General features: G+C 65.2%; 19 protein-coding genes (1 of these 19 only partly in view). 14 read left to right on the top strand and 5 right to left on the bottom strand.

What is annotated here, in order from left to right; translation table 11 throughout:
• Window positions 1-420: 420 nt before the first annotated feature.
• Together G503_RS0106040 and hpf are read right to left on the bottom strand one after the other, a co-directional pair.
• On the bottom strand, window positions 421-639 hold the full coding sequence (locus G503_RS0106040) for an acyl carrier protein (protein ID WP_028026870.1): 219 nt from the start codon (window positions 637-639) through the stop codon (window positions 421-423).
• Between the two features lie 3 nt (window positions 640-642).
• The gene (hpf, locus tag G503_RS0106035) at window positions 643-1227 is read right to left on the bottom strand and encodes a ribosome hibernation-promoting factor, HPF/YfiA family (protein WP_028026869.1); all 585 of its coding nucleotides are present in this window, start codon (window positions 1225-1227) and stop codon (window positions 643-645) included.
• Window positions 1228-1457: 230 nt separating this feature from the next.
• Here hpf and nhaA point away from each other — a divergent pair, with 230 nt between their 5' ends.
• The 6 genes from nhaA (at window position 1458) to G503_RS0106005 (ending at window position 45375) form a co-directional block, all read left to right on the top strand.
• Window positions 1458-3071, top strand: coding sequence for a Na+/H+ antiporter NhaA (gene nhaA / locus G503_RS14020; RefSeq protein ID WP_084636321.1), 1614 nt, complete (start codon window positions 1458-1460; stop codon window positions 3069-3071).
• A 419-nt stretch (window positions 3072-3490) separates the two neighbouring features.
• The gene (locus G503_RS14015; RefSeq protein WP_035022043.1) at window positions 3491-38416 is read left to right on the top strand and encodes an InlB B-repeat-containing protein; all 34926 of its coding nucleotides are present in this window, start codon (window positions 3491-3493) and stop codon (window positions 38414-38416) included.
• 298 nt (window positions 38417-38714) lie between these two features.
• Window positions 38715-40190, top strand: a complete 1476-nt coding sequence (locus G503_RS0106020; RefSeq protein WP_028026868.1) for a helix-turn-helix transcriptional regulator — start codon at window positions 38715-38717, stop codon at window positions 40188-40190.
• Between the two features lie 170 nt (window positions 40191-40360).
• Window positions 40361-42043 (top strand): FAD-dependent oxidoreductase, encoded by a 1683-nt coding sequence (locus G503_RS0106015; RefSeq protein WP_028026867.1) that lies wholly within the window; start codon window positions 40361-40363, stop codon window positions 42041-42043.
• Between the two features lie 164 nt (window positions 42044-42207).
• Complete coding sequence (locus G503_RS0106010; protein ID WP_051190983.1) at window positions 42208-42543, top strand: metal-sensing transcriptional repressor; 336 nt, start codon at window positions 42208-42210, stop codon at window positions 42541-42543.
• A 9-nt stretch (window positions 42544-42552) separates the two neighbouring features.
• The gene (locus G503_RS0106005; protein ID WP_051190982.1) at window positions 42553-45375 is read left to right on the top strand and encodes a heavy metal translocating P-type ATPase; all 2823 of its coding nucleotides are present in this window, start codon (window positions 42553-42555) and stop codon (window positions 45373-45375) included.
• Window positions 45376-45508: 133 nt separating this feature from the next.
• On the opposite strand, the gene G503_RS0106000 is transcribed toward G503_RS0106005, so the two are convergent.
• Window positions 45509-46024: a DUF6125 family protein gene (locus tag G503_RS0106000; protein WP_028026864.1), complete on the bottom strand. Its 516-nt coding sequence runs from the start codon at window positions 46022-46024 to the stop codon at window positions 45509-45511.
• A 277-nt stretch (window positions 46025-46301) separates the two neighbouring features.
• On the bottom strand, window positions 46302-47936 hold the full coding sequence (locus G503_RS0105995) for an FAD-dependent oxidoreductase (protein ID WP_028026863.1): 1635 nt from the start codon (window positions 47934-47936) through the stop codon (window positions 46302-46304).
• A 379-nt stretch (window positions 47937-48315) separates the two neighbouring features.
• Between G503_RS0105995 and G503_RS14010 the strand changes: the two genes are divergently transcribed.
• The 7 genes from G503_RS14010 to G503_RS0105960 all read left to right on the top strand — a co-directional run bounded on the left by G503_RS14010 (window position 48316) and on the right by G503_RS0105960 (window position 57193).
• Window positions 48316-49725: a response regulator transcription factor gene (locus tag G503_RS14010; protein ID WP_051190981.1), complete on the top strand. Its 1410-nt coding sequence runs from the start codon at window positions 48316-48318 to the stop codon at window positions 49723-49725.
• 106 nt (window positions 49726-49831) lie between these two features.
• Entirely contained in the window at window positions 49832-51205 is a 1374-nt protein-coding gene (gene glmU, locus G503_RS0105985) for a bifunctional UDP-N-acetylglucosamine diphosphorylase/glucosamine-1-phosphate N-acetyltransferase GlmU (protein ID WP_028026862.1), read from the top strand.
• Window positions 51206-51294: 89 nt separating this feature from the next.
• A complete protein-coding gene (locus G503_RS0105980) occupies window positions 51295-52260 on the top strand; it encodes a ribose-phosphate diphosphokinase (RefSeq protein WP_028026861.1) in 966 nt (321 codons plus the stop codon).
• Window positions 52261-52818: an aminoacyl-tRNA hydrolase gene (gene pth / locus G503_RS0105975; RefSeq protein ID WP_028026860.1), complete on the top strand. Its 558-nt coding sequence runs from the start codon at window positions 52261-52263 to the stop codon at window positions 52816-52818. It begins immediately after the preceding gene.
• 93 nt (window positions 52819-52911) lie between these two features.
• Window positions 52912-54297 (top strand): MFS transporter, encoded by a 1386-nt coding sequence (locus G503_RS0105970; protein WP_028026859.1) that lies wholly within the window; start codon window positions 52912-52914, stop codon window positions 54295-54297.
• 449 nt (window positions 54298-54746) lie between these two features.
• On the top strand, window positions 54747-56576 hold the full coding sequence (locus G503_RS0105965; protein ID WP_028026858.1) for an ABC-F family ATP-binding cassette domain-containing protein: 1830 nt from the start codon (window positions 54747-54749) through the stop codon (window positions 56574-56576).
• Window positions 56576-57193, top strand: coding sequence for an IMPACT family protein (locus G503_RS0105960; RefSeq protein WP_028026857.1), 618 nt, complete (start codon window positions 56576-56578; stop codon window positions 57191-57193). Before G503_RS0105965 ends, G503_RS0105960 begins: the two co-directional genes overlap by 1 nt.
• A 71-nt stretch (window positions 57194-57264) precedes the next feature.
• Here the strand turns inward: G503_RS0105960 and G503_RS16865 are convergent, their stop codons facing one another.
• Entirely contained in the window at window positions 57265-57393 is a 129-nt protein-coding gene (locus G503_RS16865) for a hypothetical protein (RefSeq protein ID WP_257482913.1), read from the bottom strand.
• A gap of 114 nt (window positions 57394-57507) precedes the next feature.
• On the opposite strand from G503_RS16865, the gene G503_RS0105950 reads away from it, so the two are divergent.
• Window positions 57508-57671, top strand: the 5' portion of a protein-coding gene (locus G503_RS0105950; protein ID WP_028026856.1) for a 6-pyruvoyl trahydropterin synthase family protein. It continues 262 nt past the right edge of the window; 164 of the gene's 426 nt are visible here — the first part of the coding sequence; it begins with the start codon at window positions 57508-57510; the stop codon falls past the right edge of the window.

Here is a 57671-nt window from a genome sequence, read left to right as displayed (position 1 = left end):
GACAGGGGCAGTCGGCACGAGGCGCGATAAGCCCCGTTTTGTCGCGAAAACCAGCGATTTCGGGCTCGAAAAGGGCCTCCTCGGGGCAATGCGCTTTCGGGGCAGTCTACCTATCGGAGTTTGTTGCACAAAAAGAGGGGATAGGGAAACCAAGGGAGACCGAAGGGCCGCAAGCGCGTCGCCTGCGCCCCTCTGCTGCGGAAGGCGCGGCCGCCGGCCCTTCCGGGCGGTTGGGGGGCGTCAACGAGGGCGTCTGGCTCGGCGCGGGAGTGGATGCCGAGCTTCGCGTAGATGTGGCGCGCGTGGGTCTTCGCGGTGGCCGCTGCCGAGTGGGGCAGCCCCCCCCGTTGCCCGCCGCAAGAAAAAACGCCCCCACGGCTTTCGCTGCGGGGGCGCTTGGCGACTTGGGAGTCGGGCGACTTACAGGGAGTCGATGTAGGTGACGAGGTCGCCCACGGTGACGAGGCCCTCGGGCTCGCCGAAGTCGACCTCGCAGGCCTCCTCCAGATCGCAGATCAGCTCGACCATGTCCAGAGAGTCGATGCCGAGGGACTCGAAGGTCGCCTCGGGGGTGACGGTGGCGGGGTCGATGTCGAGATTGCTCTCGAGAACGCCGGCGATGGTGTCGATAGTTGCCATGAACTAATCCTCCTTTTGCGTGAGCAGGCCGTAGCCGCCGTCATCGCGGCGGTACAGAATATGCACCAGGTTGGTGTCACGATCAGTGTACGCGAAAAAGTCGTGGCCCAAAAGATCGATCTGGATGAGCGCCTCATCTTCGGTCATGGGCGTGAACTCCGTCTCCTTGCGGCGCACGATCTCGTCGTCGGCCAGCTCGTCCATGAGGCGGTCGAGGTCCAGCTCGCTCTCGGGATGGGCATCCTCGTGGGCGAAATCGACGATGCGCTCCGTGGCGCGGACCTTCTTGTCCAGCACGCGGGTCTTGTACTTGCGCAGCTGACGGGCGACCTTGGCGGCGGCCACGTCGATGGCAGCGTACATATCCTCTTCGCTTTCCTCCACACGCACGATGTGGCCCTTGATGCGAACGGTGACCTCGCAGATGGCCGGCAGCGGATTGGCCGGGTTCTTCTCGGTATACAGGACAACTTCCGTGGATACGGCGTCGGCGTCCACGGCCTTGATGGCGTTGCCCACCTTCTCCTCGGCGTACTGACGAAGGGCGTCGGTGACGGGCATTTTGCGTCCGGACACGGTGATCGTCATGATTTTCACCTCTTTTACTCGGGACTTATACCTCCATGTTGACGGGCGGCCTGCAGCGCGCGGTTCGCCCTGCGAACCAGTTTGATGTAGCGTGAATGTCCACTCATCAACATGAGAAACAAGCATAACGCAATTCTGCTAATATTCAGGGAGTAATTTATCGCTGCAAGATAACGGTTTCTTATCTGGGCAATCAAGAGGCGCGAGCGTAGAGAAGCGAGGAAGCAGGCATGCAGCCGACGGCAAAAAATCCCGATCCCCATCATATCTTCATCGACGAAGTCCAGGGCCACCAGCGCCGCTGGCTGAAAGTGGTGCAGATCACCAGCTCGTCCACGAAGGCGGCTGGCATCATGCTGGCGGCGGCCATCGTGGCGCTTATCATCGCGAACTCGCCGGCCTTCGAGCCCTTTGAGGAATTCTGGCACACCCACGTGGTGGTGGGCGTGGGGGCCTTCGTCGGCGAGATGTCGCTGGGCCATATCATCAACGACATCTTCATGGCCGTGTTCTTCCTGCTGGTGGGCTTGGAGATCAAATACGAGATGACCGTCGGCGAGCTGACGAACATCCGCCAGGCGGCCCTGCCCATCATCGCGGCTTTCGGCGGCGTGCTCGCCCCCATCGTCATCTACTCCATCTTCAACGCGGCCAATCCCGAGACCTCTCATGGCTGGGGCGTGCCCACGGCCACCGATATCGCCTTCGCTTTGGGCATCATGGCGCTTTTGGGCAGCCGCGTGCCCAACGGTGTGCGCGTGTTCCTGTCCACGCTGGCCGTGGCCGACGATATCATCGCCATTCTGGTCATCGCCATCTTCTACGGCCAGAGTCCCTCGCTGATGTGGCTCGGCGTGGCCGCGGTCGTGTTGGTGGTGCTGCTGATGCTGAATCGGGCCCATGTGTACTCGCTGGCGCCCTATCTGCTCATCGGCTGCCTCTTGTGGTTCGCCGTGTTCATGTCCGGCGTGCACTCCACCATCGCCGGCGTGCTTTTGGCCTTCACCATTCCCACCGGCTCGCGCGTGAACCTGCACGAGTTCATGACCTGGTCGGGCGACCGGGTGCGCGAGGCCCGGGCGGCCTATGTGGAGACCGAGCCGGTGGTGCTGCAGAAGGACTACATGTTCACCGTCTCGCGCCTCTCGAAGGTGGCCAAGCAGGTGGTGCCACCGGCGACGCGCTTGGAGCACATGCTGTACCCCTGGGTGTACTTCGCCGTGCTGCCGCTGTTCGCCCTGACCAACGCCGATGTCAACTTCCTCAGCGGCGATGTGCTGGCCATGATCTCGAGCCCGGTGTTCTACGGGGTGTTCTTCGGCCTGCTTCTGGGCAAGCCCATCGGCATCCTGATCTTCAGCTTCCTCACGGTGAAGCTGAAAATTGCCAGCCTGCCCGAGAACGTGAACTGGATGCATATGACCGGTGCCGGCATCTTGGGCGGCGTGGGATTTACCATGGCTATCTTCGTGGCGAACCTGGCCTTCCCCGAGGCGCTGCTCATCGCCGATGCGAAGGTGGGTATTCTGTCTGCGTCGCTTCTGGCCGGCGTGGTGGGCTTTCTGTTCCTGTTCATCCAGGCGAAGGCCGCCGAGCGCCAGGGGATTTCCTACGTGTCGGCGTCCTTGGATGAGGTCGTGCGCCAGACCGCCGGCGAGGAAGCCGCCGATATGGCTGACAACGTAGTGCTCGGCCTGGGGGACGATGAGCTCGTGGATGATGTGCGCGAGGTGCTTGAGGCCGAGGGAGGGGTCGCCGAGTTCGTCGTGCACGAGACGGCCCGCGCGATGACCGATGCGGCCGACGCGTCCGAGGCCGAGGATGTGGCGGGCACGCGTCCGTAGGGAGGGCGACCGCCGCCGCGCGGGGCCTATCAATTATCTTTCTGATCAGCGAAAAGGACGCGAAATCGTGTCCTTTTTCTTTTGTTATACGGGTTGCGTCGGGGCGCTCTTGGATCGGATTTTAATCATGTATCGATATATTACCTGGTAAAAGTATGATGGGTTTGCAACAAAACAGTTAACGAATTGAAACTGTTTTGTTGAAGTTGGCCCCTTATCGTTCTAGAATAAACAGGATTGGGTACCTATGCCGTATTTTCGTGTGCCCGCTTGTGAAAAGGCGGGAACTCAGGCGCGCGAAGGCTGCGGCACGGGGACTCGGCGAAGCATAAACGAAGGATTGAATCTGGGGATCAACCATGGACAAACGGACGACTGATCATACGCTGGCCATCGAGGAAAATCGCTCATGGGGGGGGGTGTCCGCGCCTGTAGAGCTTGGCACCTCTCCGGCCGAGGCGACGGCCGTGCCGCCTTCGTTTCGCACGAAGCGCTGGGTGCGGGTAGTGTCCGCCGTTATGGCGGTGCTGCTGGCCGTCACCATGTTCGACACCACCAGCCTCAGTCCGCTGATCACCGATGCCCAGGCGGCTCCCGCGTCCCCCAGCGCGGCGCTGCCCTTGGGCGAGCGTGCTCTGTACGGCGAGAGCGACAACTCGCCTGAGCCTGCCGGCGACGATGCCGATGCCGCAGATTCGAGCGATGCCCCCAAGGCCGACGAAGCTGCCGAAGTCGATGAGACGGATGGGGCCGATGAGGCGGCCCCATCGGCATGGGATGCCGCTCGCAAGCAGCTGGCCGCCAGCGACCTTGCGGACCTGGCGCCTGAGGGGCTGACCGCGGCCGATGAGGTGCTGCCCAGTGCGGCCGGGGATTTCTCCGATCCCGACGACATCGCCTCCCGCATCAGCCCGGCTCTGGTGGCATGGGGCGCGCCTTTGAACAGCACAGTGGGCTATCAGTTGCAAGATCGAAAGCTGCGCGTGCGCTATGATCTGGGTAACTTGGGTCTGACTTTGGCCGGCGGCCACATCGGCGGCTCCGATGCGAACGATCCCGTGGTGCTGACCTTGGAGCTGCCCTATCTGTATCAGGCGGGCGAGGCCGTGGGCGCTACGCTGTCGGAAGAGGAGTGGCGCGCCCAGACGGCCCTGGCCCGATTGGAGGCCAGCGACCCGGATACCGCCGATGATGCCACCGCCTTGATCGAGCGCGCGCTGGCGAGCCTCCCCGATGACGAGGCCCAGCTGAAGGCTCCCCGCGTGGCGCTGTTCGCCGATGACGTGCCGGCTCAGTGGTCGGTGTGGCAAGAGCATGCCGGTGCCTACCGCAAGATTAGCCAGGAGGATCTGCAGGCGGGCGTGAGCGGACACGTGGTGCTGCGTTACGAAGGCGTCGACGGCAACCTGCAGCTGGCAGCCGATGCCCTGGCTCCGTCATTTACGCTGGGATTCGCAGGCTCGGTGCCCCAAGATGCCTCGGCGGCCGTGCGCTTCGGTTACGAGTTCCACAGCTACACCTCGCCGGCGGTGAACCCCGCCACGGGCGAGCCGGATGTGTCCACAGCTCGCGTACTGCGCAGCGCCATCGGTTCTATTACCGTGGCGAACAGCGCCGGAACCACAGGAGCCACGCTGGATGCCCGCACTGTGGGCACGCTTCAGATGCCTCAAATGGACGGCCGCGGCCGTGGTTGGAACAAGACCCTGGCGGCCTTTACGGTGCCCGCCGATTCCGAGCCGGCCTCGTCCTTCATGCTGACGGCTGCCTGGCCTGCCGACTGGCAGGGCAAAGGCGGCGTGCCGCTGTCCGAGCTGGCGGCCTACCGGCTGCCCGCCGATGGCGAAGAGGCTCCCGAGGGCTGGGTGGCCAATCAAGATGGCGAGGGCGCGGTGATCACCGACGTGGATGCCCTGGCCGATTGCGAGTTCGTCGGTGTGCCCGGCATGGGCGGCGCGGTGGTGCTGGACGTTACCGGTCTTACCAGCGAGCAGCTGGCATCTATCGATCCGGCCGATGTGGCCACGCTGGAGGCGCTGGATCTGGCGCCGCTTAGCTATACGGTGATACCCGACGGGACCATCAGCGTGCGTTGCGAGGGCGATGAGGGCGTTATCGAACCAGGCAGCACGCGCAAGCTGTATGTGGCGGTGCCCTACGACGAGGACGCGCTGGTGGTGGAGTCCGGCCCCACCGACGAGGATCCCCAAGCCCCCGTCACCTACGCCGAGGTGTGCGCCGATTTGCGCCTGCAGGTCCTGGCCGAGGAGGAAGGCGCCAGCGTGTACCACGCCAACGTGGTGAACCTGAAGAGCCGCTTCGTTCCCGTGAGCGAGAGCGCCGACGTCGTCCCGCCCGCCGGGCCCGATGATTCCGAGGGCGACGGCAAGGGCGAATCCGATGGAGACGGCGACGGGGATGACGACGGGGACGATTCCGATGGTGCCGATGAGGGGACCGAGGCCGACAATGCCGCTGGGCAGGATGCTACCGCCGACAATGCGACCGGCCTTGCTCCCGCAATGCGCCTGTTCGCCGATATGCCGCTGTACGCCACGGCGCGCTCCAACGTGTCGCCGGACACGGTGATCAACCCGCATCCGCTGCTGCTGTCGGAAAACGAGCTGGTGCCCGGCGCCGACACGTCCAAAGGCGAGCTGGCCTACCTGGTGAAGTCTACCGATCTTACCCGCATGAACCTGAACATGACCTTCGGCTTCCAGCAGGGCTGGGTGGGCAGCATGCTGCAGAAGACCTCGTTCAAGGTGACCATTCCCTACTTATATAAAGAGCAGGCCACCGGCGCCATCATGCCGGCCTACACCTATGAGGAGATCCGCCGCCAGTACATGAACAATCCCGTGAACGGACCGGTGGGCAACTACAACTCGATGCGCCTGGTGCTGGTGCCCGACTCCAACATCTTCAAGGAATGGGACATCGTCGACGACCGCAACCGTCGCATTACGGCGCAGAACTGGAATAACAGCGCCTACTATCCCGATGGTTTCACCGGCACCTTCACGCTGAGCTATCGCGGGTCTAACGGCCGCGGCGAGATGGGCCTGAACTTCAAGCGCCCCGAGTTCCAGGTGAAGTTCATCGGCGACATTCCCGAGAACACCGGCGCCTCGGTGCAGGTGGGCGGCTCGAACTATGTCTACAACGACATGTCCACCGAATATACATGCCGCAAGGACGTCGAGCCCGGCAATATGGACGACGGCGCCACCCAGGCCCGCACCATCACCTTCATCAAGACGAATCTTGAATGGAACACCACAGTGACCAACAAGTGGTCGCCGGCCATGTGGGACAAGTACAACTACATGGTGTACCGCATCGAGACGAAGAACCTGTCCGCCGACGCCGATACCATCATCGACGACTTGGGCTACACCTTCCGCATGACCGGCGAGAGCTACGGCGGGGGCGGTATGCGGCCCGAGGAGATTATGGCCTGGACCGAGGATGGCCGCCCGGTGCCCGCGGCACATCAGGAAAACCCCAGTGCTATCGACGACAAGACCGGCAAGCCCTACCGTCTGCAGGGCAAGCCCAACGAGGGCGGCGTGCTCATCTATGACGTGACGGCCCTGGACGACACCATCTGGGATCAGCTGGATTTGGATAAGTTCTCGAACATCAACGAGTTCACCTCGCTGACCGACAAAGCCGGCAACCCGCTCATGCGGCCCGTCAGCTACCAGACCGGTGGCATGGACGCGCAGATCACCTTCGTGGTCACTCGCGATGAGGGCGGCACCCTGGTACCTAAGACCGATGGCAATCCCGACGCACCCAACAACCGCGTGTTTTTGCTGGCGCTGCCCTATACCAACAACTTCACGCCCTTCACTATGAACGGCGTGAAGGTGTACCCTAATGTGTCTCTGGACACCAACTCGGTGGCCTACTTTGGCAAGAAGGCCCATTACGACGAGGACTACTCGTGGTCGAAGACACTTTCCAACAGCGACTCGTTCTCCGAGGCGAAAAACGGACTGCAGCACACCAAGACCGCCTTCGATCGTTTGTCGAACACCTATCGCGACGGCCGCTCGGATGCGCGCGACCGCTTGGGCTACCTGTCGAAGTACCGCATCCAGGATATTAAGGCCACGGGCAATATGCCGGTGTCGGGCAACGACCTCACCTTGCCCTACGGTGCCGTCATCAACGACGACATGCCCAGCAACTACGAGCTGGTGAACATCGAGTTTCGCATGAAGCGCGTGAAGCAGGTGCTGAAGCTGCCCGATGGCACCGAGCGGGAGATCCTCAACGATCTGGACGATTACCTCTTCCTGCAGGGTACCGATGAGGCGGGCAAGCCCTATACGGCCAACGGCGTGCAGTTCGAGGTGCGCTCGGCCGCCTCCTCCACGGCGCCGACCAGTTGGGTGAATTTGAGCACGGCTCCGGTGCTGGTGGGCCCCGACCCGAACGATGCCGACTACGATATCTATCGGGTGGGCGGCGTCACTTCGGCCGACGGCATTGCCAGTTTGCTTGAGGCCCAGGGCGTGAAGGCCAAGCCCCGAAACAGCACGGTAACCGGCTCTACCGGTTTCGTGTGGACGGGCAACATGCGCTTCCCGCTGGCCAAGGAACTGGCCAAGAACAGCACCCTGCCTTTGGACATCACCATCTCCGGTATTATGCGCGCTCCGGCCTCCGATGGCTCGGGCGGCCGCTTCACCAATACTATCAAGACCGACTTCGGCCGCAAGCAGTGGGTGGTGCCCATCGGCGACCAGGGCGGCTACTACTCCACTGCAAAGTACACCTCCGACGCCTCTTCGGCGAACCTGCTGCCCGAAAGCGCCGTGGCCCCGCGGGTGGATGCCTACCCCTACGATCGCCGCGATGACGGCACCATCACCTGGGGGGCCCGGGACGGCGTTGTGGACGCCCCCATGGGCCAGATTCGCTCGGGTTTCGCGTTCCATCTGTCGAACGCCTCCGCCTCGCGGGTAGAGCCGGGCGTGTTCTCCACCACCGTCATTCCCTATGTGGACAAGAAGAAGGATACGGAGAACAACCGCTACATGCTGCGCGGCTACGAGACGAAGTACATCGTGCTCTCGAAGGACCTGCTGGACCACTCCAACATCAAGAGCGTTACGGTGGACTATATCGATCCGAACCCCTCGGGCAGCCCCGCCTCGCCGGGCACCTATTATCCCGAGAACGCCAAGCAGACGTTCACGCTGGCCGACTTGCAGAGCTACGCGGTGGCCGCCCCTGCGGTTCACGGCGTGGATGTGCCGGCGGGCAGCATCCTCATTCCCCAGGACGCTCTGCGCAGCCGCCTGGGCGCGGCCTACGTGCGCTCGCTGTCCATCGACTTCGACACGTTCGATGGTGCCGTAAGTGTGCCGACGCCGAACGGCGGCTGCTTCGTAGCACTGCTGGGCCATACGACCTACACGGGCACGTACAAGGTGGAGGGCACGTTCTCCACGGCCTACGACGGCGTGAGCGCCCAGCTGTCCAGCAAGTCCCATGCGTCGCTGAACGTGAACCCGGCCAAGCCTATCGTATACGCCGCCGGCTTCACGGGCACGCCCACTACCGCGTGCACCTATGGCAGCTGGAACCAGGGGCGCGCCTCGGCCCTGGGGGCTGCCACGTCGGGCTTTGCCTTCCATTTGGGCAACAGCAGCCCCACGCCGCTGCAGCCGGGCCACTTCGTCACCAGCGCCATGCCCCTGGAGCGCTACGGTGCCACCGACGCCGATCCGGGGGTGCGTCGCGGCTTCGATACCTCGGCGGTGACCATCTCTAAGGCTCTCTTCGATGCCACCAAGCGCACCGATGCCGACCCGGCCACGGTGACCGAGATCATCGTCACGGCGCTGGATGCCGACGATCAGCCCAAAACCTACAGCTTCAAGGGTGCGGCCCTTGCGGGGCTTCTGGATGCTGACGGCAACGCGGTGCTGACGCCGGATAAGTGGGGCAAGAACTACTTCAGCACCGTTGAGGTGAAGTTCGACTACTTCAAGAACAACGTTGCCGCCGGCAACCCGGCGGGTTCTGGCGCGCTGGTGCGCATCTTTGGCACCACCACGTGGCTGGCCAGCAAGCTTTCGGTAACGGGCACGCTGGAGTCGCAGTATGGGGACCCGAGCATGGAGGTGCACTCCGTGGGCACTGACATGACGGGTGCCGCGGTGCCCGGCTCGCCCTGCCAGGCCATCCTGTTGCCCCAGAACGGCAACCCCGTGGTGAGCGCCTACGCCTTCGATCGCGGCAAGGCCGGCGTGTTCTCGGCCAAGGGCGGCACCCAGACCGCGCCTTTGCTGGTGAAGCGCTCGGGCTACTTCTTCGGTCTCAGCAACGACTCGGCGTCCCTGCTGCAGCCGGGCACCTTCGCTACGGGCAACATTCCCGTGGATCAGGTGTCGACCACCGACGGTGCGGGCAACACCGTGGTGGAGAACCGCGGCTTTCAAACCGAGAAGGTGGTGCTGGGCGCCCACCTGTTCGATGTGGCTCAAGTGACCGAGGTGCGCCTGTACGCTTTGGGCGCCACTGATCCGGTGGTGCTGGCGGCGGCCGATTTGGAGCGCTATCGCGTGAAGGCCGGATCGGCTGAAGCAGCCCAGTACGGAGCCGATGCCGTGGGCGCGGTGATCTTGCCTGTCGGCCTGTGGGGCGACGCCTATCTTCAGCGGGTGGAGGTGGACTTCGACCGCTTCGAGGCCAATGTGAGGGCCTTGGCCACGCCGGGGGCCGGCGATGCCTACGTGCTGTTGTACGGCGCCCCTTCCCAGTTAAACAACGTGACGGTGGAAGGCAAGCTGTTCACGCGCCATGAAGGCGACCAGGGCGCGACTAATTCCCGCGACAAGGAGGGGAGGGGGAGCGCCACTCTTTCGGCCAGCACCATCGAGCCCGCCATTGCCGTGACGGCCGGCTGGTCGAAGGACGGCACGGTGTACAACTCGGGCGTGAAGGAGACGGGCGCGCCGGTGGGCGGATCCTATCCCTACCAGTCGGCTACCCCCACGCCGTACCGCTGGGGCGAGAACCCCGACCGCGAGCGGGCATGGTTCTGCTACACCCTGACCAACACTGCCGAGAGCTCGGCTTCGAACGTGTATTACGACTTGTCGGTGAACGAGCAGGCCGCATCCAACGTGGCCCAGAGCCCCTACCGCGATGTGGATGGCTTCATGGGCACGGAGTTGGTTATCGAGGGCTTCACCCAGTCGGCGCCCGATGACCCGATCGCGCCCAATGCCTGGCATCACACCTCGGGCGACTTCGACGGCATCGACATTATCGAAGCCGACGGGGTGACCAAGCACGTATTCACCATGGATGACTTGGCGGGCTATATCGATGCCGGCGGCGTGCTGCGCCTGCCGCTGCACGGTACCGACCCCGCCGGCAACGCTGTGGCCTCCGCCAAGACGGTGCGTTTGCGCTACGCCCTGTTCAACGGCTATGTGACGGGCGATCGGATGCTGACCGCCTATGTTTACGGCATGATGGAGACCCATGGGAACGGCTTGAACAATTACTCGGGCTGGTGGTCTTACGATAAGTGGGGCAACAAGACGACGTGGCATCCCGACGACACCATGTACCAGTACCGCTTTACTTCGGGCATGGGCAAGTTCGGGCCCCTGGACAATCGCTACAACAAGCCCGATGGCACCAACACCATTACGCGGAACTACACGGTGCGCAACTACATCGGCTGGTTCGACTGGTCCACGAGGGGTAATGCCTATAAGCCGGCGGCCGAGCGTCCGGTAACGCCCGCTGATAACAGGGGCGCGCTCGATGCCAACGGGGTTCCCACAGGCACCACGGTCACGGTGGCCCACTATGCCGATGGTGTGGGGTATGAATTCGTGGCGAAAAATGCCACCGATTCCCGTTCCGATACGAATCGCATCACCTACGACCTCACTCAGGTGAGCAACAAGCTGGATGCCACTGCTCCGGTTCCGGGCAACTACGGCTTCAAGACGCGCACCTTCACCCTGGGCGCCGATCTGCTGGAGCTGGGCTTGCAGCGTCATGGCACGGCCGCTGGCACCAGTGCCCTGAAGGAGATTCAGTTCTACTTTCAGAGCCCGGTCACGGGTGCGCTGGAAACACCGGTCCTCATCACCTTGGCCGACCTGCAGGCCAACCTGCGCGACTACCAGGCTGCCGATGGCGACCCGTTCATCTTTGACATGACCACGGGCGTGTTTGCCGCCGAGAAGGACAAGTACCTGCGCAAGGTGGTGGTGGAATACGACACCATCGACCCGGCCTACGAGGGCAAGACGTTGGAGGCCCAGTTCCGCGGCAAGTCGGACTGGTGGAACAACTACAACAACACCGTGCTGCTGAGCGCCATCATGACGGCTGCCCAGACCGGCGCCATTCCCGCCTCGCCCGGCAATACGGGCCGTTACGGCCAGGATGTCAGCTCGCGCACGGCTTCGCTGAGCACCCCACGTCCGTATCTGGACATCCGCGTGCACGAGAAGTACGTCGATATGCCAACGGGCGCCTATGGAAAAGATGGCAATTCCGACGACTCGGCCGAAACCATGGCGGTGCCCTACGACCGCGACTTCACGGTGTGGGCTCAGCTGTGGAACACCGATGCGGTGTCCTACATCGATGGAGCCGACGTGTCGTTGAATATAGGGCTCGGCTATGAGACGGGCATCGTACAGGGACCCGACAGCGTGACGCCTACGGGTTCGGCGTGGACGGGCTTCCACACTACGAAAATCACCATTGCCGCCGCTTACCTGAGTCAGTGGGAGAACGTGGGCCGGTTGCAGCTGTACGGCGCCTGCGATGCCGATACGGCCACGAGCTTGAAGGCCACGCTGTGGCCCGTGTACCTGAACGACGAGCTGGTGGGCTTCAAGAAGTCCGACAAGGCCATCGACCGTTTGACGGCGCCCTTGCCGCCTCAGGTGGAAGAGAAGGACGAGGACGGCAATCCGGTGCTGGATGCCGACGGCAACCCGGTGATGATCCAGCCGCCGGCTACCCACCCCACCGCCTCGGGCCCCGACTTCTTCCCCGTAGCCGATGACGGCAACTTCGTGCTGACCGAGGAAAACCTCATCTACCTGGGCATCGACAATCTGAAAAACCTGACGCTGTACGATTGGCGCGACATGAAGTACAACGGGGTGGCCTCCGGCGCCCAAACCGTGGGCTTCGAGGGCTACAGCGATCGCGCCCTGGGCACCCACTACACCGTGCTGGACGGTACCACCACGGTGTATCTGAACAACATCCGCGAGCACGCTCTGAAGGACGACGGCTACTATTATCGCACCACGCGCCACGACAACGCCGAGGTGCTGATGTCGAAGATGTACTTCGATGCCAACACCCGGGTGGGCTATAACAACAACGGCGACAAGATCAACCGTTTCGAGCAGTGGGCCTACACCACCGATGCCAACCACAACTACTACAACTCCTATTGGGGCTGGGGCGGCACCGAGCGCGACAACCACCTGGAAATCGGCTACAAGGCCCTGGGCTCCTACACGCTCGATTTGCGCCAGAAGCGCAACAGCGGCAATGCCGACGGCCGCGGTGCCATCGACGTGGAATCCGACTGCCACTACGAGCAGCAGTGGGCCCAGTACTACAACGATCCGGCTGACGATTTGTACACGAATCGCTACCACACCATCGACGGCCGCACCTACAACTCCGCTGCCGAGGTGGAGTTCATCCAGAACCTGGACCACAACGCCTTCGACGCCTACTACGTGCGCGTGCGCGCCCAGGCACTGCCCTACATGCGCTCCATTACGGTGAAGTACGGCGATGGCTCTAGCTTCACGGTGGACAAGGCCGCCCTGGATGCGGCGGGCCTGAACTCGGTGGCCATGGGCACCGACAACAGGAAGTACCTGCGCCTGAACCTGCTGGCGAAGGACGGTTCCGGTAAGCACGTGGCCGACTTCTCGGCCGACGAGAAGAACTTCTACAAACACCCCTTCACCGCCTACGAGAACGGGGGAGACCCGGCGTTGGCCGACCGCGTGACGCAGATCGTGTACCGCGTGGCCATCAACCAGCCCCAGTACACCGACGACACGAAGCGCTACGCCAACCAGCCCGACTTCGGCACCTGGTTCCTGTACAACACGCTGAACAATGATGCCTTCGAAGTGACGGGCCGCTTCTACCAGGTGAAATCGGAGGTGTACTCCACCACTGAGGTACGCATGACCTTGGGTGGCGACACGGGCAATGGCGCCGAGCGCACGGGGCATAAGGCCGTGGTGCGCTACGACGACGGCCTGCGCAACGCCGGCAACGCTTTCCGCTCGGTGTTCTCGTACCAGGATTACGTGCAGACGGGCTACAACGGCCACGCCCACCAGCCCAACAAAATGCGTCATTTGCGCACGTCGGCCCGGGCCAACGTCATCGAGACGGGCGCCTACACCCGCAAGGGCCATCTGAACAGCTGGGAGAACGGTCGCGATGGCATCGCTGGCTTCAACGGCTCCACCGAGATCAAGTTCGCGAGCGACCAGCACTACTCGGTCTCGCTGCAGCGCCGCTATGGCAGCTGGGATTGGAACAACTGGAACGGCAAGGTGAGCTTCTCGGACGAGATCGTGCTGCGCGACGACATGCCGGTATGCCAGCCCGACCCCGATCTGGAATACTACGGCTTTTTGTCCACGGGCCTGTGCCTGGTGAACAAGGGCGGCGATGATGTGCTCAGTCGCGTGTCCTATATCAAGTTCCGCCTGCGCAAATATGCCGCTGACGGCAGCACCACCGAGCGCTATGCCGTTATCAAGCGCGATGCCATGAGCCTGGTATCGGGCAAGAGCGCCTACGTGTACTTCGAGCGCCCGAACGAGGACAAGGCCATCCAGATCCAGAATGCTCTCACTGCGGGCGACCCGGTGGCCACGCTTTCGCTGGATGAGAACGAGTTCGTGGTCAGCTACGACATCGTGATGCGCAACTTCGGCGGCGAGGGCGACTATGCCCAGGAGGTGGGGCGCCACCACGGAGCTGAGTACAACAAGAATTTCGGCGACATCGACGTGCAGGTGTACGGCCGCCCCTACACCTTCCTGAACCAGAAGGCCACCACGCTGGACGACTCTACGAACTACTCCCGCGTGTTCTCCCGCCGTTACAAGAGCGAGGTGGCCGAGGGTACGGGACAGGGCTTCGGCAATCCCGACAGCCTCACGCCCGATCCGAACGGCTCGTGGTTCGGCACGCTGAACCCCAACGACAGCTACAACAGTCAGTACGTGGATACCGACTCGGCTTACCTGATGGGCTACCTCATCCCCTTCGGCTACCACTTCAGCCTCCAGCGCGAGCACGACAATTCCAGTGTGGGCAACATGCCCTATTTCGCGGCGGGGGACAACCTCACGCCGGCATTCGGCTCGTTCGAGGCCCGTTTCCAGAACTACGCCGACGGCACGCCCACCAACCAGGAGAACCGTCTGCGCGCCTCGCACATCAATCATGCCACGCTGACGGCCACCACCAACGCGAACTTCCGCATGCAGAAGGTGTACATCCCCTCCGAGCTTCTGCCCGACACTCCCGAATGGACCAAGAAGGCCCAGGTGGACGCCGAGGGCAATCCTGTTTTGGGCGCGGGGAACAAACCGGTTCTGACATCCGAGGACAACACCGACTGGCTGCGGGTAAAGTCGTTCACCTTCTCCTATGGATCGGTGCAGATCAAACTGCAGTACGACGCCGACAAGAAGGCGTGGCTCATTCAGAACGGCCTGCACCCGGGCACCTACCTCACGTGGCAGCAGCTGAAGGACCGCGGCATCGTGTCGAAGGATCGTCTGACCGACGGCACCTATGCCGGCTGCTACTCCATCGACATCGAGGCCTACCTGCGCGAGCAGTTCCGCCTGTACGCCGCCACCAATGGCGCCGAGGGCATTCGTCCCTCCACCTACACCGCCGTGTCGGCCACCAATCTGATGCCCGGCTTTGCCGCCGACATCGCCACGGTGAACCGCACTTATGTGAACACCCGCATCTCCACGCTGTCCATCGAGTACGATTCGCCCAACGCGAACCGTCGCCGTCAGGACACCATGCTGGATTCCAACCAGTTCCTGTCGGGCGATCCCACCGGCACGCGCGGCAACGCCTACAACTACGCCTTCGCCTACGACGGCGTGTACGCCGACCGCACCCTCGACGATTTCGTGTCGGCGACGGCCACGACGGCCACCGATCTGGTCGCCGGCAATTGGAACGAGTACGCCACGCCTACGGGCAACAAGACGGGCATGGCCTATTCGCCCTACACCTGGAATGAGAATTTGGCCATTACCGACGTGCAGTCGAAGGATCCGAACCGCGCACCGCTGAACAGCAGCGCCTACGTGAGCGGCCTGCGCCACGACCCCACGGCGGGCAACACCCTGCGCCACCGCCTGGCCCAGATGGAAACCTCCATGGTGCGCGGCAAGGCCGTCACTGTGAACGGCAACGCCGCCACGGTGTTCGGCTACGATAATTCCGATACCGACATCGGCGCGCCGGTGTCCTACAGCACCGATTCCACGGCCAAGGACTGGGGCATTCCCGACGGCGCCCTGTATCCGGGTGACTACGTGGAGTACACCCTGCGCGTGGGCAACAAATCCGCTGTGGCCGGATCCGACAACGACGTGGCCCTAGAGCACGTAGATGCCATGTTCCGTGTGCAGAAGGGGCAGCGCATCGTCGGCTGGGAGGTATCGAAGAAGAAGGGCGGCGACGGCAACTGGGTGGCCGACAACACCACCGATCACCCGGTGGCGGCCATGATCGGCAACCTGGATCGCAGCCAGCTGCGCGAGGCGCCCCAGCAGACCGACCTGTCCTTTGTGCCCGACGGCAACGGCGGCACCGTGGAGGCCTACGACGAGAATCGCGTGCTGCTGTTCCGCGTGGGCGATAACAAGTGGACCGATGAGGGCGAGCTGACGCCCGCGGAGGGCCGCACCTTCGATCCCGGCGAGTACGTGACCATCCGCGTGATCACCCAGATGACCGGTGAGCTGGAAACCGAGGACTACCTGACGAGCGAGAACACCGCCGCCAACGGCACGGCCGATACGATGCCCCATCGCGGCTCGACGGTGCTGGCCGATTGGTTCGCTGTGTCGGCGCCCATGCACGGCTACCTGCAGTACACGGTGCCCGGCGGCGGCGATGCCGACCACAACGTATGGGCCTACTCAAACGACATGGGCGGTCGCTGGGTGAACGGCTACACCACGGCCCACGAGCGTACGGTGTACACGATCCGCCCGGCCGACCCCGTCGACCAGTTCATGATCAACCGCAACCAGTTCGGCAGCCGTGTGTACAGCTATACGCGCTTCTACAATCACTTGGACGACTACACGCGGGTCAATAGCGATCGCTACGAGGACCCGCAGCGCAACAACAGTCGTTATGACGACCCGCAGCTGTCCTTCAACTTCACGGGGCTCGACCCCTCCACGTTGCTGATGGGCCGTCCCCGCTCCGATGGCGACACGGCCCAGCTGACGGTGCACAACCTGAATAATCCTACCTACCACACCGCCGATATGACGGTGACGGTGCGCCTGACTGACGAGAGAGGTCGCCAGGGCTTCGAACTGACCGACACGCCGAAGCTGGCTACGGGCACCCATGACAATTACGACATCCAGCGCGATGCCGACGGCAAGCGCGTGAACCTGCGCTATCCGGCCGACATGCCGCCTTCCACCGACAACCTGACGAACCACGATGCCACCTTGTCGGATGTGGTGGCCTCGGTGGGCAATGGCGCCGGCTCCATCGGGGGCGGCGGCGACCTGGAAGACGGCAAGGACGATGTGGAGAAGCCCCGCTACACCATTACCTACGTCATCGACGAGGGCGGCTACTTCACCGTGGGCGACGACCGCGTTTCCGAAATGACCAACGCCGAGATGGACGCCACTGCCACCGACAAGGTAACCGGGGCCACGGCTTGGGTGCTGCCCGGCTGGGCCTTCGACGGCTGGTACGTGCGCGAGACGGCCGATGACGGCACCGTGACCGAGCGGAAGCTGGAGAACATCCCCAACGCCTTGAGCGATCAGGACACGGTGGCCAATCTGAACACCGTGGCCGCCGACGACGGCGGTAGCGATGCCAGCGGGTCGGACACCCTGTACGCCGACACCACCTTCGTGGCCAAGTTCAAGCCGAGCACCACCCAGGTGTACGGCATCACCTATCAGGCCGAGGCCAACGGCAAGGTGTCCAACGAGTCGGACGGCGGCATCCAGGTGCTGGGCACTGCCGGCATCACCGGCTCTGAAGCGCTGCCCAACGAGGGCTTCATCTTCGACGGCTGGTACGTGCGCACCATGGACGACGAGGGCAAGGACGTGGACACCCTGGTGGACGACGAGCACCCCGTGCTGACGCCCGAGGCGGCTGCTCCCTATGTGGTGAAGAATGCCGACGGCCTGTACACGAACACCACCTTTGTGGCGAAGTTCAAGGACAAGAGCCAGCGCGCCTTCCGCATCACCTATACGGCGGCCGACAACGGCCAGGTGCGCACGTTCCGCGCCGCGCCGGGCGCCGGTGACGATTCTACTGGCGGTATCGAGATTATCGAGGGGCCGGCGCAGACGCTGACCACGCCGAAGATGCTGTGCTCCACCGCCGACGGCCTCATCGGCGGCGAGGCCGTGGCCGATGAGGGCTACAGCTTTGTGGGCTGGTTTTTGCGCGAGGAAGGGCCCTTGGGCACGCCGGTGGACACCGCGGTGGGCGGCACGGCCCAGTTGGATGCCACGACCCTGGCCCAGGTTCTGCCCGTCGACGAGGACGGCCTGTACGTGGATGCCACTTTCGTGGCGAAGTTCAAGGCCGATACCGACGTCACCTATAGCGTGACCTATACGGCTGGCGCGGGCGGTGCGGTGGATGTGGCCAAGAACGCCGACCTGATGGCCCTGAGCGTTAAGGGCGTGACCGGTGCTACGGCCACGGCCCAGCCCGGTTACGTGTTCGACGGCTGGTACGTGCGCGAGACGGCCGAGGACGGCACGGTGACCGAGCGCAAGCTGGCCGGCGCCGGTGCCACCCTGACCGCCGATGTGGCCGCGGCGAACCTGGCGGTGACGACGCTGTCCGATGGGGACGATGCCGGCGAGGCCGGCGATGCCGGCGATGCCGGGGGAGAGGGCGACGGCGCTTCCCGCGCCGGGATCCAGGCCTATGCCGACACCACCTTCGTGGCGAAGTTCGTGCCCGCAGCCGACAACACCTACACTATTACCTACGAGGCCGACGACCACGGCTCGGTGGACATTCCCTCGAACACCTTGCAGGCCCTGTCGTCGGCTGGCGCCACCGGATCGCTGGCCACCCCCGATACCGGCTATGCCTTCGCCGGGTGGTTCAAGCGCGAGACTATCGTCACCCAAGTGCCCGCTACCGATGACGAGGGCAACGAGCTGCACGACGACGAGGGCAACGTGGTGATGAGGGACGAGATCACCTTCAAGGACACCCCGGTTGAGGGTGCCAAGGCCCAGCTGAGCCCCGACAAGCTGACGCCGCTTTTGAACACCGACGAACAGGGCCTGTACGCCAACACCACCTTCGTGGCGAAGTTCAAGGCCGATCCGCAGGTGACCTACACCGTTACCTACGAGGCCGACGGCGGTCGGGTGGACAACGAGAAGAACCAGGATATCCAGGCGCTGGGCACCGAGGGACTCACCGGCGCCACCGCCACCACCACGCTGTCGGCTACCGACACCGAGGTGCCGCGGTTCGTGGGCTGGTTCAAGCGCACCTACACCACCAAACAGGTGCCCGTGTGGGACACCGAGCAGAAAGTGATGACCCACGAGGTGCAAAAACCCGTGCTGGACGCCGACGGGCATCAGGCCTACGACGAGGACGGCAACCCCATCACCGAGACGGTGACCGAGGAGATGCGCGACGAGAATGGTGATCTGATGTACGAGGAGGTGCCGAAGACCGATGCGGCCGGCAACCCCGTGCAGAAGCGCGACGAGGACGGCAACCTGCTGTTCACTGAGGAGCGGGAGGCCCACGACACCGCTATCACCTTCACGGAGGAAGAGCGCGAGACCGAGGGCTTCGATGCCGAGGTGCTGACACCCGAGCTGGCGGCTCCGCGCCTGAACAAGGACGCCAGCGGCCTGTACGCCGACACGATCTTCGTAGCCAAGTACGAGATGGGCGAGCCCGGCGGCAGCACGGAAGAGCCCGAGGTGCCCGACGGGGGCGGCGACACCGAGATGCCCGATGTGCCGGAAACGCCCGAGAAGCCCACTATCACCAACGGCACCGTGCACGAGTCGGTGGACACCGAGACCGACGCCGATCGCGGCACGCGCCCCAAGATCTTTATCGAGTACTACGACGAGCTGGCCGCCGACTGGATCACTATCGACGAGCTGGATGCCCTGACCAAGGCGGCCGAGACCGACGAGAGCGATCCGCGTCATGTGAAGGTGTCCGAGGAAGGCTACTTTGCGAACTCGAACAAGTTCCGCTTCATCACGGCCGTGCGCTGGACCTACTACGATGTGCCGGTCACTCGTGACAATACACCCAATGCGGTGGGGGCAAGCACGCCCTACGCCCTGGACGACGTGGCCCTGGTGGGCGTGGCGCGCTACCAGAGCAATCGCGTCAACGGCGAGCTGACCGAATGGTGGGAAGCTGCCCATCATTACGTGGACGTGGGCTACACCCATCGCCATACGGAGAAGACCCAGCTCGACTTCTACAAGGAGGGTGCCTCGGGTGCCGACGGCGTGCTGCTCACGCCGGCCCGCAGCCACTATGCCGACGTGGAGAACAACTCGGTGCTGAAGACCAAGGCCGACTCCTATACCGAGGAGAGCTTCACGGTGTTCCGTCGCACGCCCGTCATTCGCTTCCAGAATCAGGTGTTCCAGACCGAGGCCCAGGTGACCGGCACGGCCGCTACCGCCTGGAACGCCGCCCAGAAGACCGGCTACATTCCCGGCGAGCAGTTCTGGTACAAAGACGTGCTGTGGAACACGCGTCGTGGCACGAATACCGGCATGGACGTAGAGGGCGAGCTGTACAATCCGGTGTTCTATGAGCGCATTCCGCTTGATTACCTGAAGACGGCCGACGGCAAGGAGATCACAGCTGACTATCTGGCCCAGCGCCTGCAGAAGAACATCCGCTGGAAGAACGTGTTCGGCGAGGACGTGCTGGATGCGCGCACCAACGGCATGAAGGTGAAGGTGACCCGGGTGTCCGAGGCCGACGCTCCCGAGCTGGACTCCGATATCGGCGGTGCTATGGACTACAACATGACGCCGAAGGGCTACACCGCCAACCGCGGGGCCTCGGGCAAGCCCTTCAACGATATGAACCCCGTCTCGGCGGCCAGAGAGACGCGCTTTGCCCTGTTCCGCATCGAGTGGGTGGTGGATCCCAACTACGACGGCGAGCGCCCCGGCTCCATCGTGCCCGATTGGCGCGCCGAGGTGTCGCCGGTCGATTTGGCCAACCACGGCACCGTGTGCGTGGAGGTGGGCGATACCATCGAGCTGTGGTTCGACGTGACCGCGGCCGTGGACGGCCTGCCCCAGGTGTACGGCGACACGTCGAAGGCGTGGTCGGGCACGAAGGGCTCCGAGCCGGTGTACTTCCCGCGTGTGGGCGAGTACTGGCACACCTATGCCGATGAGTACACGGGCTGGAACAACCACACCGGCCGCATCTACGTGAACCCGCTGTCGGGCGGCGGCTATACCGCCTCGCGCCCCGGTATCGGCGCGGCCTATGTGAACAACGGCTCGGTGCTGATGGATATGGACTCTCTGATGCACGAGTCGGGCTTCACGGCCGCGCGCGTGAAGAATTCCGACCGGTGGGAGATGTTCGACGGCTCGCTCACCTTCATTCCCGGCGAGACGACGAACCAGAATGCCGGCGAGAACGGCTGGTACACCCGGCCCAACAGCCTGTACGGCGCCGATGGCCATCGCGGCACCTACCTGGACAGCGATGTGCGCACCTCGAACTACGTGCAGTGGACGCGTTACACGCCCCTGCGTCCCAGCGGCGCGGCGGAGCTTATCGCCAACGATCTGCCCCGGTACGTGAAGCTGATCAACAGCTACAGCTCGGGCTGGAACTCGGATTGCGATGACAGCGCTTATGATCGCGACTACAACGAGCTGGTCACCTGGCCGCGCACCCGCGGTGTGCTGCGCACCTATACCGACGAGGACGGGGCGGCAACCGCCCTGCCCACCAAATGGGGCTCGGCTACGCCCATCGTGTGGTCGCAGACCCGCGTGCACCTGCAGAAGGCGTGGCTGGCCACTGCCTCCGAGATGATCCCCATCGCCGACAGCAGCGTGGCCGCCGGCAGCAACCCCGATGGAACGCCGGCCTACGAGTCTCAGCGCCAGTACCTGTCGGGTCGCGATGCCCACGAGTGGTGGTACGAGTACTGGGCCAACCGCGGCACCGTGCGCGACCACCGTGGCGTGCTGTGGGGCCAATACGATGTCTCCCTGCAGTACAACCAGGACTATACCGCCCGCCTGCAGGCGCTGAACTACGGCGACCGCAATCTGGACGGCATCGAGTTCACCTACATCTTCCCGCGCGGCGCCGAGCCGAAGCTGGATGCCGACGGCAATCCCATCGTGAGCGCCCAGGTGCTCAGCGGCGTGAACGGCCCCACCGGCTACAGCAACTCGCCTTACACGAGCGAGAACTACGCCACCGTTTCCGCCGATGAGGTGAAGGTGGAAGTGGTGCAGACGCCTTGGGGCGACTATGCCGGCTACGATGCCCCGGCCGCCTCGCAGAACCCGGCCGACTACCGCAACGGCCTGGCCCTGAAGAGCGCGAGCTCGCCCGACGTGTCGGGCGACCCGGCCGTCTCGTCCTACGAGGCCGTGGCCTCCGCCGATGCGGGCCCGCGGGGCACGTCTTACGTGGAAAGCTCGCAGCCCTGGGTATTGAAGATCACCGTGACCCAGCCTTTGGGCAAGTGGTTCGGCCGCGATATCGACAACCAGGCCGCCAACACCGCCGACCGCGACAGCTACGGCGGCAATGCGGGCTACAAGATCAACGTGAACATCGCCTCTCACATCTTCAGCACGAACAACGCGGGCTACTGGTACGATCGCGTGCTCACCCGCCCGGTGGATACCCGCGAGATCGCGGGGACGGACACGGCATCCGGTGAGCTGCCCTCGAAGTCGAGCGCCTATTACCAGCTGTTCGACATCGATCACTTCGAGGGGCGTGCCGCCTGGGAGGCCGATACGAACAAGGGCGACGGCGACCTGAACAATTGCCAGCCCTTCGGCATGGACTACGTGTGGAGCGCCCGTTCCTGGTACGCCAACAGCTCGGCCAACATGGATGCCGCCTACGACCGCGCCTACGGCTCGCCCAACATGCCCGCCGTGAACGGCCGCACGGTGCAGAACAACACCGTGTCGCTTGAGGAGGTGGCCGCCGGCACGCGCGTGATGGACACGACGGGCGTGCAGTGGGGCAAGGCCTACAAGACGTCGGGTGCGGAGGGCACCCCGGCCTACTATGCCCAGACGGGCACGCGCGCTCGCGTGCGCAAGCCCGTGGTGCGCACGTGGTCGACCATCGGCACCAATGGCGTGACGGGTCCGTCCACCGACTACTACATGGAAAGCGAGGCCGATTCCCGTCAGCTGAACGTGCATGTGGAGAACCGCTACTGGTGGAACCGCCTGGCCTACAACCAGCAGGCCGATCACCCCGAGGGCGACTACTACAATTACGGCGGTCGTTGGGAACGCCTGTCCCACACCTATTCCGTGGATGGCGGCCAGATGGGCGATATCGCCCTGCCCGTGGTGACGGTGGTGCTGCCCGAGAACGTGGCGCCCCAGCGTGCCGACGGCACGCCCTACAACTGCATACCCGATGTGCCCCAGGTGTTTGAGACCACCGACTGGCGCCTGAACGAGGCCTACGACGCGAACCGCGACACCCAGGGCCTTCTGGCCAATGCCAAAGATCGCAACGATGCCTGGAAGGACTTCAAGGCGACGGTTACCTACGAGAAGGTGGCCGACGAGGAGAATCCGGCCAACGAGCAGTACCGCTTCGTGCTGCGCTTCGAGGCCCGCGGCGATGTGGACTTAACCGGCGAGACCGCCGACGGCTACAACGCGTCTGCGCCCGATAAGATCAGCGTGGAGACCACGGCCAACGGCAACCGCAATCGCGAGCAGCGTTTGCGCCCCTACTATACCGACACCTTCAAGTTCAACATCATCACCGTGGGACCGTCCCGCCAGGATGCCGACGAGGTGAACCGCGACGAGGTTATTCGCAGCTACGAGAACATTCGCACCTACGTGACCTCGAAGGTAGACGGCTACCAGTTCCTGGCCGACTCCGATATTTCCGGCAATCCCTACCAGATGGGCAATCTGGCCCAGTACCGTCTGCGCGGCTGCCAGTGGGATGACACGCGTCTGGACGCGCGCCTGGCCACCTACCGCATCAACGATCGCTACGGCTACTGGATTCACTTCACCAACGCCGACTACTACGACGCCAACAACAACGGCTATCAGACGGCCACGCCCGGTGTGATGCCGCGCCATGCCATCAACGACGGCAACTACACGCGCAACGGCGAGCCGGCCATCAACTGGCTGCCGGGCTTCACGAAGCGCTACAACGAGGGCCAAAACGGCCTGGATTCCATTACGCCGGGCACCAGCAACGCCGGCATCATCGTGGAGGACTACCGCTTCCGCAAGAACTTCGCGCTGTCGGCCGATGCCTCTCGCGGCCTGAACGGCAACGATACGGTACGCCACACCGAGGCCTTCGCCCGTACCAAGCGCGACGAGAACGGCGACAAGGCTGTCGGCGTGCCCGACATTCGCGAGGATACGGGTATTATGAACGGTCTGAAGCTGCGCGTGGCCTACCCCACGGTGAAGACCGAGTACTGGGTGTCGGCGGGCACCGGTGCCGACGGCAAGACGCCGTCGGCCACGGGCACGGGCGCCTATTGGGACCAGTCCATCGCCAACAGCTCCACCGGCGCGCGCAACAACCGCTACTACTGGCTGGAAAACGACAACGGCATCAACTTCGGCGGCAACGCCTACAACAACGCGAAGTCCTTCGAGTACGGCGACACCCTGTGGTACACGGCGCGCTTCTCGAACATGAACAACGGCACCCAGAGCTCGGGCGCCATCAAGCATGCCAAGCTGGTGTTCTCGTTGGAGCTGCCCAAGGAGGTAACGTTCTATGCGGGCAAGACCCTGATGAACTCGCGGGCCGAGGTGACCGATAAGAACTACGAGATGTACCTGGGCGACCAAGATGGCGCCGACAGCCAGTTCGTGGTGGAGTGGACTCATCGTCTGCGCACCCAGGGCAACCGCACGGTAACCGAGACCTTCACGCCGAAGCAGCTGATCGACGCCGGCTGGACGGTGCGCATCACCCACCAGCCCGATTACACCTCCGACGACTACACGGTATCGGCGGGCGGAGCTAACTACGCCAAGCCCGATCTGGACGACCCGACGGACGTGGCGCCCGACAACCCGCCAGTGAAAGCGCTTTCCCACGAGGGCGAGACCGTGGTGTTCGAGCTGGCGCCTCCCGATGATGCCACCGACGAGGAGTTCCTGAAGTACGACACCCTCTACGATGCCTTCTTCGACGGCGTGCACCCCGATGGCTATTTGGGCGTCAACGACGTGGTCACCCTGAAAGTGCGCACGCGCATCGATAATCTGGGCGACGGCACTGACGCCTTGGACGATATGGGCGCCACCTATCGCGACCGTCTGAACGAGCTGCGCTGCTGGGACGGCGGCAATTCCACGGTATACACCACGCTGCACGACACCACCTTGTCGTGGCTGGACAACACCGTGGGCTTCAACGGCGCCGGCTGGACCCATACCTTTACCAAGGACATCCTGGCCGACGATGGCGTGACGGTGCTGCATCAGGCCGGCGACACCGTGGTGAAGCCCACGCGCAGCCGCGGCACGGGCGGCACGGCCCAATCGGACGCGGCCGAGGGCGTGTTCAACTTCCAGCCCCAGTATATGGAGCGCTTTGTGCGCTGGAGCCGCTACAACGGCTTCGTGCGCATGGTGTCTGACAAGGCCGCCAGCACCGATACCACCACCGGCGAGGAGATTCCGGCCGCTGACTACGATAAGGACGGCGATCTGACCGACAGCTATTCCTACGATCGGTCGGGTTACTTCCGCGTGCTGAAGCCCTCCGCCTCGGTGCGCGGCGATACGTTCATCCAGCGCAACCTGATCACCGACCAGGACTTCGACATCAATCTGGCCGACGACTCGCATCAGGGCGGCGACAACCGCTTCGTCATCACCCAGGCCATCAACACCGGTGCTGCGGTGAACAGCTTCATCGTGGATTGGCAGGTGCCCTACTACGGCACGTCCGACGCTCTGTCCTACGACGCGCCCTTAAACGATGCCAAGCGGCCGGTGGTGCGCACGCTGCCCTATGTGGCCGCTGTGCGCACGGGCATCTGGGAGGTGCCCGGCGCCGAGTGGGAGACCAAGCAGGTGGCTATCGACAAGTTCGGCAATATCATTCCCGATGTGCCGCCCTCGGGCACTCAGACGCCGGGCGGTGCTACCGCCGCTGCCACGGCAGCAGCCGAGGAGGCGGCGGCCGTGGAGGCCGGCAGCGGCGTGGCGACCGATGCGGCGGCAGCGGCGGCCGGTGCCGAGCCGGTGGTGTTCGGCGGCCATGAGCCGGCGGCGCGCGTGTTGACTCCGCAGGCCGTGGCGGCCCTGTTCAACGACGATACGGTGCCGCCTCTGACGGCGGCCGCCCTGGGCGCCTCCGGTGCCGCGGCCGTGGCCGAGGAGACGGGGGAGGGCGGCGGCTCTGCGGATGGCTCCGATGGCGCCGGCGACGGCTCTGCGGGCACCGACCCGGTGGACCCGCCGGAGCTGAGCGGACGCAAATTCCAGGTAAACTACGACTTGACTACCGTAGGGGGCACGTCGTCCAGCCCGGGCGAGCTGACCGTGCGCGTGAATCAGGAACTGCCGGTAGAGACGGGCGACGGTATTACTGGCTGTGTGGCCAAGCCGGCTCGCGACTATCTGTTCCTGGGATGGTACAAGAAGGTGTCCGTCGAGGGCGGCGGCACCGAAGAGGAGCTCGTCGATTACGATATCGACGAGGATGGCAACGGCGTGCTCAGTGTCGAGAACGTTCTGGCCAGCCTGAACAAAGACGGCGACGGCAACTATACCTCTACGGTGTACGTGGCCCATTTCGCCGAGATCACCTATACCGTTACCTATCTGGCCGAGTACATCGACAAGACCACCGACAGCACCTACAATGGCCCGGCTCATGGCACGGTGGTGCTGAGCGGCTCGGACGGCGATCCGGCGCTGTCGGTGTACGAGACGAGCAACCAGCGCGCCATCGACCGCTTGGGCGGCGCTAAGGCCATCCCCGATGAGGGCTATGTGTTCGCCGGCTGGTATCGGCGCACCTTCGATGGGGACGGCAATATCCTGAAAGACGAGCTGGTGACCGATATCGCCCAGGCAAACGGGAACAGCGACCTGGCCGAGGCCGGCGACTGGCGTGCGTGGGTCAACCGCGAGGTTTCCGATGACGGTGCAGGCATCATCTATAAGGACACCACGCTGGTGGCCAAGTTCAAGGAGCGCCCGTCCTACAAGGACGTGAACGTGAAGCCCCTGAACGAGGAGGCCGAGATCGAGTCGAAGCTGCGCGTATTCGTGCTCGCCCGCATCATCAACCCCTCCACCGAGGCGGCCGACCGTCATCGGTCGGTGTTCGGCGAGCAGAACGGCGCTTCCTACAACGACCGCGAGAACTACGCGTTCCCTGGTACCGATGCCGACCGCGACTACTTCTTCGGCGAGGACGATGCCGACGATTACAACACGGCCGACAACACCGAGGGCACGTGGGTTATCCTGGGCGATCCGGCGGGCTATGCCGTCAGCGCCAAGGAGAACACCCTCATCGACACCACCGAGTACACCGATCGCGGCGTGGACATCCGCCAGATTCGCTGGGTGGTGAAGGCGGTGCCCGAGGGCTTGACCGGTTGGGACGCCCTGATGGACGAGACGGCGGCCCGCGAGACGCCGGTGCCCCGCAAGTTCCGCCTAGATGTGGATGCCATTCCCACTAAGACCAACACCGCCGGCCAGGTGATTGCCGGCACCGAGGGCAAGCAGGAGGCCGACGACTTCGATCCCGAGCGCTTGAACGTGGGCTGGTCGTGGCAGACCGATGCCAACGGCGATCCTGTCAAGGACACCTCGGGCAAGAAGAACCTCATCCAAACGAAATCGCAGATGCCCTCGTCGCTGTACGACAACGCGGCGGGCGTGCTGTGCCACACCTACGTGCTGGAGGACTTCGTCATCTCCACCGCATCGCTGCCGCTGGTGGGCGAGACGCCCATCGGCCGGGCCCTGGCGGGCGCACGCGACGGCGATGCCAGCGCCGGCGGCTCGGGCGAGGCCACGGTTTCCAAGGAAGCACATCTGAACCACTTCGTCTCCGCTTGGGTGCGCTACGACGACACGAAGTACGTCGGCGCCGAGCGCGACCGTGTGGGCTTCTACCGGGCGGCGGAATATCCCACGCTGAAGATCGACATGGAGCAGGCCTACTTCAACGGCAACGCCACCGAGAGCTACACCTGGGTGACGGGCCGTCCGGCCATCGATCCGGAGGCGTCGCGCATGATGCGCTACAAGATCACGCTGACCAACCTCAGCTCCGACCAGCTGAAGTCGCTCGGCATCGTGAACGGCCGTGCCGACTTCTGCTCCAATCCCGATCTGTCGCTGGTGCTGCCCTTCGTGGAGGGCTTCGGCGCCGCCGGCATGTTGGACAACAACAAGTTCAAGTACGTGCCCTACGATCAGACGACGAGCGCGAGCTGTCCTTTGAACCTCGGCTACACCTCGAAGGCGAAGTCCCGCGATGTTCCCATCATGGTCGAGAGGCTCGACGACGAGGGCAACGTGGTGCTTGATGCAAATGGCAACCCGATAATGGATCCTTTGCACGAGGACCCCAACGATCCGAGCTCGCCCATCATCTACGAGACCATCTACGACGAACTGGCGACCAATATCGACACCGCCACGCCGCTGTGGACCTACCACATCGAGAACCAGGACGCGTCGTTCGCCACTACGAGCATCGTGTCCAAGCCCAACGTGTCCCTGGCGCAGCCGTGGGTGGGCGGCAGCCTCACCGTGGCCGACAAGCTGGGCAGCGTGGGCTCGGGCTACAACCGCAAGTTCATGGACTGGCGCTTCACGTCGGCTTTGGGCGGCAGTACCCGCGGCACCCTGCAGATGGGCCAGGCCGTGGTCATCGAGCTGATGATGCCCATCCGCCAGGATGCCAACACCGCCATCAGCTCCGACCTCATGAGCGCTACGGGCTATGCCAACAAGCCGGGCAACTACGACCCCTACATTCCCACGCAGCAGTCCAACAACAAGACCTCCTTCGTGCTGGACACCCGCGACGCGAACCTGGACGGCAACACCAACCAGATGATGCTGTCGCTGCAGCTGGAGGCGGCGGGCTTCATCTCGAATTCCACCCAGTCGCAGTCGAAGTACTCCTCCTCGCAGCTGGGCACTCTGTACACCCAGGCCATCAACGGCCCGGTGGGTGTGCCCGAGGGCACGAACTACACCTACCGCTCCCAGGCCGAGAACCTGGGTGCATCGGAGGCCATCGCGAAGAACTACGTGCGCACGGTGCTTTTGGACGTGCTCCCCTACAACAACGACCCGAAGCTGCTGTCGGGCACCTATGTGCCCTCCGAGGTAGATGGCGAGCCCGGCACCATGGCAAAGCAGGATCGTGGCAGCACGTGGAACGGCTGGATCGAGGATCTGGACTCCATCAAGGCCTGGATCATCTCGCCCACGACCGACTCCAACCCCGATGGGCGCGAGCTGCGCCCCGACGAGGCCGAGATCTGGGTGGGTCCCTACCGCACCGACCAGATTCCCGACGACGCGGGCGGTACGCGCACTAAGCTGACGGTGCTGACCGAGGACTCGCTGCCCGAGCTGTGGGCCATGCTGAGCCCCACTGAGAAGGCCGCGTGGCTCAACGAGCACCGCCTGAACCCGACGGCCCTGCGCGCCGAGGGCTTCGTGCCCTTAGAGGAGCTGAAGCGCTATGTGGAGGCCCACCCCGACGAGGCGCTGAGCCTGAAGCACGCGCTGCGCTCCATTTGGGTGGAGGTGAAGAAGGATGACGTCATTTTGCCCGTTCGCGGTCAGATTCGCCTGACCTACGACATGCACGCGCCCCTGAACCTGCCCAAGTACCTGGGCTCCACGAAGGGCGACGCCGTGTTCGACATGAACCTGGATCCCGACGATAAGGACCTGAACCCCGATTTGGCCGAGCGCCTCGCAGCGGTGACCCAGTGGAACAGCTTCATTCAGCGCATCAACACCAACGGCGCATCGCCCACCGGCGATGCTTCGGCCCGCGTGGTGGAAAACGCCATGGCCGGCGCCTTTATCGACGCGCCCGACGAGCGCGGGTATTTGGGCGACTACGTGTGGATCGACGCGAACTGGGACCAGCTGCGCAACGAGACCGACGGTACGGCAGTGAAGGACAACCAGGGCCGCGACACCACGATGCGCAAGGGCCCGAACGGCCGCTACATGGTGGCCACCGATACGCGCTACAACGCGGACACCGGCGAGCACGAGAGCATCTACTACGACGAGGACGGCAACGAGTGCCTGGCCTCCGACCTGTTCCAGGACGTCGACTTCGACGGCGAGGCCGAGGATCCCGGCATCAATGGCGTGGTGGTGGAGCTGTTGAACGAGAACGGGCTGCCCGTGAATCGCGACGGCCAGGTGTCGAAGTGGATCGAGGGCGCCGCCGGCGACGGCAGCGGCCGTTGGGTGCAGTGCGACCAGAAGACCGGCGAGCCTCTGCTGAACGCGGGCGGCGGCTACATCAACGCCGATGCGGGCGCCCCCCTCTCCTTCACCACGGAAAGCGACTACTACGGCAACTCCGGCTATTGGATCCTGTCGAACATCCTGCCCGGCTCCTACAAGCTGCGCTACACCTTCCCGAAGGAATACGCCGGCTACACCATCTCCACGCTGTACACTGGCCCCGATAAGGACGGCGACGGCGTGCCCGACAACAAGCTGGATATCGAGCATCGCGAGGACGACCCCGATACTCCCGACGTGGACGAGACGGCGCTGGTGGCCACCACCTCGAAGCTCGTCGAGGTGAAGCCGGTTGAGTACGGCCCTGAGTTCGCCGATGCCGACAACAAGGACATCTTCAAGAATCCCGATGCGGTGCACGCGAAGTACGACGCCGACGCCACGAGCTACATCGTGGGCATCTCGGCCCCCGTTACCGTGGAGGGCCAGGTGTTCCAGGACGACAAATTCTGGGGCACCACCGCCACGGGTGCTTTGTGGGGCGTGCAGTTCGACGGCGAGGACGGCACCAACCAGGATCTGATGGACGGCTACATCGACCGCCAGCTCGATCAGACCGATCCCATGCTGCCGTTGGTGACCACCTTGGAGGAGGTGCGCCTCGGCCGTATGCGGGTGGAGCTGTACGAGTACTTCCCCGAGACCGAGACCGTGGCCAGCGAGCCGGCCACCGATGCCGAGGGGCGTCCGGCCATCTTCATCACTGGTGACGGAGCGAACTGCGACTGGTGCGCCGAGCTGGCTGCCGGCAATCCGTCGGGCGCGGCCAAGGAGCACTACCATCACAGCTGCTCGGAAGACGACCGCCTCGCCGGCGACGCGCTGGCCGAGCACTTGCAGCGCGAGACCATCGGCAACTTCAAGTTCCTGATGAAGCCGGGCCACTACTTCATCATTCGCTGCGAGGATCATCTGGGCACGCGCCTTCTGAAGCCGACGCCCTATCTGCATACGAAAGATCCGCTGGAGATGCCCGCCGACGGCGAGGACGCGCTGTGGGACAACGACCTGTACCTGAAGAAGTACACGGTTCCCAACCCGAACTACAACCCGTCGGATCCCGAGTCGTCGCCCACGAGGAAGATCACCAAGGGCGAGACCTATCCCTTCCATGCCAAGGTGCCCACCGATGAGAACGGTCGGGCCATCTACGAGGAAGGCGAGAAGTGGAAGGGCTACAAGGTGTACCGCAAGTTCGGCTTGGGCTTCGGCCTGGGCACGGTGGGATACCTGGGCAACTACGTGTGGAACGACCTGAACTACGATGGCGTGCAGGGGCTTTTGGAGCCCGGCGTGCCCGGCGTGACTGTCACCTTGGAGCAGTACTGGTGGAACCCCGACGCTCTGGGCACGGGTGCGGGCGCATGGCAGCTGGTGGACAAGGAGGTCGTGAAGAACGACGAGACCGGCGAGCGCGAGTGGCGGGACAAGCAGCATAAGACCCGCATGACCAACCAGGCGGGCCAGTACGTATTCGCCGGCCTTTCTACCTATGTGGTAGACCCGCTGGACACCGACCTGGACAAGATGGACGACGAGAAGAAGAAGTACCTGGCGGGCTACCGTTTGCGCATCGACCGGTCGAACATGCTGACGCTGAACACGAACTGGGGCTTCACCTACCGCGACAGCGCCACGGGCGAGTTCGGCCCCGATGACGAGACCGATTCCGACATCCACACCACGGTGATGAACGGCCCGGCGTCGGGCAATCCGACCGATCCTACGGTGGGCGGTATGGTGGAGGTGCCGGTGTACTACCTGAACGCCGCCGGCGACAAGCTGCCCATCGACCAGGAGCTGGGCCAGGGCAGCGATTCCATGATCGTGCTGGCCGGCCCCGAGCTGGATGACAGCCTGGCGAGCAACGTGGTAGAAGTGAACGTGCCCGGACTGAAGAAGCCCCTGCGCTACGACTTGACCAATCCGCAGCGCTTCGAGAACTGGGATGCCGGCTTGGTGGAGATTCCCCAGGCATCTATCACCGGCGTGCTGTGGGAAGATGCCGACTACGACGGTGTGCGCAACATCGTCGATGGGCCCGAGGACGGCGACGGCGACGGCTCGGGCGACGGCGCGGGCGACGGCTCGGGCGATGGCTCGGGCGATGGCGCGGGCGACGGCTCGGGCGATCCGGTGCCCCCGGCCGGCGGGGAAGGGGAGGGTGGCTCCGATGGAACCGACCCGACCGAGCCGGTTGATCCGACGGAGCCGACCGATCCCGACCATTCCGGCGAGATCGTTGACCCCGACGATTCTGGCGAGCTCGACGAGCCTATCGCGAAGAAGGACCGTCCCATGGCCGACGAGCGCGTGGTGCTCACCCAATGGTACTGGGACCCCGCGGCCGATGACGGTGCGGGCGCATGGCTGCAGTCCACCACCTTCGGCGCCGATCTGCGCACGTCCCATGTGGTGGGCACCCTGCCGGTGCAGGTGCCCAACCCGGCTTACGATCCGGCTGGCTCGGGCGACGCCTTGAAGCCCACGATCACCGAGCAGCGTGAGGTGCGCGTGCCCAACGTGACGGGTGGTGTCGCCGGCCATCTGGTGAACTGGGGTGCCGATGTGGGTGACGGCGCCTTCGACAAGAACGCGCTGCTGGCCATGGTGGCCGACGTGTACGATCCCCAGCAGTGGACCGAGCTGGCTCCCGGCGAGGTGGGTGTATTCACGGACGAGGACGGCACCTACAACTTTGACAACTTGCCCGCGGCCTATACCGATGCCGAGGGCGCGCAGTACCTGGCGTCCTACCGCGTGCGCCTGTATGCCACCCATATCGACGACAAGGGCACTGCCGATGTGTCCGACGACAACCATTGGCTGCTTACGCGTTCCCACATGGGCGACGACCGCACCATCGACTCCGACGTGCTCGATCGCGGCACGCTGACTGTTATCGACCGCGTGGCCGAGACCGGCGGCGATCGGGGCGACGGCAGTCGCGTGGATGCGGGCCGCATCATCCTGGCCGGCGTGACCGACAAGCCCGACCGCGATGATCAGGGCTCCCATGTGCCGGTGCCCGGTCAGTACGTGCAGAGCGGCCAGAACACTATCTATGACTGGCTGACCCTGCGCAAAGACGGCGAGGACGTGACCGTGGAGACCGTTACCGGCGAGGATGGCGCCGAGCTGGGCGATCGCGTGGTGTTCCGCGGTGGCGACATCGGCCAGCTGCCGGCCCCCGAGGGCGACATCGCCGGCATTATCTGGAACGATGCCAATTCCAACGGCCTGCAGGACGCCGGCGAGCCCGGTGTGCCCTCCACTCACGCGCTGAAGGTGCGCCTGGACCGCTACGTGCCCGACGCGGCTTCGGCCGATGGCTGGAGCCTGGACACCGCCTGGACGCCGCTGTACGAGTACCCGGGCGCCGGAGGTCACTGGCGCTTCGAGGATTTGCCCTCGCAGCGCCGCGAAGCCGATGGCTCCGACACGGTGTTCGCCTATCGAGCCCAGGTAGAGGCGGCACCCGACGTGCGCAATACCCTGTTCATCGCCAAGTACCAGCAGGGCAGCGACTACACCATCGACTCCGATCTGCGCTACGACGACTCGTATCTGATGAACGTGGACGTAGATGAGTACGACGTGCTGCTGGAGCGCCGCGACGCCGATTCGTTCGCAGGCAACGTGGTCACCTATGCGCCGTCGAACAATCCGAATCAGGGGGATGGCACCACGACGGGCGGCACTACCCCCGCATCGCTCACATCCGAGCGGGCGAGCGGGCCGTTCACCTACGACTACGACCTGGCCATGCTGTCTGATCGCGCGTCCAACGACGGCGGCGTGGAGATTCCGCCCTCGGCCGACATCGCCGGCAAGGTGTGGAAGGACACCGACTACGACGGCTTCATCGACGAGGACGAGGAGATCTTCGCGAACAAGACGGTGATCCTGAAGCGCTGGACCTACGATGTGGCCACGGGCCAGTGGAGCTTGGCCGACACCATCAGCACCCAGACCGATGCCGATGGCAACTACCGCTTCTCCACGATGCCCATCGCCACGCGGGTGAATTCCGATAGCCCCGTGTGGTCGCTCAACGGCTACACCATCGAGATCAACGGCGTGGAGGAGGACGTGGACGCCACGGGCATGGGCGGCCGTCCGCTCACGCTGTGGCAGCAGGCGCCCGATCCGGACGATCCCACTCAAACGGAGGATCTGAACTCCAAGGCGGCCCGGCCCGCGTCCATCGACCCGTCGGTGTATCGGGAGCTGTACACCGACGGCAATTACCCCGTCACGTTCAACGTGGCGGCCAATAGCGGCGCGCCCGTATTCCAGAACCGCATCGTGCTTACCCAGCGGGCCGGGGAGAATACGGCCACCCTGCCCGAGTACCTGGTGGGCGGCTTCGACCTGACGGCGCCCCAGGGCCAGGAGCACATGAACGCGGGCTTCGGCCAGTTCCGCACCAGCATCCTGCGCGGCGTGGTCTGGAACGATTCCGACTACAACGGCGTGCGCGACGTGCACATCGACCGCTTGGATGGCAGCCTGCCGCTCGTGCCCGCCACGCCGGCGGCGCGCGCGGTGGATACCGAGGCGGGTCTGCCCGGCCTGGAGGTGCGCCTGGTGCGCTACTGCTACAAGGACGGACAGTGGGTGAGCGACGGCAACTTCGCCACATCCTATCTGGCCGACGCCGACCCGGCGGCTGGCCTGTACGCCAAGGCGGGCGATACGGCATCGGTATACGTGAAGACCGACGCCGAGGGCGTGTACGAGTTCACCGATCTGCCGAGCTTCGTGCCCAAGGGCCGCGGGGCCGACAAGGACGAGTTCTACCTGGCGTCGTACCGGGTGGAAGTGGTGCGCGACGCCACCACGGGCCAGTACGTGGTTACCCGCTTCCACACGGCGGCGGCCACGACGCGCACCGACTCCGACATGACCACCGACATCGATCATGCCGAGGGCAACTACCAGGTACGCGAGATCTACGACGTGGTGGATGCCGCGGGCACCGTGACCAGCCAGCGCGGCGACGGGCGCATCATGCTTTCCACGCCGGCGACGGCCACGCGCAACAGCCAGTACGCCGTGCGCTACGAGGGTCTCATCTACGATCTGTTCGATTCCTTCGAAGCGCAGCGTGGCGGCGACGCGGGCTTCAAGATGCCGGCCACCATGGTGGTGTCGGGCACGGCGTGGGTGGACGCCAACGCCGACGGCGTGTGGGACGACGAGGAGGGCGGCCTGCCCAATGTGGCGGTGCAGCTGCGTCGCTACTGGTACGACGTCGATCGCGACCAGTGGCGCTTCGACCGCACCTTCGGCACCGACGGCGTGGCCGAAACCACGTCGAACGCCGAGGGCTACTGGGAGTTCACGCGCCTGCCGGCCACGGGCGTGCTGCTGCCCGGTGACGGCATTCCCGCCGACGAGGGCTCGCGCGGCGTGGTGTACGGCTACCGCGCCAATGTGGTCGGGTTCCCCGACGGCTACTATCCGTCCGACCTGAATGTTGTTGATGACCCTGAGCACGATTCCGACCTGGACGACGGCACCACGCGCCTGATACCCGACGAGGGGCATCACGGCCTGATCGTGCTGACGAGCCCGGCTGAGGACGACGAGGACGATGCCACCATCATCGCGTGGACCGGCGCTTCCTCCGAGCGCTGGTCGCTGGCCAACACCCACGACTCGCATCACAACGACGCGGGCTTCGCGCCCAAGTCGGCTGCGGTGATCGCCGGCAAGATCTGGGACGACGACGACCTGAACGGCGTTCAGGACGAGGGCGAGATTCCCATTCCGCTGGGAACGGTGTACCTGGAGCGCACGAAGGTGCCGCGGGCTCAGCTGACGGTGGACCCGGCCGAGTTCGACAAGCAGGGCTGGACCATCACCGACGGCGCTCCCGGCAGCGACCTGCGCGGCAGCGACGGCGAGCCGCTGACGGCCGCTTCCTGGAAGGCGCCCACCACGCCCACGGTGACGCCCACGCCGGGCGGCTCCACCGGTTGGAGCCAGGTAGCCAGCTGCCGGGTGGATATGGAGGGCTGCTACTCCTTCGGCTCGCTGGCCATGGTGGACAGCGACGGGCTGCCCTGGCGTTACCGGGTGCGCTACGAGCGTCCCGAGGGCACCTTCTACGCGCCGGTGAACCTGGGCGCCAACGACGACATGGACAACGACTGGGCGCCCGATAACCCGGACGTGTCCATCGATGCGGGCGGCTCGCCGTCGCTGGACGTGGTGGTGCCGCGTGTGGGCGGTACGGTGAACGCCTACGGCCAGCTGTGGAAGATGCACCAGCCCATCAACTGGACCGACCGCGAGGACGAGGACGGCAATCCCATCGGCGCGTCGGTGGACTTCGGCTTCACCTGGCCGCCGACGGTGACCATCGCCGGTGCCGTGTGGGAGGACGAGGACGCCAACGGCCTGCGCGCCTTCCGCATCGCCGAGGATGACGAGGGCGACGAGGTGCAGGCGGGTGATCGCGTGTGGACCGAGCCGGGCATCGGCGAGGTGTACGTGGAGCTGCGCCGCTACTGGTACATGCCCGCGGAATTCGTCGGCGACGATCCGTTCATCATTCAGCCCAAGCCCGAGGCACCCGAGCGCCCGACGGATCCCGAGACGCCTGCGCCCGACGAGGGGGAGGGGACCGATCCGGTGGATCCCGACCCGAGTGAGCCGACGGACCCAACTGATCCGGATAATCCGGACGAGCCGGTTGAGGCTGCGGCGGTGCGGGCCTCGGTGTTGGCCTCGGCTACGGGCGAGCGTGCCGCAGTGCCGGCGGCCGACGGCGGCTACTGGGTGTACGACACGAACTTCAACGCCACGGGTTCCTATGGCGAGGTGCCGGGCCGCTATTCCGACGAGAACGGCGACTGGGCCTTCACGGGGCTGCCCACTACCGGCGAGGTGAGCGTTGACGGCGTGGTGCACCGGGTGGTGTTCGGCTACCGCGTGAACGTGCCGGTGCTGCCCGAGGGCTACGAGACGACGCTGCTGAACGAGGGCGATGATGCCACGGTGGATTCCGACCTGGACGAGATGAACACCCGTCTCATCCCCGACGCGCCGGAGGGCGGCCTTATCGTGCCATCGAAGCGTTCCGACGGCACCGAGTCCGAGCTGTCGCTGGTACAGAACGCGCCGGGCGGCACGCCGCGCTCGCTGGCGGTGGCCAACGACTGCCTGTCCAACGACGCTGGCCTGGTGCCGCGCCAGTCGGTAACTATCAGCGGCGTGGCGTGGGACGATCCCGATAAGGACGGTATCCGCGACGAGGACGACGAGATACTGCCCAACCTGACGGTGCGTCTGGAGCGCCGCGTGGTGGCTCCGGCCGAGACGGCCGCTCGCGACGATTTCGGCACCTACACCACCGACGGTGCGCCGGGCAGCGATCTGACCGCTGAGGGCGAGCCCAAGGAACGGGCCGGCCGCGGCGTAGTGCGCATTCCGGCAGCCGACAACGGGGCCTGGGCGTTGGAGAGGCCCCTGGCCGGTGATGTCGCGGTCGGCGGCGCGGGCGATGGTGCTGGCGCGGGCGGCGGTGTCGACGATGACACCAGCTCTGGCGACGGCTCGGGTGACGGCTCGGGCGGCGATGGCGGCTCGGGCGACGGCGATGGCACGGGCGGCGATGACGGCTCGGGCGATGGCACGGGCGGCGATGACGGCTCGGGCGATGGTGATGATGCCGACGACGAGCCGAAGTACCACAGCTATGGTCGCGAGAGCAGCCCCGTTGTGTCGGCGGGCAGCTCGTGGCAGACCGTGGCCACCATGCGCACCGATGGTGCGGGCGCCTACCGCTTCGAGGGCAATCCTCTGGTGGACGGCAACGGCAACGCCTACGAGTACCGGGTGGTTACCGATCGTCCCGCCGAGGCCGAGTTCGTGCCGTCCCATGCCGGCGCGAGCGACAACTTCGACAGCGACATCGATCCGCTGGAGGGCGATGACGGTGCGGGCGCCACCGATGCGCTCACGGTGGTGAAGGTGCGCGAGAGTTTGGTGAACGCCTACGGCCAGACTTGGAGGGCCTCCAGCCCGCAGCACTGGACCTTCGAGACGGAGCGCTCGGTGGACATCGGCTGGTGGTGGGAGAGCGATTCGTGGTTCACGAAGATCTTCTACAAGCGTCTGCCCCAGACCGGCGACACCTTAGTTCTGGGCGCGTTGCTGATGCTGGCGCTGGCATCGCTGGCCCTGGCTCTGGCGATGCGCCGTCGCAGGAAGAAGGACAACGAGCGACCCGATGCCGTTTAGGCGCCGGCGCGCAAGGCGGTGCCTCTCGGTTTTGCGCGCCGATCGCGGCGATGATTGAAACGCGCCGATTCTCAACGGGCCCCTCGCACCAGCGAGGGGCCCGTTTGGCTCCGACGGCCCGGCTTTGCCCCTCAAAGGCGATTCGGCCGGGTGTTGGAGGTCGTCTGCGGTGGAAGGCGGGGCAGCCGCAAGAGGCGATTCTCGAGCATCGGCGCGGGGGAGGGCGTGTCCGCCGAGAGGGGACGTGTGTGTTGGGGTATCATATCGACAGCAATTCCATCGTCTTCAAGGAGCTCTCGTGTCTTTTGCCCTTCTCAGACAGCAGCTGGCTGCCGCGCCTTTGGGTGGCCGCGGGATGCTTACGGCATCGCTCGTCTGCTTTTGGGCGTTTCACTTCATCGTATTGTGGACGAGCTCGTTTTCCGTGCCCCATCCGGCGGGCAACCTCGATCTCGGCCATGACCTCACCTGGCTCGTCGGCGTGAGCTGCAACGCTCTGGCGCTGCTTGGCTGCGCCCTGGGATTGGGGCGGTCCCGCGCGGTTCGGTTCAGCGCCTTGGCCTTGGTTGCGGGTCTGCTGACCGCCGCGGGCGTCGGCCTGATTGCCGCGCGAGTCGCCTGGGAGGGCCCGGGGTTCGATATCGCCTTTCTGGGAGGCAATGCCCTTTTTGGCATCGGTACTGGCTTGATGATGGCGAGCTACGCTGATGTGCTGCGCCGCGTGTCGCCGCAGACGACGTTCATGGCCACGGCTGCCGCCTTCACGTTGGGCGCCCTTCTGTGCTTAGTGGTGACCGTGGCCCTGGTGCCCCCGGCCCGTTGGACGGCCGCTGCGGCCCTAGCGCCCGCGGCGGCTTTGCTGTACCGTCGGGCCGCACGCGATGCGGAGACGCCTGTGGAAGGGGATGATCGTCCGGCTCCTGCGACGGAGGATCTGCCTTCGAGTGGCCTTCCCCTGAAGAGCTTTCTCGGCTTGATCGCGGTCGTGGGACTGACGGCGGGCGTGATGCGCGGCATGAACCACCTGGATATGGCGGCGAGCGCCGCCGACCAGCTCTTCATCGGCTCGGTGCTCGTCGGCGGCGTCCTTTTGCTGGCGCTATCGTTTCTGGCCGATCGCCTTAAGCCCACCTTGCTGCTGCAAGGGGCCGTGGTCGTTATCTCGGCTGCTTTCATGGCCTTGGCGCTGCTGACAAGCGAGTCTGCGCCGGTGGCGTTCGTGATTCACACCGTGGGATTCGTTTTCTTCGTAGCTCTCGTGTGGCTGTTCTGCACCTTCCTCGGTCAGGGGTGCGCGGATGGCACGCGACGGTTCATCGTCGGCCTGTTTGCGAATCAGGCGGGACAGGCCTTGGGAAGTTTGGGCTACTTGGGCTTGGTGGCCGCTGTGGGCTCTTCGGCTTCGGCGCTGTTGCCGGCATCGCTGGGAACGGTGTACGTGCTGCTGCTGGCGGCTCTGGCGTTCTTCGCCAATGCCGGTCGCGCGAAGCGCTCGGTGGCGGCTGCAAATGCCTTGGCGGTGGAGCCTGCGGTGCTTCTGTCGTCGTTGGCCGAGGGGCATCGCCTGACGGCGCGCGAGGTGGAGATCGGGGTGCTGGTGGCCGAGGGGAGGAGCCGCGCTGCGATCGCCGAGGCGCTGGTGGTGTCGCAGGAAACGGTGAAGTCCCATACGAAGCATCTGTATCAGAAGCTGTCGGTGCACTCGCGCGACGAGCTGATGCGGCTTCTGGAAGAGGAGGCGCGCCTTTGGGCCGATCGGCGATCAATTCTGTAAATCGCCTGTTCACAAGGTTGTTCCAGGAAGCCCTCCCCCGATGGGGGAGGGCTTCTTTTTCGCATTTCCCCCGCTATGGGGCTGGGCCGTCGCACCCAAGCGGCGTAGGTTGGCCCCACGGCAGCGGGCATGGGGCTCGCCGCTGGGAGACGAATCTCTAGGAGGGAATCATGGAACTGAATCGTCGAGACTTTCTGAAGGGTGCTGTGGTGAGCGCCGCAGCCGCGGGTGTAGCGGGATTGGCGGGGTGCGCGCCCGCGTCGTCCGGTGCGGATGCGTCGCAAGGTGCCGCGCTGGGCGAAACAGGCGCGGCGGCCGAGGCGGCGGGCAAGCACAGCTGGGAGGTCGTTCCCGATCCCATCACCGATGTGGCCGATACGAAGGACTTCGACATCGTCATCGTGGGTGCCGGGCCGTCGGGCTGTGCGGCGGCCGAGGCGGCAGCGGCGGCCGGTGCCTCGGTGGCGCTCATCGAGCAGGCGGCCGGCTACACCGCTCATGGTGCCGACAACGGGGCCATCAACACCCAGGTGCACAAAGACGCGGGCATCCAGATTGATCCGGAGGTGGCCACGCGTATCCTGTTCAACTTTTCACAGGGCACGGTGAACCGCGAGCTGGTGCATACCTGGGCCACGCGCTCGGGCGCGGTGTTCGATCACTTCTCCGAACTGTGCGCCGCCCGCGACATTCCATCCATTTTGGCCATTTCGGACACTTCGAAAACCGACTGGGACAACTTGGACGACCAGTTCAAGGAATTCCGCACCGGTATCACGTTCGGCCGGGCCGACGAGGGCGTGGTGATCGATGCCGAGAGCTTCACCTTCATCGAGTCCCATATCGTGGAGGCGCTGCTCGATGAGGCTATGGCCCACGGTGCCGAGACCTTCTTCAATACCCACGCCGAGCAGCTGGTGGGTGATGCCGCCAGTGGCATCACTGGGGTGATCGTCACGGCCGAGGACGGAAGCCATGTGCAGTTCAATGCCGCGAAGGGCGTGATTCTTGCTACCGGCGACATCTCCGGCAATGAGGAGATGCTCGCTTGCTGGGCGCCCATCGCCCTGCGCGCCGACGTGTGCCAGTACTTCCCGCCCGAGGGCAATCGGGGCGAGGGCATCCTCATGGGGATGTGGGCCGGCGCGGCGCACTCCCGCTCGGCTGCGGCGCCCATGGTGCATCCCATTTCCCCCACGCTGCCGCTGACGGCCATCGCCATGTCATGGCTGGCGGTGAACAAGTTGGGCGAGCGCTACAGTTGCGAAGTTCCCTACGAGCCCTTCGTCACCAATGCTCGCATGAACCAGCCGGGCAATGCGGGATTCAGCATCTTCGACGGAGCCTATGAGCAGAAGGTGCGCGCCCAGGAGCCGCAGACGGCCGACACGCTGCTGGCAGGGGTGGAAGACCGCCTGGCGGCCGGCGTCGAGGCGGGCGATATGTTCTCGGCCGATACGCTGGCCGAGCTGGCGGACAAGATCGGCGTGCCGGCCGATGTGCTGGAGTCCACGGTGGCGCGCTACAACGAGATGTGCGCATCGGGCGTGGACGTGGACTTCGGCGTGCCCGAGCGCTTCCTGGCCAGTGTGGAGACCCCGCCGTTCTATGCCCAGCCCATCGCGGCGGTCACGCTGACCGTGCCCTTCGGTTTGCATGTGGACAAGAACTCCCAGGTGTGCACCGATGCCGATGAGCCCATTGCGGGTCTGTTCGCCGTGGGCAACGTGCAGGGCGACTTCTTCAGCGTGTCGTACCCGGTCACCTGCCCCGGCATCAGCCATGGCCGCGCGCTCACCTTCGGCAACCTGGTGGGCGAGGCTTTGGCGAAAGACACGTTGATCAACGGGTAGGGCATCGGCTCGGCTCGGCGACGGGTCTCATCGCGTCTTCCCCCTGGCGCCCGCAGCCGTACGGTTGCGGGTGCTCTTCGCTTTCCGTCACGCATCCGACGGTTGACATATATACCCCCTGGGGGTATAAAGAGTTCCAACAATCGAAGGAAAGGAGCGACGACGTGGAAGATGGACAGGCGCTGACGGCTGCGCTCGGCGCGGGCGAGTGCGCGTGCCGCCACAAGGCCACGCCGCGTACCGCCGAACTGCAGGCCGATGTGCAGAAGCGGCTGAATCGGGCTATCGGGCAGTTGAACGGCGTGAAGGCCATGATCGATGACAATCGCTACTGCGGCGATGTGCTCACCCAGCTGGCCGCGGTCGAGTCGGCCGTGCATCGCGTGTCGGAGATGCTCTTGGCCGAGCATATGCGCACGTGCGTGGTGGAGGAAATCCGCGCGGGCAACGATGGAGTGGTGGACGAGGCCATGGAGCTCGTGCGCCGTTTTTCGAAGTAGGGAGGGCGGATGGAAACCCAGCGATTGGCCGTGGCCGTCATGCACTGCCAGAAGTGCGTGGCCAACGTGACGCAGCACTACGAGGATGTGCCCGGCGTTCAGGCGGTGGCGGTGGATCTAAGCGATCAGACTGCCGAGGTGACCTACGATCCGGCGTGCGTGAGCCTGGATGACCTGCTGCACGCCTTGGACGACACGAATTTCAAGGTGGCTGTCATGCCGGCGGATGGTGTGCATCCCTTCGCAGCGGAAATTGCCGCCGATGCGGCCGAGAAGGCGGCGAAGAAGGCGACGGAATCTGGTGGGGAGAAAGCCGGAGAGCTCCAAGGGGCGGGGGCGTTGGAGAAAGACGCTGCAACTGGCCCGGCGGCGGGGAAGAGCACCGCGTCTGCGGGCGACAGCGACGAGGGGCCGTCCCAGGCCTTCATCCGCCTGGCCATCGAGGGGATGCACTGCGCGAACTGCGCTGCTTCCATCGAGAGCCATTACCGCAAGACCCCCGGGGTGAAAGATGTGGCCGTCAACCTGGCGAACAATACCGGGCGCGTGGTGTTCGATCCGGCTCAGGCCAGTGTGGACGACATGCTGGCCGTGTTCGACGGCCTCGCCTTCACTGCCGAGCTCATCCCCGAGGATGCGCCGCTGGTGGACGAGCGCCGCCGCGCCCGCGAGGCGGCCCGTGCCAAGCGCGACCGCAAGGTGTTCGGCGTGTCGGCCGTGCTTACGGTGATCATCGTGGCCATCGGCATGCTTCCCGGCTGGCACATGGGGGTGGGCGCCGCACTCGCGGGGTTGTTCGCGCCCGACCCCACGCACGTTCAGGCCATGTTCGCGGCAAACCTTCTGCTGCTGGCGCTGACTATTCCCGTGCAGTTCTGCTGCGGCGCGCGCTTCTACCAGGGCGCCTGGGGCTCGCTTAAAGGCGGCTCGGCGAACATGGACGTGCTCGTGGCCCTGGGCACCTCCATCGCGTTCCTGTTCTCGCTGTGGATTACGTTTCTGCCCGTGGCGCGCGGCGACTGGACGAGTCACGAGGCACTCGCCATCAATGACGGCATGCCCTATTTCGAGACCTGCGTTATGCTCATCACCTTCGTGCTTTTAGGCAAGATGCTGGAAAGCCGCGCGAAGGGCGCCACGAACCAGGCCATCGAGTCGCTGATGAATCTGACGCCGCCTGTGGCCCGCGTGCTGCGCGGCGGCGAGGAGCGTGAGGTGCCGCTGGCCCAGGTGGTGGCGGGCGATACGGTGCTCGTGCGTCCCGGCGAGAAGATGCCCGTGGACGGCGTGGTGACCGAGGGCTCCACTGAGGTGGACGAATCCATGCTCACCGGCGAGACGCTGCCGGTGGTGAAGACGGCGGGCGATGCGGTGACCGGCGGTACCCAGAACACCACGGGATCGGTGACGGTGCGGGCCCTGCGGGTGGGCGCCGATTCCACCCTTGCCCGCATCGTGCGCGCTGTGGAGGATGCCCAGGGCACCAAGGCGCCCATTCAGCGCATCGCCGATCGCATAGCCGCGGTGTTCGTGCCGGCTATTCTGGCCATCGCTCTCATCACGTTCCTCGCGTGGTTCCTCTTCGTGCCGCCCGTTGACGGCCCTGCGGGACTGCTCCCGCAGTCGCTCATGCCCGCCATCGCGGTCATCTGCGTGGCGTGTCCTTGCGCCCTGGGGCTGGCAACACCCACGGCGCTCACGGTGGGCATGGGGAAAGGCGCCCAGCTCGGCGTGCTCATCAAAGACGGCACGGTGCTGGAGACCATGGGCGGTCTTTCGGCGGTAGTGTTCGACAAGACGGGTACCCTCACCGTGGGCGAGCCGGCGGTGGTGGCTTGCGATGTTCCCGCCGATGCCCTGCGCTTGGCCGCGGCGGTGGAGGCGAAAAGCGAGCATCCGCTGGCCCGCGCCGTGGTGGACTTTGCGAACGTGGCCGAGCTGCCGGCTGTGGAATCCTTCGAGGCCGTGGTTGGCGAGGGCGTGCGCGGCACGGTGGAGGGTCACGAGGTGTTCGTCGGTGTGGGCATGGCGGGAGGCGGTGACGGGGCCGGCTCGGTGGTCTCCATCGACGGCGTGACGGCCGGCCGCATTCAGTTCCGCGACGAGCCGAAGTCTGACGCAGCCCGTACCTTGCGCGAGCTGCGTGAGGGCTACGGCGTGACGTCCTATATGGTTACCGGCGATGCCGCGCCCACAGCCCGTGCCATCGCCGAGGAGGTGGGCATTGCGCCCGACCACGTGTTCGCCGGCGTGAAGCCCCTGCAGAAGGCCGATTGCGTGCGTGCCGTGAAGGGCGCCTCGGATGTGGCCATGGTGGTCAGCGCCGCCAAGCAGGCTCGCACAGCCGAGCAGGAGAACGGCCAGATGGTGCGTGCCGAAATGGAAGACCCGGTCCTGTTCGCGTCCCCCGATCCGGCTGCCGGAGTCCCCGCCGAGCCCCTGCCGCTTGTCTCGCCGGCCGGCGCCGCCCAGGACGCCGCTGCTGCTGCGAAAACCGTGGTGGCCTTCGTGGGAGACGGCATCAACGACGCCCCGGCGCTCGCTGCTGCCGACATCGGTGTGGCCATGGCCTCGGGCACTGATGTGGCGCTGGATGCCGGTTCGGTGGTGCTCATGCGCAACCGCCTGAGCGACCTGGTGTGCGCCTTGCGCCTCTCGCGCGCCACCATGCGCAAGATCAAGCAGAACCTGTTCTGGGCGCTCATCTACAACTGCATCATGATTCCGTTGGCGGCCGTGGGCATTCTCGCCCCGGCCCTGGCTGGCGCTGCCATGGCCCTGTCCAGCGTGTCGGTGGTCGGCAACTCCCTGCTGCTGAAGCGCTTCAAGTAAGAGGGCGGGCTCAAGCCCGCCCCTACGGCGCCGCGGCCCGCGCCGCCGCCCGCTTGCCGCTCTTCCGCTGCCTTCGCAGGGGCGGCCTGAAGGCCGCCCGCCCCGCAGCCTGCGCAGGTGTCCGTGGCGCTCTCTACTCCACCCAAAAGCGCCAGGCGCAGTTGCAGGTCTCGTCGGTGATGTCGGGAAAGCAGCTGGCGCAGGCGCACTGAATGCGATCGTCGAGGGCTGCGGCAAAGCCGCCGTACTCCAATTCCCCCACCGATTTGCAGGGATGGAACTCCATGCCCTTGCGAGCCCGGGCCGTCTGCACGCGGCAGTCGGTGATACGGAAGAGCAGGCTGCGGCCCCCGTCCTCCCACAGGATCTCCCACTCGTTGGCCAGCGATGTGCAGCGCAGGGGCAGCGCCGCCGCCAGGCCTTCAAGCCCGCAGGCATCCGGCAGCCCCAGTAGCTTCTTCAGCCGTCGCGCCTCGCTGGGCACGAAACGGCGCCAGGCGTTGCGGTCGTGCTCCATGGCCGCGTCCATGCCCTGCTCGCGCTCGAGCGATTGGAACCAGGTGCCGTCCAGGGCCACCAGGTCCTTCGCCGTGATCTCCAACAGCTCGATCAACTCCCCGCGCGAAAGCGTCTCCAGTCCCTGGGCCATGGTCTCTCCTTCTCGTCGGTAGCGGTGCGGGGCCATTATAGGGGCCGTCGTGGCCGGGCGCGGCGCGCTTCCCGCCCATCGGTCTGGTCAATTTCTCCCGATTGTCCTGATGTCGCGGATGGCCCCGGCATCGCCCGACGCCGGGCGAGGGGAGAGGCCGGCAAAAAGAGGGCGAGCCCCCGAAGGGGCCCGCTGGGAGGGGGGAGGGTATAAGAGCGAGGATCGCGCCGCCCGCCGAGGGGGCGTGCCGGCGCGACTCCGAAGGCTGGCTCCGCGCTTAGGCGCCCAGAGTCTCCACCGACTCGTCCATGAGGCCCAGAGCCGAGCGCGCGGCCAGCACGCCGAAGGTCCAGGCGCGGCCGTGAGAGCCGCCGGTGATGAACAGCGGGTAGTCGTCGCCGTAGTACGATCCCGAGGCGTTGCCCGCGGCATACAGGCCGCCCAGAGGCTCGCCGGCTTCGTTCAGCACTTCCAACTTCTCGTTGATGGTCAGGCCGCCGGCGGTGCACAGCAGCGCGGGCATGCGCTTGAGGGCGTAGAAGGGGGCCTCCTTGATGCCGTTGTAGGTCATGAAGGTGCTGTCCACGCCGAAGTCCTCGTCTTTGCCGGCATCCACCAGCTCGTTGTAGCGCTTGACGGTGGCCAGGAAGTTCTCCTTGTTGATGCCGCACTTATCGGCCAGCTCCTCCAGGGTGTTCGCCTCGATGATGGCGCCGCGCTTCAGGGCGTCGGCCCAGTCGTTGGCCGGGTCGGCCGTAGAGCGGCTGTGGCTGTTGGGATGCTTGTAGTCGCCCTTGGGAGCATGTTTGTCCCAGTTCTTGTCGATGATCTGGAAGGCGGTCATCTCGGGCTGGAAGCGCACCTGGGTCACGTGGCTCTGGTAGCCCAGGTTCTCGTTGCCGAAGCGCTCGCCGTTCAGGTTCACGCGCAGCCACGGAATGCCGGAATAGGGGGCGTTGCCCTCGGGCATCCAGGTGGGGTCGAAGTGCATCATCATGGTGTGGGGCGCCGGATCCATGGAAGCGCCGGCCCACAGGGCCATCTTGTGGCCGTCGCCGGTGTTGCAGGGAGCGCCGTGCATGGACTGCACGCCCAGCATGATGGGGCAGTAGGCCGCGAGCATCTCCTCGTCATCGGAGGTGTCGCCGGTGCACAGGATGACGCCCTTGGCGGCGTTCACCTTCACGTAACCGTCGGGCCCCTCGCCGATGACGCCGGTCACGTGTCCCGACTCGTCCTGCACCAGCTGCACGGCCGGAGTGTTGTAGCGGATCTCGGCGCCGGCGGCCACGGCCTTCTCGGCGATGGCGTCCAGCAGTTTGTGGAACTGGTCATAGCGGGTGGCCATGTCGTTGTTGATGTACCAGCCGTAGGTATGACCCGAGCCCAGCATGACCGGGGTGAAGTCCGGGGTTTGGCGGATGACGTAGTCCACCACCTCGCCGGAGCGGGTGAGGAAGGTCTTCACCACTTTGTGGTTGTCGCGGCCATTGGACAGGTCGGCGAACTTGAAGTAGATGTCGGCCAAGTCGTAGGTCTGGCCCGCATCCAGGAACATCTTGGAGTTGAAGGCGGCCACGCACCAGCCGTTGGTGATGACCTTGTCCAGCTTCTGCAGCACCACGACCTTGGCACCGCTTTGGGCGGCGGCCATAGCCGAGGTGGTGCCGGCCGAGCCGAGGCCCACGATGCAGATATCAGTGTCCAGGGTCTCCACGATCTGGTCGTCGGTGATGGGCTCGGGCTTCACTTCCCAGCTCCAACGAGTGCCTGCACCTTCGGCGCCCGCGCCGGTGTCGCTCATCTGCTGCGGCTCGCTCGGCGCGCAGCCGGCCATGCCGAGGGCGGCGGCTCCGGCCACGCTGGCGGCGGCTCCGGCCAAGAAGTTGCGGCGCGAGATATTCAGTTCCATGTTCGTTCCTTTCGTTGTCGCGCGGGGCGGCCGTATTCCCCGGCCGATTCCTGCGCTGCCTCTCCCAAGACGGTGCTGCTTCTCGTGGGAGGTGCGGCACCGTCGCTGGTGAAAACACTATCGATCCAAGGCACCTCCCGTCATCCTCTGGGAGCCCGAATCGAAGGGGGAGATTTTTGAAAGCGCCTCCCCCTTCTCAGCGAAAGAGGGGGGATATTGGCAGATCAGAGGCCATCCCCCCTTTGCTCACGCTATAATCGGCCGGCAGCGATCCGACGGCAGGCCGCTTTCACCGGAGGTGATGGGCGCCGCCTTAGCCCCGGGCGTCGTTGCGCAAGGGCGGGCCCGGGAGGGGCTTGCGCGGATCGGGAGGGACGCTATGGCAACGGAGGAGCGGCCGCATCTGAAGGGCCGGATCATCGAGATGCCCCTGGCCTTCACGGGCATGGGGCTTTTCCGCGCGTGGACCGAGACGGTGTACTCCAACGGCTCGATCGCCTTTCCGGCTCAGGACGAGACGGGCTTCGGGTTTGCGGCCTTCAATATGATGGCGGCGGTGGTGCTGGTGGTGCTGGCCGTTAGCTCGCGCCGCATCGCGCCGCTGTACGGCAAGCCCGCCCTCCCGTGGATCACCGGCGGCTGTTTGGTGCTATCGGCGTCCATGAACTTCTCGACTATCTATTGGCCTTCGCTAGCTGGGCTCTTCGGAGCGCCGGCGGCGCTGCTGGGCGCGGTGGGCATCGCGCTCATCATCCTTTTGTGGTCGGAACTGTTCGGTTGTCTGAACCCCTTCCGCGTGGCCCTGTACTTCTCGGGCGGCCTGGTGGCGGGCGCCTTGGTGCTGTGGCTGTTCAAGGGCCTGGCCATTCCGTGGCTGTGGGTGTGCACCTGCCTGATTCCCGTGGTCAGCCTGGAATGTCTGCGCCGCGCCTACGCGGCCCTGCCCGACAACGAGCGGCCGCGGCCGTCGTGGGGCACGTTCTCGTTCCCGTGGAAGCCCATCGCCGTGGTGGCCCTGTACTCGGTGGCCTACGGTCTGTGCGAGAGCGTGTTCGGCGGCGAGCTGGGCATCCATTCGGGCCTGGGCTGCGTGGTGGCGGCCGGGGCGGTGTATCTGGTGGTGTGCCTGCGCCGCGATCGGCTGCACCTGTCGTTTACCTACTACGCCGCCTGCCCGCTTCTGCTGGCGTCGCTGGTGCCCCTGGGGGCGGTGCTGCCCTTCGGTGGCGAGATCGCCAGCTTCTGCGCCCTGGGTGCCTATACCTTGGTGCTCATCGCCATCATGGTGGTGCTGAGCAACATGACCTACCAATACGGCTTCAACGCCGTGTGGCTGTTCGGCATCGAGCGGGCCGTGCGCTTGGTGTCGGTGCAGCTGGGCCTGGAGGCCAACGAGACGCTCGCAGAATTCTCGTTCGGCTACGGGGCCTTGTGCATCGCGGTGGCCGCGGCGGTGGTCGTCGCCACCTTCCTTTTCCTGTCGGAGAAGCAGCTGACCACGCCGTGGGGCGCGGTGCTGAAGACGCTGGTAGGCCAAAGCTACGGCGACCGCTCGCGCATCGGGGCGAAGTGCGACGAGTTGAGCGAGCAGTTCGGTCTCACCTCGCGGGAATCAGAGATTCTCACGCTGATGGTGCAGGGGAAGAAGCAGGGGCAGATCGCCCGAGACCTGTACATCGCGCCGAGCACGGTGAAGACCCACATCAAGCACTTGTATCAGAAGCTGGACGTGCACTCGCGCAAGGAGCTGTGCGATTTGGTGGGCGTTGAGGCGACCTGTGATAAATAGCGCCTCAGGCGACCCCAGGCCATGCGCGCGGCGCGCCTTGCGCTATACTGCTGCCACGGAAATACGCGCGCGGCAGGCGCGCTGGACTTGCGAAAGAAGGCGTTTGATGGAAACTGCTGCCATTATCCTGGCTGCGGGGGCGGGTACCCGCATGAAGTCGAAGAGGCCGAAGGTGGCCCACGAGGTGCTGGGCCGGCCCCTCGTGCAGTGGGCGGTGCGCGCCGCCGAGGCCGCCGGGGCCGACCGCATCGTCACGGTGGTGGGCCATGGCCGCGAGGCGGTCATCCCGCTGGTGGAGGACGATACCCAGGTGGTCGTGCAAACCTCCCAGCGCGGCACGGCCGACGCGGTGCTGGCCGCCGCCGACGCCCTGGCCGACTTCGACGGCGCCGTGGTGGTGCTCTCCGGCGACAGCCCGCTCATCCGCCCCGAGACCATTCGCGAGATGTGCGCCCTGCGCGAGGCGCACGACGCCGCCGTGGTGGTGCTCACTATGGATTTGGCCAACCCCTTCGGCTACGGCCGCATCGTGCGCGACGGTGCGGGCGAGGTGGAGCGCATCGTGGAGCAGAAGGACGCGAGCCCCGAGGAAGCGGCCATCACCGAGTGCAATTCGGGCTTCTACTGCTTCGACGCCCGCGCCCTGTTCGAGGCTTTGGCCCAGGTGGGCTCTGACAACGCCCAGGGCGAGTTCTACCTTACCGACGTTTTGGCCATCGCCCGCGCGGCCGGCCGCGGCGTGCTGGCCTACAAGACCGATGATGCCGAGCAGTGCCTGGGCGTGAACTCCCGCGGCCAGCTGGCCGAGGCCACCCGTGTCATGCAGCGCCGCATCAACGACGCCCACATGGCCGCCGGCGTCACGATGTGGGACCCGGCCACCACCTTCATCGGCCCCGATGTGGACATCGCCTCCGACGTGGAGCTTTTACCCGCCGTCATCCTCATGGGCGACACCTCCATCGGCGAGGATAGCATCATCGGCCCCAACACCCGTCTGACTGATACTCGCGTGGGGGCGGGCTGCACCGTGGACGAGACCGTGGCCGTTCAGGCCCTCATCGACGACGGCGCCACCTGCGGTCCGCGCGCCTATCTGCGCCCGGCGGCGCACCTGTGCGAGGGAGCCAAGGCCGGCACTCACGTGGAGATCAAGAAGTCCACCATCGGCAAGGGCAGCAAGGTGCCGCATCTGTCCTACATCGGCGACACCACCATGGGCGCGGGCGTGAACATCGGCGCCGGCTCCATCACCTGCAACTACGACGGCGCCAACAAGCACGCCACCATCATCGAGGACGGCGTCTTCGTGGGCTCCGACACCATGTTGGTGGCCCCTGTGCGCATCGGGGAGGGCTCGCTCATCGGCGCCGGCTCCACTATCACCAAGGACGTGAGCCCCGGCGCGCTCGCCCTCGGCCGCGCCCGCCAGTCCGAGATCGAAGGGTGGGTGGCGGCGCACCCCATCGAGAAGAAATAAAGTGCGGCCGGTTTTGCCTCGGCAGGGGGCGCCGGCCGTACTACAATAGGCCCCACCATCGAAATCCGTCGCAGAAGGGATACCCGCCCATGACCGAGATGACCAAGCGCATGGCCCTGTTTTCCGGCTCGGTGAACCCCGAGCTTGCCGAGGAGATCGCGAAGAACCTGAACGCGAACCTCGGCAACATCAAGCACGAGAAGTTCGCCAACGGCGAGATCTACGCCCGCTATCAGGAGTCCATCCGCGGCGCCGACGTGTTCCTCATCCAGTCCGTGTGCGCCAGCGAGGGCTTCGACGTGAACGACGCCCTCATGGAGCTGCTCATCATGGTGGACGCCGCCAAGCGCGCCAGCGCCCGCTCCATCTCGGCGGTGATTGCCCACTACGGCTACGCGCGCCAGGATCGCAAGGCCGCCCCGCGCGAGCCCATCACCGCCAAGCTCGTGGCCGATCTGCTCACCGTGTCCGGCGTCGACAACGTCATCACCGTGGATCTGCACCAGGACGCCATCCAGGGCTTCTTCGATATCCCCGTGAACCACATGACCGCCATGCCCATCTTCGTGGACTACTTCCGCAACAAGGGCTTCGATGCCGACCAGCTCTGCGTGGTGTCGCCGGACGTGGGCCGTGCCAAGGCCGCGAAGAAGTTCTCCTCGGCGCTGGACTGCGACCTGGCCATCATGCACAAGGATCGCCCCAAGCACAACCAGGCCGAGATCACCGCGCTCATCGGCGATGTGACCGATAAGATCTGCATCCTAAACGACGACATGATCGACACCGGCGGGTCGCTCGTGGCCGCGGCCGCCACCCTGAAGGCCAAGGGCGCCGCCCAGGTGTACGCCTGCGCCACCCACGGCCTGTTCTCGGGTCCGGCCTACGAGCGTTTGGAGAACTCCTGCATCGAGGAAGTGGTGGTCACCAACGCCGTGCCCGTGCCGCTGGCGCGCCAGACCGGCAAGATCAAGGTGCTGTCCATCGCGCCCTTGTTCGCTCAGACCATCAACGCGGTGTACGCCAACGGGTCCATCGGGAAGCTGTTCGAGTAGATGTACCTGATCGCGGGCCTGGGAAATCCGGGCGGGGAATACGAGCACACGCGGCACAACGCGGGCTTCGATGTGGTGGATGCGCTCGCCGACGAGCTGGGCTGCCGCTACTGGAAGGCCGAGGGCGGCGCGCTGACAGCCAGGGGCGCGTGGCGCGGCGAGGACGTGGTGCTCGCCAAGCCCCAGAGCTACATGAACACCTCGGGCGGTCCGGTGAAGACCCTCATGAAGACCTACGGCGTGGATGCCGATCACCTCATCGTCATCCACGACGAGCTGGACATCGATCCGGGCACCATCCGCGTGAAGTTCGGCGGGGGGCACGCGGGCCACAACGGCCTGCGCTCCATCGGCGACAAGCTGGGCACCCGCGACTGGTACCGGGTGCGCGTGGGCATTGGCCGGCCGCCGGGACGCAAGCCCGTGGTGGATTGGGTGCTGTCCCAGCCGAAGAAAGACGACCTGGAGGCGTTCCAGCACGCCGTGGCCCTGGGCTCCGATGCAGTGCGCTTCCTTGTCGAGCACGGGTTGGAGAAGACCCAGCAGCAGTACAACTAGTCGGCAGAGATCATGATAAGCGGGCGACGCTGCAGCGCCGCCCGTGGGGAAGGCGGCAGAGCCCCGGCCCGTCGCGCGACCGATGGGAGAGGAATGCCCCTCAGCGAGAAGCAACATACCTATGCGCTGTTCGCCATCGTGGTGATCACCTGCGCGTTGGGTTCGCTCACCCAAACGGTGATGAACTCCATGCTGACCGGCGTGTGCGAGGATTTCGCCATCGATGCTGCCGTGGGCCAGTGGGTCACCACCATCTACATGCTCGTCATGGGCGTGACGGTACCGGTCGTGACGTTTTTGTCGCGGCGGCTCTCGGTGAAGTCCCTGGTGTATCCGGCCCTGGGCTTCTATCTGGTCGGCTCGGTGGTGGCCTTCTTCGCCCCGGTGTTCGCGGTGCTGGTGGCGGCCCGCGTGCTGCAGGCCATTGCCACGGGCATCACGCTGCCCCTGGTGCAGTCGGTGGCCATGACGCGCTTCCCGCGCGAGCGCACGGGCACGGCCATGGGCATCGGCGGTATCGCCATGGGCTTCGCCCCCAACATCGGCCCCTTGATCGGAGGCGCTCTGGCCGGCTCGTGGGGATGGCGCAGCTTCTACCTTATGTTGGCGGGCGTGCTGGTGCTTCTGGGGGCAGCCTGCGCGCTGCTGGTGAAGAGCCAGGGCGATCATCGGGGCGACGCGGTGTTCGACCTGCCCTCGTTTGTGCAGTCCACCCTGGGCTTCGGGGGTCTTCTGCTGGGCGCGTCCAACGCGGCCACCATGGGGTTCGCCGAGCCGTCCGTGTGGGCGCCTGGCCTTTTGGGCGCGGCGTTCATCGTGGCCTTCGTGCGACGCCAGCGCCGGGTAGCCCATCCGCTCATCTCGCTGGACATCTTCCAGTCCCGTCACCTCCGCGCGGGGTTCGTGGCCCAGAACTGCCTGTTCGCATCGTTTATGGGCATCACACTGGTGCTGCCGCTGTTCGTGCAGGGGCCGGCCGGCATGACGGCCCTGGAGGCGGGCATCGTGTTCGTTCCCGCCACGGCAGTGGCGCTGTTCGTGAACCCGCTGGCCGGCGTGCTGGTGGACAAGGTGGGGCCGCGGGCGGTGTGCATCACCGGCGCCACCTTCCTCACCGTGGGAGCCGCCTCCTTCATGTTCGTAGACGCGACCACGCCGCTGTGGGCCCTCACGTTCTGGCAGGGCGTGCGGGCCGTGGGCGTGAGCGCGCTCGTGGGGCCGCTGAACTCCTGGGGCCTGTCGGGGCTGCCCGGGCGCCTCATCATGGACGGCAGCGCGTTCTTCGCCACCGTGCGCCAGGTGTGCGCCTCGCTGGGCACGGCGCTTATGATGCTGCTCATCTCGCTGTTGGGCGCGGGCGGCGCCGTGGCGGCCAATGGGGGCGCGACGTTGGCGGTGGCGCCCTACCAGGCGGCCTTCGCCCTTTCGACGGTATTTTCGGCAGCGGTGCTGGTCTGCGCCCTGTGGAAGATTCGCTGAGCGGGGCGCCGGGCGCGGGGGCAGCGGGCTCGTTCGCAGCGGGCCGATTGCCGGGTTTTCGAAACGAATCGTCGAAAGTGGCTTCAAATTGCGAAAAGTTGACGGTCTGCTCTCAATAAGTTAGAAATGGATAACCGCTACCTGCGCTTTTTCGACGAGAGCCACGATCGTTTGGCTCTGAAAGAGGCGACGGTGTCAACTTTTCGCAATTTGCAGCCACTTTCAGCGGCCAGTGCTTCAAGATGCATGTTCCAGATGGGACGGCTTTCAAGGGGCTGCGGTTTATGGCGGCCTTCGGAAGGGGCCATGGTTTATAATCGACGGCACATTTGATCGACTGGCAGAACGAGGCTCTCTCCCTGGAGAGCCGTTCTGACGGCCGTAATCGGCTCTCAGGGCCATCGTCCCTCGAAGGGAGCGGCGGCCCGGCGATGTGAAAGGCGGCCTTCGTGGCATTTCTCCTCGGTTGCGAAAAGGTGCGGGTGGATTTCCCCACGAAGACGGTGTTCACCGAGCTGTCCCTCGGCGTGGACGAGGGGGCGCGCATCGGCATCGTGGGCAAGAACGGCGACGGCAAGTCGACGCTTCTGCGCGTGCTGGCCGGCGAGGTGGAAGTGGACGACGGGCGCGTGATCCGCACTCGCGGCGTGTCGGTGGGCGTGCTCGGGCAGACCGACGGCCTTGCCGACGGAGACACCGTGGAGCGGGCCGTCGTGGGCGATGTGCCCGAGTACGAGTGGGCCGGCGATGCCCGTACCCGCTCCATCATCGCGGGGCTTCTGGGCGATGTGGCCTGGGACGCGCCGGTGGGCACGCTGTCGGGCGGCCAGCGCCGCCGCGTTGATCTGGCGCGGCTGCTCATCGGCGACTGGGATGTGCTCATGTTGGACGAGCCCACCAACCACCTGGACGTAGCCGCCATCACCTGGCTGGCCGACCACCTGAAGACCCGCTGGCGGCCGGGGGACGGCGCGCTGCTTGTGGTCACCCACGACCGCTGGTTCCTCGACGAGGTGTGCGAGGCCATGTGGGAAGTGCAGGGACAGCGGGTGTGGCCCTTCGAGGGCGGATTCTCCGCCTATATCATGCAGCGGGTGGAACGGGACCGTTTGCAGGCCCTGGTCGAGCAGAAGCGGCAGAACGCCCTGCGCCGTGAGCTGGCGTGGCTCTCCCGCGGGGCGCGGGCCCGGGCCACCAAGCCCAAGTTCCACGTGGCCGCGGCCCAGGCGCTTATCGCCGACGTGCCGCCTTTGCGCGATGAGCTGGAGCTGAAGCGCATGGCCATGGCGCGGCTCGGCAAGACGGTGGTGGAGCTGCAGGATGCCTCGCTGCGGTTCGGCGACCGCGTCATCTTAGACGACGTGGACTGGATCATCGGCCCCGGCGACCGCTACGGCATTGTGGGCGGTAACGGCATCGGCAAGACCACGCTGCTGCGCATCATCCAGGGTTTGCAGCCGGTGGATCGCGGGCGCGTGAAGATCGGCCAGACCGTGCGCTTCGCCGTGCTGTCCCAGCATTTGGACGAGCTGACGAAGCTCGGCGACGATCGGGTGCGCCAGGTTATCAGCCGCTATTCGAGTCGCACGATGCTCGACGGCAAGGAGATGACGCCGGGCCAGTTGCTGGAGCGGCTCGGCTTCACGAAGGACGACCAGAACGAGCCGGTGTGCGACCTGTCGGGCGGTCAGAAGCGGCGGCTGGCCCTGATGCTCATCTTGCTGGACGAGCCCAACGTGCTCATCCTGGACGAGCCCGGCAACGATCTGGACACCGACATGCTGGCCGCGGTGGAGAGTCTGCTCGACGGCTGGCCGGGCACGCTTTTGCTCGTCACCCACGACCGCTATCTTATGGAACGCGTGACCGACCACCAGTTCGCCCTCGTGGACGGCAAGGTGCGCCACCTGCCGGGCGGCGTGGACGAGTACCTGCGCCTGACGGAAGAAGCCGAGCGGGAAGCGGCCGAGGCTTCCTCCGCGAAGGCGACGGCGAAGGCCGTGCCCGGGAAGCCGGCGTCCGGGGAGCCCGCGGAACGCACGGCCCCGGCGCTTTCCGGCGGCGAGCAGCGCGAGCTGCGCAAGCTCATGGCCTCCAACGAGAAGAAGATCGGCACCTTAAAGGGCAAGATCGAGAAGAAGCAGCTGGAGATGGCCGAGGCCGACCAGTCCGACTATCTGGTGCTCACGGCCATGCAGGAGGAGATCGCCGACTTCCAAGACCAGATAGAGGCCCTGGGGCTCGAATGGCTCGACGCCGCCGAGAAGCTGGGGGAGTAGTGGCTGCGTATCAGACCATAGCCGAGGTTGCCGAGGCGGAGATCGTCGAGAAGAAGAGCCGGTTTATCGGCCGCATCGCGCCGGTGGCTGACGAGGAGGAGGCCCTTGCCTTCATCGCCGAGGTGAAGGCGGCCCACCGCATGGCGCGCCACAATGTGTATGCCTACGTGCTGCGCGGCGGCCGCATTCGCTACACCGACGACGGCGAGCCGGCCAAAACGGCGGGCATGCCCACGCTCGAGGCTATCCAGCACGCGGGTCTGGAGGACGTGGCCGTGGTGGTCACACGGTACTTCGGCGGCATCCTGCTCGGCACGGGCGGTCTGGTGCGCGCCTACACCGATGCTACGAAAGCGGCCATCGAGGCGGCTCGCATCGTGGTGGTGTCCCGCTGTGTGGACGTCATGACGGAGGTGCCCTACAACCTCTACGAGCCCGTGTGCCGCATCGCCGAGGCCTGCGGCGCCCGGCTGCAAGAGAGCGATTTCGCCGAGAACGTGCTGCTCACCTTCTGCATGCTCGACGGCACCCAGGCCCTCTTCCTGGAGAAGCTCACCGAGCTCACCCGCGGCCAAAGTGAAATCATCGTGACCGATCCCTTCGACGCGGCTTTCTAGCGCAGAAGTGTGGTAAGATACTCTTGCCTAAAGAAGGGCGCCCCAAGCGGAACGCCCTTCGGCGAGGGTGCCTAGTCCTCGCCCTCTTTGTTGGAGTTCCCGCCGTTATTCGGCGGGTTCTCTTTTTGTAGCGTCAAAACAGCTACAATAAATGTGGCAACTCCAACCAAGACTTGGGCCCAGGCCAGCATTTCGCTCATCTGCATCACCCCCTCTCGTAGCTAGCATGGTGTGGGGGTGTGTGCAGTGGGCTGAGTGCTCCCTGCGTGGAATAGTGTATCATACAAATGTTCGTAGATTGGTGAGAATTCGATATGTACGGATTGAAGACCGAGAGCAGCTTCGATGCCTCTCATTTTCTGACTGACTATCATGGCAAGTGCGAGAATCTGCACGGGCATCGGTGGCGCGTGGTGGCCTATCTGGAGGTCGCCGAGTTGCAGACCGAGGGCACGTGCAAGGATATGGTGGTGGATTT

This window comes from Adlercreutzia mucosicola DSM 19490 (genome assembly GCF_000422625.1).
Taxonomy (GTDB): domain Bacteria; phylum Actinomycetota; class Coriobacteriia; order Coriobacteriales; family Eggerthellaceae; genus Adlercreutzia; species Adlercreutzia mucosicola.
Note: the sequence above shows the minus strand (reverse complement) of the source record. Positions and strands in the feature narration are given on the sequence as shown.

Bases quoted from the DNA above. Each gene is read 5' to 3' on its own strand.
- G503_RS0106040 (WP_028026870.1), bottom strand. From the start codon at position 639: ATGGCAACTATCGACACCATCGCCGGCGTTCTCGAGAGCAATCTCGAC.
- hpf (WP_028026869.1), bottom strand. From the start codon at position 1,227: ATGACGATCACCGTGTCCGGACGCAAAATGCCCGTCACCGACGCCCTT.
- nhaA (WP_084636321.1), top strand. From the start codon at position 1,458: ATGCAGCCGACGGCAAAAAATCCCGATCCCCATCATATCTTCATCGAC.
- G503_RS0106015 (WP_028026867.1), top strand. From the start codon at position 40,361: ATGGAACTGAATCGTCGAGACTTTCTGAAGGGTGCTGTGGTGAGCGCC.
- G503_RS0106005 (WP_051190982.1), top strand. From the start codon at position 42,553: ATGGAAACCCAGCGATTGGCCGTGGCCGTCATGCACTGCCAGAAGTGC.
- G503_RS0106000 (WP_028026864.1), bottom strand. From the start codon at position 46,024: ATGGCCCAGGGACTGGAGACGCTTTCGCGCGGGGAGTTGATCGAGCTG.
- G503_RS0105995 (WP_028026863.1), bottom strand. From the start codon at position 47,936: ATGGAACTGAATATCTCGCGCCGCAACTTCTTGGCCGGAGCCGCCGCC.
- G503_RS14010 (WP_051190981.1), top strand. From the start codon at position 48,316: ATGGCAACGGAGGAGCGGCCGCATCTGAAGGGCCGGATCATCGAGATG.
- glmU (WP_028026862.1), top strand. From the start codon at position 49,832: ATGGAAACTGCTGCCATTATCCTGGCTGCGGGGGCGGGTACCCGCATG.
- G503_RS0105980 (WP_028026861.1), top strand. From the start codon at position 51,295: ATGACCGAGATGACCAAGCGCATGGCCCTGTTTTCCGGCTCGGTGAAC.
- pth (WP_028026860.1), top strand. From the start codon at position 52,261: ATGTACCTGATCGCGGGCCTGGGAAATCCGGGCGGGGAATACGAGCAC.
- G503_RS0105970 (WP_028026859.1), top strand. From the start codon at position 52,912: ATGCCCCTCAGCGAGAAGCAACATACCTATGCGCTGTTCGCCATCGTG.
- G503_RS16865 (WP_257482913.1), bottom strand. From the start codon at position 57,393: ATGAGCGAAATGCTGGCCTGGGCCCAAGTCTTGGTTGGAGTTGCCACA.